The 57,671-nt window shown below is 61.3% G+C and carries 44 protein-coding genes and 2 pseudogenes (1 of these 46 running past the window's edge); 23 read left to right on the top strand and 23 right to left on the bottom strand.

Annotated elements, in window-relative coordinates:
- The 3 genes in view from NR164_RS24335 to NR164_RS24325 are tightly spaced (each overlapping or abutting the next) and all read left to right on the top strand, a layout consistent with a single transcriptional unit that may run on beyond the window.
- A protein-coding gene (locus tag NR164_RS24335) for a GtrA family protein (RefSeq protein WP_046384565.1) crosses the window boundary here: on the top strand, positions 1 to 320 show its 3' portion. It extends 55 nt beyond the left edge of the window; 320 of the gene's 375 nt are visible here — the last part of the coding sequence; the start codon falls outside the window, past its left edge; the stop codon is at positions 318 to 320.
- The gene (locus tag NR164_RS24330; RefSeq protein ID WP_079442934.1) at positions 317 to 1,279 is read left to right on the top strand and encodes a glycosyltransferase family 2 protein; all 963 of its coding nucleotides are present in this window, start codon (positions 317 to 319) and stop codon (positions 1,277 to 1,279) included. The genes NR164_RS24335 and NR164_RS24330 overlap by 4 nt, the downstream gene beginning before the upstream one ends.
- Positions 1,279 to 2,772: a glucosyltransferase domain-containing protein gene (locus NR164_RS24325; RefSeq protein ID WP_177031890.1), complete on the top strand. Its 1,494-nt coding sequence runs from the start codon at positions 1,279 to 1,281 to the stop codon at positions 2,770 to 2,772. The genes NR164_RS24330 and NR164_RS24325 overlap by 1 nt, the downstream gene beginning before the upstream one ends.
- Before the next feature lie 28 nt (positions 2,773 to 2,800).
- Here the strand turns inward: NR164_RS24325 and NR164_RS24320 are convergent, their stop codons facing one another.
- Positions 2,801 to 4,420, bottom strand: a complete 1,620-nt coding sequence (locus tag NR164_RS24320) for an FMN-binding glutamate synthase family protein (protein WP_177031891.1) — start codon at positions 4,418 to 4,420, stop codon at positions 2,801 to 2,803.
- 303 nt (positions 4,421 to 4,723) lie between these two features.
- Here NR164_RS24320 and NR164_RS24315 point away from each other — a divergent pair.
- Together NR164_RS24315 and NR164_RS24310 are read left to right on the top strand one after the other, a co-directional pair.
- Positions 4,724 to 4,891, top strand: a pseudogene (locus tag NR164_RS24315) (type II toxin-antitoxin system RelE/ParE family toxin); the annotation flags it as partial.
- A pseudogene (locus NR164_RS24310) lies at positions 4,880 to 4,963 on the top strand (addiction module antidote protein, HigA family); the annotation flags it as partial. The pseudogenes NR164_RS24315 and NR164_RS24310, both read left to right, overlap by 12 nt.
- A 36-nt stretch (positions 4,964 to 4,999) precedes the next feature.
- Here NR164_RS24310 and NR164_RS24305 read toward each other — a convergent pair.
- From NR164_RS24305 to NR164_RS24290, 4 genes are read right to left on the bottom strand one after another with little or no spacing between them, the layout of a single operon-like run.
- The gene (locus NR164_RS24305; protein ID WP_079442937.1) at positions 5,000 to 6,391 is read right to left on the bottom strand and encodes an ATP-binding protein; all 1,392 of its coding nucleotides are present in this window, start codon (positions 6,389 to 6,391) and stop codon (positions 5,000 to 5,002) included.
- Positions 6,388 to 8,202 carry a DAHL domain-containing protein gene (locus tag NR164_RS24300; protein ID WP_256823354.1) on the bottom strand — a complete coding sequence of 605 codons (1,815 nt, stop codon included), beginning with the start codon at positions 8,200 to 8,202 and terminating at the stop codon, positions 6,388 to 6,390. Before NR164_RS24300 ends, NR164_RS24305 begins: the two co-directional genes overlap by 4 nt.
- A 10-nt stretch (positions 8,203 to 8,212) precedes the next feature.
- Positions 8,213 to 9,199, bottom strand: coding sequence for a cytochrome-c peroxidase (locus NR164_RS24295; protein ID WP_079442939.1), 987 nt, complete (start codon positions 9,197 to 9,199; stop codon positions 8,213 to 8,215).
- Between the two features lie 23 nt (positions 9,200 to 9,222).
- A complete protein-coding gene (locus NR164_RS24290) occupies positions 9,223 to 11,097 on the bottom strand; it encodes a bifunctional diguanylate cyclase/phosphodiesterase (RefSeq protein ID WP_256823353.1) in 1,875 nt (624 codons plus the stop codon).
- Positions 11,098 to 11,354: 257 nt separating this feature from the next.
- Between NR164_RS24290 and NR164_RS24285 the strand changes: the two genes are divergently transcribed.
- Positions 11,355 to 12,701, top strand: a complete 1,347-nt coding sequence (locus NR164_RS24285; protein WP_046384557.1) for an HD domain-containing phosphohydrolase — start codon at positions 11,355 to 11,357, stop codon at positions 12,699 to 12,701.
- A 48-nt stretch (positions 12,702 to 12,749) separates the two neighbouring features.
- Complete coding sequence (locus NR164_RS24280) at positions 12,750 to 13,163, top strand: NUDIX domain-containing protein (protein WP_017844589.1); 414 nt, start codon at positions 12,750 to 12,752, stop codon at positions 13,161 to 13,163.
- A gap of 31 nt (positions 13,164 to 13,194) precedes the next feature.
- Here NR164_RS24280 and metR read toward each other — a convergent pair whose 3' ends face one another.
- On the bottom strand, positions 13,195 to 14,112 hold the full coding sequence (gene metR / locus NR164_RS24275) for a transcriptional regulator MetR (protein WP_017844590.1): 918 nt from the start codon (positions 14,110 to 14,112) through the stop codon (positions 13,195 to 13,197).
- Between the two features lie 289 nt (positions 14,113 to 14,401).
- Between metR and NR164_RS24270 the strand changes: the two genes are divergently transcribed.
- Positions 14,402 to 19,336: a dermonecrotic toxin domain-containing protein gene (locus NR164_RS24270; RefSeq protein WP_256823352.1), complete on the top strand. Its 4,935-nt coding sequence runs from the start codon at positions 14,402 to 14,404 to the stop codon at positions 19,334 to 19,336.
- Positions 19,337 to 19,372: 36 nt separating this feature from the next.
- Here the strand turns inward: NR164_RS24270 and NR164_RS24265 are convergent, their stop codons facing one another.
- Positions 19,373 to 25,024, bottom strand: coding sequence for a dermonecrotic toxin domain-containing protein (locus tag NR164_RS24265; protein ID WP_256823351.1), 5,652 nt, complete (start codon positions 25,022 to 25,024; stop codon positions 19,373 to 19,375).
- Between the two features lie 207 nt (positions 25,025 to 25,231).
- Here NR164_RS24265 and NR164_RS24260 point away from each other — a divergent pair, with 207 nt between their 5' ends.
- The 5 genes from NR164_RS24260 to NR164_RS24240 all read left to right on the top strand — a co-directional run bounded on the left by NR164_RS24260 (position 25,232) and on the right by NR164_RS24240 (position 28,782).
- Positions 25,232 to 26,251: an alpha/beta fold hydrolase gene (locus tag NR164_RS24260; RefSeq protein WP_046384554.1), complete on the top strand. Its 1,020-nt coding sequence runs from the start codon at positions 25,232 to 25,234 to the stop codon at positions 26,249 to 26,251.
- 55 nt (positions 26,252 to 26,306) lie between these two features.
- The gene (locus NR164_RS24255; RefSeq protein ID WP_046384553.1) at positions 26,307 to 26,960 is read left to right on the top strand and encodes a DsbA family oxidoreductase; all 654 of its coding nucleotides are present in this window, start codon (positions 26,307 to 26,309) and stop codon (positions 26,958 to 26,960) included.
- 123 nt (positions 26,961 to 27,083) lie between these two features.
- A complete protein-coding gene (locus NR164_RS24250; RefSeq protein ID WP_256823350.1) occupies positions 27,084 to 28,004 on the top strand; it encodes an arginase in 921 nt (306 codons plus the stop codon).
- Complete coding sequence (locus NR164_RS24245; protein ID WP_017844596.1) at positions 28,001 to 28,381, top strand: transporter; 381 nt, start codon at positions 28,001 to 28,003, stop codon at positions 28,379 to 28,381. Before NR164_RS24250 ends, NR164_RS24245 begins: the two co-directional genes overlap by 4 nt.
- Entirely contained in the window at positions 28,378 to 28,782 is a 405-nt protein-coding gene (locus NR164_RS24240) for an EamA family transporter (RefSeq protein ID WP_017844597.1), read from the top strand. The genes NR164_RS24245 and NR164_RS24240 overlap by 4 nt, the downstream gene beginning before the upstream one ends.
- Positions 28,783 to 28,914: 132 nt before the next feature.
- Here NR164_RS24240 and NR164_RS24235 read toward each other — a convergent pair whose 3' ends face one another.
- Complete coding sequence (locus NR164_RS24235; protein ID WP_046384552.1) at positions 28,915 to 29,685, bottom strand: MipA/OmpV family protein; 771 nt, start codon at positions 29,683 to 29,685, stop codon at positions 28,915 to 28,917.
- Positions 29,686 to 29,914: 229 nt separating this feature from the next.
- Here NR164_RS24235 and NR164_RS24230 point away from each other — a divergent pair, with 229 nt between their 5' ends.
- From NR164_RS24230 to NR164_RS24205, 6 genes are all read left to right on the top strand, one after another.
- Positions 29,915 to 30,628 carry an MtnX-like HAD-IB family phosphatase gene (locus NR164_RS24230; RefSeq protein WP_017844599.1) on the top strand — a complete coding sequence of 238 codons (714 nt, stop codon included), beginning with the start codon at positions 29,915 to 29,917 and terminating at the stop codon, positions 30,626 to 30,628.
- Complete coding sequence (locus NR164_RS24225; protein ID WP_017844600.1) at positions 30,621 to 32,015, top strand: aspartate aminotransferase family protein; 1,395 nt, start codon at positions 30,621 to 30,623, stop codon at positions 32,013 to 32,015. The genes NR164_RS24230 and NR164_RS24225 overlap by 8 nt, the downstream gene beginning before the upstream one ends.
- Positions 32,012 to 32,923: a carboxylesterase gene (locus tag NR164_RS24220; RefSeq protein ID WP_046485794.1), complete on the top strand. Its 912-nt coding sequence runs from the start codon at positions 32,012 to 32,014 to the stop codon at positions 32,921 to 32,923. The genes NR164_RS24225 and NR164_RS24220 overlap by 4 nt, the downstream gene beginning before the upstream one ends.
- 78 nt (positions 32,924 to 33,001) lie before the next feature.
- The gene (locus NR164_RS24215; RefSeq protein WP_017844602.1) at positions 33,002 to 34,126 is read left to right on the top strand and encodes a GNAT family N-acetyltransferase; all 1,125 of its coding nucleotides are present in this window, start codon (positions 33,002 to 33,004) and stop codon (positions 34,124 to 34,126) included.
- Positions 34,126 to 35,895, top strand: a complete 1,770-nt coding sequence (locus NR164_RS24210) for a HAMP domain-containing sensor histidine kinase (protein ID WP_046384549.1) — start codon at positions 34,126 to 34,128, stop codon at positions 35,893 to 35,895. The genes NR164_RS24215 and NR164_RS24210 overlap by 1 nt, the downstream gene beginning before the upstream one ends.
- Positions 35,885 to 37,282 (top strand): sigma-54 dependent transcriptional regulator, encoded by a 1,398-nt coding sequence (locus NR164_RS24205; protein WP_256823349.1) that lies wholly within the window; start codon positions 35,885 to 35,887, stop codon positions 37,280 to 37,282. Before NR164_RS24210 ends, NR164_RS24205 begins: the two co-directional genes overlap by 11 nt.
- Positions 37,283 to 37,413: 131 nt before the next feature.
- Here the strand turns inward: NR164_RS24205 and NR164_RS24200 are convergent, their stop codons facing one another.
- The 11 genes from NR164_RS24200 to NR164_RS24150 all read right to left on the bottom strand — a co-directional run bounded on the left by NR164_RS24200 (position 37,414) and on the right by NR164_RS24150 (position 49,850).
- On the bottom strand, positions 37,414 to 37,743 hold the full coding sequence (locus NR164_RS24200) for a GlpM family protein (protein WP_162231505.1): 330 nt from the start codon (positions 37,741 to 37,743) through the stop codon (positions 37,414 to 37,416).
- 19 nt (positions 37,744 to 37,762) lie between these two features.
- Complete coding sequence (locus NR164_RS24195) at positions 37,763 to 39,103, bottom strand: sigma-54 dependent transcriptional regulator (protein ID WP_017844606.1); 1,341 nt, start codon at positions 39,101 to 39,103, stop codon at positions 37,763 to 37,765.
- A complete protein-coding gene (locus NR164_RS24190) occupies positions 39,100 to 41,001 on the bottom strand; it encodes an ATP-binding protein (protein WP_256823348.1) in 1,902 nt (633 codons plus the stop codon). The genes NR164_RS24195 and NR164_RS24190 overlap by 4 nt, the downstream gene beginning before the upstream one ends.
- A gap of 159 nt (positions 41,002 to 41,160) precedes the next feature.
- The gene (locus NR164_RS24185; protein WP_017844608.1) at positions 41,161 to 41,895 is read right to left on the bottom strand and encodes an amino acid ABC transporter ATP-binding protein; all 735 of its coding nucleotides are present in this window, start codon (positions 41,893 to 41,895) and stop codon (positions 41,161 to 41,163) included.
- Positions 41,892 to 42,563, bottom strand: a complete 672-nt coding sequence (locus NR164_RS24180; RefSeq protein WP_046384547.1) for an amino acid ABC transporter permease — start codon at positions 42,561 to 42,563, stop codon at positions 41,892 to 41,894. Before NR164_RS24180 ends, NR164_RS24185 begins: the two co-directional genes overlap by 4 nt.
- On the bottom strand, positions 42,563 to 43,309 hold the full coding sequence (locus NR164_RS24175; RefSeq protein ID WP_017844610.1) for an amino acid ABC transporter permease: 747 nt from the start codon (positions 43,307 to 43,309) through the stop codon (positions 42,563 to 42,565). The genes NR164_RS24180 and NR164_RS24175 overlap by 1 nt, the downstream gene beginning before the upstream one ends.
- A 194-nt stretch (positions 43,310 to 43,503) precedes the next feature.
- Positions 43,504 to 44,430, bottom strand: a complete 927-nt coding sequence (locus tag NR164_RS24170) for a glutamate/aspartate ABC transporter substrate-binding protein (protein WP_017844611.1) — start codon at positions 44,428 to 44,430, stop codon at positions 43,504 to 43,506.
- Positions 44,431 to 44,745: 315 nt separating this feature from the next.
- The gene (gene glpD, locus NR164_RS24165) at positions 44,746 to 46,284 is read right to left on the bottom strand and encodes a glycerol-3-phosphate dehydrogenase (protein ID WP_256823347.1); all 1,539 of its coding nucleotides are present in this window, start codon (positions 46,282 to 46,284) and stop codon (positions 44,746 to 44,748) included.
- A gap of 275 nt (positions 46,285 to 46,559) precedes the next feature.
- Positions 46,560 to 47,315, bottom strand: a complete 756-nt coding sequence (locus tag NR164_RS24160) for a DeoR/GlpR family transcriptional regulator (RefSeq protein ID WP_017844613.1) — start codon at positions 47,313 to 47,315, stop codon at positions 46,560 to 46,562.
- A gap of 95 nt (positions 47,316 to 47,410) precedes the next feature.
- The gene (gene glpK, locus NR164_RS24155; RefSeq protein ID WP_017844614.1) at positions 47,411 to 48,916 is read right to left on the bottom strand and encodes a glycerol kinase GlpK; all 1,506 of its coding nucleotides are present in this window, start codon (positions 48,914 to 48,916) and stop codon (positions 47,411 to 47,413) included.
- 79 nt (positions 48,917 to 48,995) lie between these two features.
- Positions 48,996 to 49,850: an MIP/aquaporin family protein gene (locus NR164_RS24150; protein WP_026139753.1), complete on the bottom strand. Its 855-nt coding sequence runs from the start codon at positions 49,848 to 49,850 to the stop codon at positions 48,996 to 48,998.
- A 327-nt stretch (positions 49,851 to 50,177) separates the two neighbouring features.
- On the opposite strand from NR164_RS24150, the gene ybaK reads away from it, so the two are divergent.
- Positions 50,178 to 50,648 (top strand): Cys-tRNA(Pro) deacylase, encoded by a 471-nt coding sequence (gene ybaK / locus NR164_RS24145; RefSeq protein WP_017844616.1) that lies wholly within the window; start codon positions 50,178 to 50,180, stop codon positions 50,646 to 50,648.
- Positions 50,649 to 50,672: 24 nt separating this feature from the next.
- On the opposite strand, the gene NR164_RS24140 is transcribed toward ybaK, so the two are convergent.
- Both NR164_RS24140 and argF read right to left on the bottom strand, forming a co-directional pair.
- A complete protein-coding gene (locus tag NR164_RS24140) occupies positions 50,673 to 51,782 on the bottom strand; it encodes an ABC transporter ATP-binding protein (RefSeq protein WP_079442950.1) in 1,110 nt (369 codons plus the stop codon).
- Entirely contained in the window at positions 51,779 to 52,699 is a 921-nt protein-coding gene (gene argF, locus NR164_RS24135; RefSeq protein WP_026139754.1) for an ornithine carbamoyltransferase, read from the bottom strand. Before argF ends, NR164_RS24140 begins: the two co-directional genes overlap by 4 nt.
- 433 nt (positions 52,700 to 53,132) lie before the next feature.
- Between argF and NR164_RS24130 the strand changes: the two genes are divergently transcribed.
- Together NR164_RS24130 and grxD are read left to right on the top strand one after the other, a co-directional pair.
- Entirely contained in the window at positions 53,133 to 55,241 is a 2,109-nt protein-coding gene (locus NR164_RS24130; RefSeq protein WP_256823346.1) for a molybdopterin oxidoreductase family protein, read from the top strand.
- A gap of 86 nt (positions 55,242 to 55,327) precedes the next feature.
- A complete protein-coding gene (gene grxD, locus NR164_RS24125) occupies positions 55,328 to 55,666 on the top strand; it encodes a Grx4 family monothiol glutaredoxin (protein WP_046384543.1) in 339 nt (112 codons plus the stop codon).
- A 171-nt stretch (positions 55,667 to 55,837) separates the two neighbouring features.
- Here the strand turns inward: grxD and bfr are convergent, their stop codons facing one another.
- Both bfr and NR164_RS24115 read right to left on the bottom strand, forming a co-directional pair.
- Entirely contained in the window at positions 55,838 to 56,308 is a 471-nt protein-coding gene (gene bfr / locus NR164_RS24120) for a bacterioferritin (RefSeq protein ID WP_017844621.1), read from the bottom strand.
- 201 nt (positions 56,309 to 56,509) lie between these two features.
- On the bottom strand, positions 56,510 to 56,728 hold the full coding sequence (locus NR164_RS24115; RefSeq protein WP_026139755.1) for a bacterioferritin-associated ferredoxin: 219 nt from the start codon (positions 56,726 to 56,728) through the stop codon (positions 56,510 to 56,512).
- A 245-nt stretch (positions 56,729 to 56,973) separates the two neighbouring features.
- On the opposite strand from NR164_RS24115, the gene NR164_RS24110 reads away from it, so the two are divergent.
- Positions 56,974 to 57,576 carry a peroxiredoxin gene (locus NR164_RS24110; protein WP_017844622.1) on the top strand — a complete coding sequence of 201 codons (603 nt, stop codon included), beginning with the start codon at positions 56,974 to 56,976 and terminating at the stop codon, positions 57,574 to 57,576.
- The last annotated feature ends 95 nt before the right edge of the window (positions 57,577 to 57,671 follow it).

Below are 57,671 nucleotides of genomic sequence, written 5' to 3'. Positions count from 1 at the left end.
CGCTGATCCATTGGCAGCTGTTTTTCGTGTTCCGGGCCGCATTGGAGCTCAGCCAGGCGGTGAGTAATGTCCTCGCGTTTTGCGTGGCAGCGTCCTTTTCGTTTTATGTCAACGCGATCTACACCTTTGCCATGCCCCCTTCGCTGCCGCGTTACGCGCTGTTCATGGCCTGCATGGGCGGTGTGAGCCTGGGCGTGGGGTGGCTGGCGGATCGTTGGCAGGTGCCGGGGATTCTCACCGTGGCGGTGTTTTCGCTGATCAGCCTGGTGTGCGGGTTTTTGCTGTCCCGGTGGGTGGTGTTTCGCGAGCGTGGGCAATGAGGGTCTCGCTGGTGGTGCCTGTGTATAACGAGGAGCAGGCGCTGGGCGTGTTTTACCGCAGCGTGCGGCAAGAGGCCTCGTTGCACGAGCAGACGCTTGAGATCGTGTTTATCAACGACGGCAGTTCCGACCGCACCGCCGAGCATGCCCGGGCTATCGCCTTGGCCGATAGCGGCGTGGTGCTGATCAACTTCTCGCGTAACTTCGGCAAAGAAGCCGCGCTGTTCGCTGGGCTCGAATATGCCACCGGAGATGCGGTAATTCCGATGGACGTGGACCTGCAAGACCCGGTCGAGGTCATCCCGCACCTGTTGGCCGAATGGCAAAAAGGCGCCGACGTGGTATTGGCCAAACGCAGGGATCGCTCCAGCGACGGCTACCTCAAACGCCGCAGTGCGTCGCTGTTCTATCACCTGCTCAATCGTATTTCCTACACACACATTGAAGAAAACGTCGGCGACTTCCGGTTGATGGACCGCAAGGTGGTGGACGTGATCAAGGCCTTGCCCGAGCAGCAACTGTTCATGAAAGGCGTGTTGTCCTGGGCCGGCTTCAACGTCGCGATTGTCGAGTACGACCGCGCGCCCCGTGCTGTCGGCCAGAGCAAGTTCAACGCCTGGAAACTGTGGAACCTGGCACTGGATGGAGTCACCTCGTTCAGCACCTTGCCGCTGCGGTTGTGGAGCTATATCGGCGGCGGTATTTCGCTGCTGGCGCTGGTGTACGCCGGGTATCTGGTGGTGGACAAAGTGTTGTTTGGCAATGCGGTGCCGGGGTATCCGTCGTTGATGACGGCGATCTTGTTTTTGGGTGGGGTGCAACTGATCGGGATCGGGATATTGGGCGAGTATGTGGGGCGGATTTATATGGAGGCCAAGCATCGGCCGAGGTATGTGATCAAAGAGATTGTCGCGTCAAACCCACCAGGTGGGGCATCGAATGAAAAGGAGCACATGTGATGGAGTATCTGGTCCAACCCCTGTCACCCCGCAAAATATGGGTATTCTTTTTTACGACGACTTTGCTTTTTGCCTTACCGCTGATACTGGCGGACTACTTTTACATTGATGACAACTGGCGTGCGCAACTCGCCGGTACGGGATGGAAGAAAGACGGCCGCATCTTGGTGGATTGGTTTTACCAGGGGTTGTCGTTTACCCATGGCGCGCCGAACATGTTCCCCTTGCCACTGCTGATTGCTATCACGGCCATGGCGTTTGCATTGCGGTCGCTGGCGATTCACTACTTTTCAAGGCCGAGCGTGGTGTCTTGTCTGGTCGTGTTACCGCTGTGGTACAGCCCTTTCTTCTTGCAAAACCTTTCCTACCAATACGACGGTCCGGCCATGAGCCTGGGGGTTGTGGCAATCATCTATGCGATCTGCTTCACCCATCCGTCGTGGTGGGGCCGCACGCTGTCATGCGCGGCTTTCATTGCGGTGGGGCTGAACCTGTATCAAATGGTGATCAATGTTTACATAGGGCTGTGTTGCGTTGAACTCATACGAGCCGCCAGCGAGAAACAGTCGCCTCTTCAGGTTGCAAGACTGGTTCGAGATAAGGGGCTGCATGTGCTGCTGGGGGTGGCGATGTATTTGGCGACCGCGCCACAACTTATGAATAACAACCGCAACAGCTTGCGCGATTTCAGTGCAGGATGGGCCCAGCGGTTATTGTCAGATCTGCACCTTGCGGCGCAGCGTGTGTCACTGCTGTACAACGAGGGGAATGCTTGGCTGTGCGTGGCGCTGTTAGTCACTGCCGGAGCCGGCCTTGTGCTAGTCATTTGCAGGGTTATGCGTGTACCGGCGGGCATGCGTTCGCGGGGGCTGGTGGCGGTCGGCTGTCTGGCTACTGTTCCCGTCATGCTGATATCGATTCCTGGCCTGGCGCTGTTGTTCAATTACTATAACGATGGCGCAAGGCTAATGATGGGAACCGCGCCGGCGTTAGTCATGCTGTTGTATTTGGCTTATCAAGCATTGGGCGCTATTCATCACCGGCTGGGCTGTCTGTTATTCCTACCGGTGATTGCCATGTTGTCGTTCTCATATATGCATGGGCGAGTACTGAGCCTGCAGAGAGACTTGTCAGTCAGCGTCGGGCAAAGTCTGAGTTATGACGTTTTGTCGAATCGAACATTAAAAGACATCCAGCAATTTTACCTGATCAATCGCAAGACTAATGGGTGGTTAGTGGGCAGCGATGGCGTCAACGCGTTGGTGCCCGCATTGCGGTACGTGGTGAATGTGGATTTTTTCCTGTTGTCGGAAATGCTCCCGCGTATCGGCGGAGTGACCCATATCGCCTCAATGGATGGGGCCACCTTCGACTTGATGGGGATAGAAAAGACCGCGCCAATGCTGGCGGATAACAAGTTCTACAGTCTGTATGTCCAGGGGCATTACGCATACATCGTGATGAAAATCGTCCCGGCCGAGGACACGTATTAACGGCCGGGAGCATGGCGATCAATCAGCGCTACGCAGCCACCACTTCCTGCGGCTCAAAACTATCCGCCCGCGCCATCTGCCACATGCGCGAATAAAACTCGCCGTTCACTTCCCCGGTCAGCAATTCTCCAGGTTTGAGGAACACATGCAGCTGTGAGAACAGCTTGATCTCGGTCGCCGACATGCGTCGCACCAAATGCTTGGCCGACAATTGCGACGGGTGTTCCAGGCCCGCTGCCGCGAGCATTTCGGCCAGGGCCTTGAGGGTGTTGCGGTGGAAGTTGAACACGCGCTGGGCCTTGTCCGGCACGACCAGGGCGCGTTGGCGCAGTGGGTCCTGGGTGGCGACACCGGTCGGGCATTTGTTGGTGTGACAGCTTTGCGACTGGATGCAGCCGATGGCGAACATGAAGCCGCGCGCCGAGTTGGCCCAGTCGGCGCCGATGGCCAGGACGCTGGCGATGTCGAAGGCGCTGACGATCTTGCCGCTGGCGCCGAGTTTGATCTTGTCGCGCAGGTTCAAGCCCACCAGGGTGTTGTGGACGAACAGCAGGCCGTCGCGCAGCGGCACGCCGATGTGGTCGGTGAACTCCACGGGCGCGGCGCCAGTGCCGCCCTCCTTGCCGTCGACCACGATAAAGTCGGGGAGGATGCCGGTTTCGAGCATGGCCTTGGCGATGCCCATGAATTCCCACGGATGACCGAGGCAGAACTTGAAGCCCACCGGCTTGCCGCCCGACAACTCACGCAATTGGGCGATGAAGTGCATCAACTCGATAGGCGTGGAAAACGCGCTGTGGCGCGACGGCGAGACGCAATCTTCGCCCATCAGGATGCCGCGTGTCTCGGCGATTTCCTGGGTGACTTTGTGCTTGGGCAGAATCCCGCCATGGCCAGGCTTGGCGCCCTGGCTCATCTTGATTTCAATCATGCGTACTTGCGGGTTCTGGGCCTGCACCGCGAAGCGTTCCGGGTCGAAATGGCCGTCGCGGGTACGGCAGCCGAAGTAGCCGCTGCCCAGTTCCCAGGTCAGGTCGCCGCCGTTTTCGCGGTGGTAGGGGCTGATGCTGCCTTCGCCGGTGTCGTGGGCGAAGTTACCCAGCTTGGCGCCCTGGTTGAGCGCGCGGATCGCGTTGGCGCTCAGAGAGCCGAAGCTCATGGCCGAGATATTGAATACCGAGGCCGAGTACGGCCGCTTGCATTGCGGGCCGCCGACCATCACGCGAAACGAGCTCGGGTCAGTCAACGGCGCGGGGCGCATGGAGTGGCTGATGAACTCGAAGCCCGACTGGTACACGTCGATCAAGGTACCGAAGGGTTTGTCGGCGGTTTCGTTCTTGGCGCGCGAGTAGACCAATGAGCGTTGCGCCCGGGAAAAGGGCAGGGCGTCGCTGTCGGACTCCAGCAGGTACTGGCGGATCTCCGGGCGAATGCCCTCGACCAGGTAACGGATATTGCCCAGGATCGGGTAGTTGCGGCGTATCGCGTGGCGGCTTTGCAGCAGGTCGAAGAGGCCGAGCAGGCTGAGGGCGCCGGTGACCAGGGTAATGGGCCATAACCATTCATGTTCGACAAAGGGCAGGCTGGCGAGGGTGAACATCACGCATACGGCAAACACCGCGTAGCGGCTTAGCAAGGACAGGCTCATACGGTTACCTTGGGATCGGACTCTTCTGGTCGGTGCGGCATTCTGCGCCAGTAAGGAAACCCTGAACAACCTGTAGGTGCATTCGCTTGGGTCGCATAGACACGGCGGACTGGCCCGATATAGACAGTTGGCGTGACGCGTTCCGGCCTTACCTCTAAGGCCGTTCCAGTGTCTGGATCGGCTTTTTTTGACGGCGGCACTGACCGCTCGTCGCCCTCCCTCAGCGCCTATTCAACTGTCGGTTGAATATATCGACAACCCATGTAGAACTGGTCATTAACGAATAACGTTAAGCATTAAGCGATGATCAGAAGCTTTAAATGCGCCGAAACCCCAAAACTGTTTGAAACCGGTCGAACCCGACGTTGGTCCGCTGTCGTTTCCGTGGTGGAACGACAGCTGAGCATGCTGGATGCGGCGGTTGAACTCGCTGATTTGCGCTCACCGCCCGGGAATAGGCTGGAACCGCTGGGCCTGACCGCAGCCGCTCTCGCAAGGGTGCTGCATGTTTCCGCCCCTACGGTGAATGACATTGTATTGCGTTGATCCAACCGTTGCGTGATGCTTTTTCGAACGGGCCTACACCGCTGTTTGGCGAATGGGCAGCACTACCCGGAACGTGGTGCCTTTGCCCAGTTCGCTGCTGACGGAGATTTCGCCATGGTGTTTCTTGACGATGCCGTAGGAGAGTGACAGCCCCAACCCCGTGCCTTCGCCCACCGGCTTGGTGGTGAAGAACGGATCGAAGATTTTCAGCTGGGCGTCCGGGGCAATCCCGCAGCCGTTGTCCGCGATTTCCAGCCAGATGTTCTCGCCGTCCACGCCGTCGCTGATGGTTATGGTGCCGCGCTCCGGCCCGATGGCTTGCGCTGCGTTGATCACCAGGTTCATCACCACTTGGTTGAGCTGCGAGGCCAGGCATTCGATTTCCGGCAAGGGCGCATAGTGCTTGATGACGTCGGCTTTGTACTTGAGCTCGCTGGCGACGATGTTCAGGGTCGAATCGATGCCTTGTTGCAGGTTGGCCCACTGCCAGGTCTGGTCGGTGTCCACTCGGGAAAAGTCTTTCAAGTCCTTGACGATCTGCGCCACACGGCCGATGCCTTCCTTGGATTCGTGAATCAGTGTCGGAATATCTTCCCTGAGAAAGTCCAGGTCCAGGCGTTGGCGCAGGGCTTGGAGCTGATCATCGCCGATCGCGGCTTCGGCCTGGCGGTAGGCATCGAGCATCTGCTGCAGCTGTTTGAAATAGCCTTCGAGGGTGCCGAGGTTGGAGGAAATGAACCCTACCGGGTTGTTGATCTCGTGCGCCACGCCCGCGGCCAGTTGCCCCAGGGACGCCAGTTTTTCCGATTGCACCAACTGGCTTTCGAGCTGTTTGCGTTCGTCGATCTCCTGTTGCAGGGCCTGGCTGGCCTGGGTCAGCGCTTGGGTACGCTGTTCCACCAACAGCTCCAGGTGGCTGGTTTGCAAGGATGCGCGGCGGGCCATGTCCCATTTGGCGGTCAGGGTGTTGGCCATTTGCTGGACTTCGATATTGTCGAACGGTTTTTTCAGGATCAGCAGCCGGTCATGGGCACGCAGGCGAAACAGCAGCTCTTCCCAGGAATAATCCGAGTACGCCGTACACACCACCACCTGCAGGTTCGGGTCGACCTTCCACAGTTCTTCGATGGTTTGCGCGCCGTCCCAGCCCTGGGGCATACGCATGTCGACGAAGGCGAGGGCGTAGGGCAGTTGCGCCGCCATGGCCGCCTCGAGCAGTTGTAAACCTTCCTGCCCACCGTAGGCGGAGTCCAGCTCGAACAGCGGGCTTTGCGGCTGTTTGTCGCTGGTGCCGAACAGCGCGGCTTCCATCGCGTCCAGGGCCTGGTTCTGTTCCAGGGGCGGCTTGAGGATCTTGCGAAAATCTTCGTGAATCGAGGGCGTGTCGTCGATCAGCAGAATGCGCCGGTTCGGTGGTTGGTTCATGCGGGGCCTGCAGCATCGTTGAGGGGGATTTGCAAGGTGAACAGCGCGCCTTTGCCCGGACCATCGCTATAGGCGGTAAGCCGGCCATTCATTTCAATCGCCGCCAGGGCGCAGCTGTGCAGACCGAAGCCATGACCTTCCTTGCGAGTGGTGAAGCCGTGGGTGAAGATCCGCGTCATGTTTTCGGCGGGGATGCCTTCACCTTCGTCTTTGACGCTGATTTGCAGGATGTTGTCCTCTATCGTCTGGATCGACAACGTAATCTGCCGAGGCCGGTCGGTCAGGTTGGACATGGCGTACTTGGCGTTGCTGATCAGGTTGACCATGATCAGCAGCAGCCGGTGTTTGTCGGCCATGATCTGCGGTACGTCGGCGTATTCCTTGACCACTGTCACATGATGGCGATTCAGCGCGCCGGAATTCATGCGCAGCGCGTCGTCCATCAGGGCGCTGACCTGCAAGGGCTCCAGCACGCTGGAAACGCCGGCGTAGGATTGCTGGGTGGAGACGATGTCCTTGATGTGGTCGACGCTTTTGCTCAATTGCGCCAGCTCGTCGGTCAGGCCCTGTTGCTCGACGGCAATGGCTTCCACCAATTGGTTGAGGTAGCCCGGCAGCAGTTTGCCTTTTTCGTCTTCGCGCAGGTAAGTGCCCAGGTCATCGGGGTGTTCGTTGATCAACTGCATGGCCTTGCCCAACCCCAGTGCTTTGCTGGTGCGCAGCTTACGGGCGACCAGGTCGGCGGAGATGTTCACGCTGTTGAGTACGTTGCCCACGTTGTGCAGCACATTGGTTGCGATTTCCGCCATGCCGGCCTGGCGGGCGCTGTCGAGCAGTTCGCTTTGCGCATCCCTGAGCTGGCGCGTGCGTTTTTCCACGCGCTGTTCCAGGCTGGCATTGGCGGTGTGCAGGGCGCGGTTGACGCGGTTGATCACGGTGAAACTGCGCAACAGCCTGATGGCCAGGTACAGCAGCAATGCCACCAGCAGGGTGGAGAACACCAGCAAGTAGTTGTGATACTTCTGGTCGATCAGGTCGGCGGCCTGCTGATCCTGGTTGAGGTGGGTGGTCAGTTCGTCCAGGCGTTCGGCCACGGGAACCGCGGCGATGCGTTCCAACAAGGTGTTGACCAGCGGCTGTTCGCGCAGGATCAGCGCGACGTGGTTGCTGAGAATCTCCACCGGCAGGTGGAAGTCGGCCGGCAAGCGTTCTTTGTTCACCGCCAGCAGGTTCAGGCCCAACAGAATCTCGGCCGCGCGGTCGGCACTGGCGACCTGGGCGAACTCCATGCTGCTGAGCAACAGGTCATAGGTGTCGGTGGCCACGCTTTGCAGTGGCAGCCGCTGTTCGTCGTCGAGCCGTGTGAACGCGGCCTGGATATCGTTTTCAGCGGTCGGCAGGAACGCCAGGGAGTTGCGCAGCACGGCGTTATGGGACTTGAACTGGTCGACCAGCCGCGCTTTGTCCTGGATCGCCGCCTGACCGGCATCCAGGCTGGCTTGCCAGCCGGGCAGGTCGTTGGGCGCGTGATACGACTCGTGCTGGCGCAGTTCCTCCCAGATTCTTGTGATCTGCGTCAGCGGCGTCACCAGGGGGTCGTAGTTGTGGGTCAGGGCGATTCTGGCCTTGAGCACCTCACTGTCCCACTGCGCGTTGAGCTGCTGCATCTGGCGGATCAGGTCGCGGGATTCGGTGTAACGGCTGGTCTGGTCAGTACTTGATTTGATGTACAGGAACACCAGTATCGATGCCAGCAGCAGGGTCGCGGTGCCCAGTAGTAGTTGGATGCCGTAGTGGCGGGAGAGTCTCATGACCGTCTGCTCATAAAGGTTTGCCCGCCCATTGGCCGGTCAGGGTCTTGAGAAACTTGATGATCTGGTCCTTGTCTTCCGCCGAGGGCACGCGCCCCAGCTGGAATCTGAACATCACATCCACGGCTTCTTCGAGGGTCTTGGCCGAGGCGTTGTGAAAATACGGCGCGGTGACGGCGACATTGCGCAGGCTGGGCACCTTGAACACGTGACGGTCTTCGTCGTCGTGGGTCACCAGGTAGCGGCCCAGGTCGCTGTCGGCGGGGGGGCGGTCCTTGAAGTAATCCCCCATCACGCCTAGTTTCTGGAACATGTTGCCGCCGATATTCATGCCTTGATGGCAGGCGATGCAGCCATATTCCTTGAAGCGTTGGTAGCCGTATTTTTCTTCGATCGTGAGGATCTCGGTATTGCCCAGCAAGTACTGGTCGAAGCGGGAGTTGGGCGTGAGCAGTGTGCGTTCATACGTCGCCAGGGCATTTTGCACGTTGGCCGCCGTCACGCCGTCGGGGTACACCTGACTGAAGGCGGCCTGGTACTGCGGCATGGCGGTGAGGTTGTCGACCACGGTTTTCCAGTCGCTGCCCATTTCCACCGGGCTGATGACCACTTGTTCGATCTGGGCCTCGAGGGTATCCACCCGACCGTCCCAGAACTGCTTGAAATTCAGGCTGGCGTTGAACACTGTGGGTGTGTTGAGTTTGACCGGCTTGCCATCAAAGCCCAAGGAAAACGGCTTATCGTCGCCCCCGCCCGTTGCCAGTTGGTGGCAACTGGCACAGGACAGGCTGTCATTGACTGACAGGCGTTTCTCGTTGAACAACTGGCGACCCAGCTCAACTGTTGCCACATCCAGCAGCGGCACCGGCGGCAGTGGTTTGAGCGGCTCATCCAGTGGCGCGGCCGCCGCGGGCAGGGCGGCGCCGACCCCGAGGGCGACGGCAAGGCCGAGTGCCCAGGGTGACGGGCGAGGAGAGCGGGTGAGGGGACGGATCAAGCGTTCGTTCCTTGAATAGACAGTCACTGGGGGGGCATCAGGCTGCGTTGCCCGGCTTGCATCAATTGGGCGAATTCAGCGGCCGCCACGGCTTTGCTGAACAGGAAACCCTGGCCCTCCTCACAACGATGGGCTCTGAGGAACGCCAATTGCTCAAACGTTTCGACGCCTTCGGCAATGATGTTCAAGTCCAGACTCTTGCCCAGGCTGATGATGGCACTGATCAGTTGTGCATCCTGGCTGTTTTCGCCCAGGCCGCGCACGAAGGATTGATCGATCTTCAACACATCGATGGGAAACCGGCGCAAGTAACTGAGGCTGGAATAGCCGGTGCCGAAATCGTCGATCGACAGCCGCACGCCCAAGGCCTTGATGTCTTGCAGGGTGACGAGCGTGTCCTCGACGTTTTGCATCAGTACGCTCTCGGTGATCTCCAGTTCAAGCAAACTGGGCGTCAGGCCGGTGCGTTGCAGAATGGCCGCCAGGTTGGCGACAAAATTGCGCTGGCGAAAATCAATCGCCGAAATATTCACCGAGATACACAGTGCAGGCAGGCCGGCGGCGCGCCAGGCTTGTGCTTGCTCGCAGGCTTGGCGCAACACCCATTGGCTCAAGGGCACGATCAGGCCGCTGTCTTCGGCCACCGGAATGAAGGCTGACGGGTAGATCCAGCCGTGATCGGGCTGGTGCCAGCGAATCAGGGCTTCGGCGCCGACGATCCGCCCGCTGCTCAAATCCAGTTTCGGTTGGTAGTGCAAAATGAACTCATCGCGCTGCAAGCCCTGCCGGATCGCGCTTTCCAGGCTCTGCTGAGCCTGGGCGCGCAGGTTCATCTCGTTGACGAAGAAACTGAAGTCGTTGGGGCCATGGGCTTTGCTGGTGTGCATGGCGGTTTCGGCGTTCTTGATCAGCTCCACCGCGCTGAAACTGTCGTTGGGGTAGATGCTGATGCCCAGGCTTGCGGTGACACTCAAGTCATGCCCGGCCACATAGTGTGTCGTGCTGATGGCACCGAGCAGTTTTTCGGCAATGTACTGGGTTTGCTGGGGATGCTTGATGTCGTTGAGGATCAGCACAAACTGGTCGGAGCCGTAGCGAAACACCGAATCCGACGCGCGCACCGTGGCCACCAGGCTTTGGCTGACCTGCTTGAGCATTTCATCGCCGACCGGATAGCCCAGGGCATTGTTGATGCGCTTGAAGCGGTCCAGGCCGATAAACATCACGGCCAACTGGGTGTCATGGCGCCTGCAGACGGCAATGGCCTGCGTCAGCCGGTCGCCCAGCAGGGTGCTGTTGGGCAGTTCGGTCAGGGCGTCGTATTGCAGCAGATGTGAGACCTTCAGCAGTTCCTGCACGCGTTCTTCGACCGTGCGCTCCAACCCCATCAGTTTGAGCGCGGCATCCTGGGCCAGCTGCCATTTCCAGGTCAGCGCGCTGGCCATCTGGCGGATTTCCAGGTTGTCGAACGGCTTTTTCAGGATCAGCAACTGGTCGCTGTATTGGATGCGCGCTTCGATGGCTTCGAAGGAATAGTCCGAGTAGGCCGTACACAGGGCGATCTGCAGGTTCGGGTCGACGTTCCACAGTTGTTCGATGGTTTCCAGGCCGTCCCAGCCCGGCGGCATACGCATATCGATGAACACCAGGGCGTAGGGCGCGTTGTCAGCCAGGGCCTGGTTGACCAGGGCGAGGGCTTCCTGGCCCTGATAGGCAGAGTCCAGCACGAAAGTCTGGCGCACGGTGGGGGCGGTGCCGAACAGGGTTTCTTCGATGCTGTCCAGGGACTGGCCGCCTGTGGTATCGGCGCACAGGATCTTGCGGAAATCCTCGTGGATGGAGGCCGCGTCATCGACGATCAGCACCCGTCGATTGGCCCTTCCTGAGCACGGATTCATGGCTGACACCGGGACGCAGGCAACTGAAGATTCTTACGCATCGGGCTTCCTTACCTTGAATGCTTCAATAAACAGGGAACAGTCATGGCTTCATGCTACTAGCATAGCCGGGTCCCTTGAATAAGTACGCCAGTTGGCGTCAAATCACCCTCAGTTACCCCAGCGTGCATCTAGCGCTCATTGCTTATGCAAGTACAGCGATCGATCACGCCAGGGCGCAATGAAGCAACCGAGTACCATCGCCAGGAGGTGTCGCCATGGATGAACAAACTGCTACGACGTCCCCTTACCGACCTACTATTTTGCTGGTCGACGATGAAGAATCGATCCTCAACAGCCTGCGCCGCCTGCTGCGGGGCCAGCCTTATGATGTGCTGCTGGCCAGCAGTGGTGCCCAGGCCCTGGAAATCATGGCCGCCGAGCCCGTCGACCTGCTCATGACCGACGCGCGCATGCCCGCGATGGACGGGGCGATGCTGCTGGCCGAGACCCACCGCCTGTACCCGGCCACCACGCGCATCCTGCTGACCGGCTATGCCGACATGACCATGATGATCAAGGCGATCAACGAAGGTCAGATCCACCGCTATATCAGCAAGCCCTGGAACGACGAGGAAATGCTCCTGACGTTGCGCCAGTCCCTGGAACACCAGCATTCCGAACGCGAGCGCGTGCGTCTTGAGCAGTTGACCCGCGATCAGAACGAGCAGTTGAAGGCCCTCAACGCCACCCTGGAAAAGCGCGTCGAAGCGCGCACCAGCGAGCTGCAGCAAACCGCCGACATGCTCGACCTGGCCTACGACGAGCTCAAGCGCAGCTATGTGACCGGCACCGAAGTGTTTTCGCTGCTGGCCAACCTGCGCCTGCCCAAGCAGAAGCAGACCAACCGCCAGTTGATCGAGCTGATCCGCGTGTACTGCAAAGCCCAGGCGCTGGACGAAGCCAGCGCCCGTGACCTGACCATGGCCGCCGCGCTCTACAACATCGGCAAATTGAGCTGGAGCGACGGCATGATGGCCGTCCCGTCGGAACTGCTGCACAGCAACGACCGCGAACGCTATCGCGCATACCCGGCGCAGAGCGAGTCGTTGCTGATGACGCTCGAGCCGATGAAGGACGCCGCACGGCTGATCCGCCATCACCAGGAGCGGTGGGACGGCACCGGGTTTCCCGATCACCTCAAGGGTGAAACGATTCCCGTAGGCGCGCGCTTGCTCAAACTGGCGGTGGACTTCATCGAACTGCAGAAGGGCCTGATCCTGGAACGGCAGATGAACAGCGATGAAGCACTGCTGTACATCCGCAAGTACGCGGGGCGGCTCTATGATCCGGACATGGTCGAAGACTTCGTCCTGGCCTGCGCCGCGTTCCTCAACGACGTGACCCTGGGCGACCCGAGTGTCAAAGTGCTGAGCACCCGCGAACTGGCCGACGGCATGATCCTGGCGCGCAACCTCAACGCCGATAACGGCATGTTGCTGCTCAATGCCGGCAAAGTGCTCAACTTGCCGCTGGTGGACAAGCTGATCGCGTTTGAAGCCATGGAGGGCGCCAAGTACAGCGTATTTATCCGCGAACCGGAAGAGCCCCATCTTTTGAGCTGAGGCGCTTCATGGGATCATTGTGTCTTTGCATTCAAGGTGATTTTCTCCATGCCAACCACTATCCGTATCGCCGCCGCGCTCCTGATCGGCGGCGACGGCCAGACGTTGCTGGTGCGCAAGCGCGGCACTCAGGCATTCATGCAACCGGGCGGCAAGATCGATGCCGGCGAACAACCGGTCGAAGCGCTGGCCCGTGAGCTGCACGAAGAGCTGAACTTGCGCATCGAGCCGAGCCAGGCGGTCTACCTCGGCCGTTTCTCGGCCCCGGCCGCCAACGAGCCAGGTTTTACGGTGCAAGCCGAACTGTTCCAGGTACGGATCGACGTGCCGGTGACCCCGGCCGCCGAGATCGAAGAAGTGCGCTGGATCGACCCGGCCGGAGACGGCGGCCTGCACCTGGCGCCCTTGACGCGTGAGCTGATCCTGCCGTTTTATCGCAAATCGCTGACCACCACCGCCTGATTGGCGGGTTCCAAGGACTGAGCCGTGCCCCTCAACGCACGGCGCTGACCCCATCCAGTGTGGAAAACGACGTGTCCTTGGCCGTCAGCAGGAAGTCGCGCATGTACGGCGCGTCCAGCATGTCTGCACGAATCCCCGCATACAGCGTCGCAAACAGGCCTTTCTCACCCAGGCGCTTGGCCTTGACGTAACCGCGCGAGCTGTATTCATGCAGCGCCCAATGCGGCATGCCGCAAACACCACGACCGCTGGCGACCAGTTGCATCATCATCACCGTCAGCTCCGAGGTGCGTACCTGGGCCGGTTCGACATCGGCGGGTTCGAGGAAGCGGGTGAAAATATCCAGGCGGTCGCGTTCCACCGGGTAGGTGATCAGGGTTTCGCTGAGCAGGTCTTGCGGCACGATGTACGACTTGTTCGCCAGGGGGTGCTGGTTGGCCACGGCCAGCATGGCTTCGTAGGTGAACAGCGGCACATACGTGATGCCCGGCAGCTCCAGAGGGTCGGAAGTGACCACCAGGTCCAGGTCGCCACGGGCCAGGGCCGGCAGCGGGGCGAAGGCGAAACCGGACGCCAGGTCCAGCTCGACCTCGGGCCAGGCATCGCGGAACTGGTCGATGGTCGGCATCAGCCACTGGAAGCAGCTGTGGCATTCGATAGCCATGTGCAGGCGCCCGGCGGTGCCACCGGCCAGGCGCGCAATGTCGCGCTCGGCGCCGCGCAGCAGGGGCAGGGTGGCGTCCGCCAGTTGCAGCAGGCGCAGGCCGGCGCTGGTGAAACGCACCGGTTTGGTCTTGCGCACGAACAACGGCATGCCCAACCGCTCCTCCAGTTCTTTGAACTGGTGGGACAGGGCGGATTGGGTCAAGTGCAGGCGTTCGGCGGCTTCGACCAGGCTGTCGGCCTCGCGCAAGGCGTGCAGGGTTTTCAGGTGGCGGATTTCCAGCACCGTGGTCTCCATGAACAATATTGATGAGCAATTCGAATAGGGTGAGTTTGTCTCATGTTGCGCGAGCTGTCGACCTGCCGGCCGGCGCATGAGGTTCATATCCCGCCATACATTGCGAAACGGCGCTGGCCCGGAGCCCCGGCGGGCCCCGCGTGTGTCGACATAGTCAATTACGCATTTCTTGTTTCACCGTAGGGATGAGTGGGTATTTTTGCCGCGACATTCGTCCCGAAGAGCGCTCCATGCGTCGTTGGGACGACACCGTATTGCCCCGCCAAGGATGTGCCCCATGACCGCTAGCGCCGCTGCAATGCCCTTCATCCCTCGTCTGTACCCCGCTGTACCACCGGCCAATCCAACCCCTTCGCCCCCTGCACCCGCGTCCACCTCCCTGAGCCGTGCCGGCGCCATCGCCGAGGTGCAACCCCGGCCCCGCGCCAGCCACCTCGCCGCCCACGCCGTCAGCAGCCAGTTCGCGACGCGGCCCGACGTGCGCTCGGTTGTCAGGGACATGCTCGGCGAGGCGATCAACAGCCTGTATCCAGCGCTGGAATTCGACGTGGCGCGGACCTCGGTGGCAGAACCGATCGCGGAAAACCCGGTTCAATACCGCTTGACCCCGCTGCTGGATGTCGCACTCAACCACCTGGCCAGCGGGGCCGATATCGATTTCACCGACAAGTATTCATGGCCGCAGAAACTGGTCAAACAAGGAACCGGCACCACCCTCAGAGTCCCCGACGCTTCAGGCAACCGGCGCGAAGACATCGACATGTCGGCCATCGAACTGGCGATCCGCAGCCTTCGGCCCAGCCTCAAAGACGCGTTTGCGCGAGCCTTGACCCGTTACTGGGGACAAAATGCTGGCGGGGCGGACAACCGCTGGTTGTGGCTCAGCGGCATGCTCAGCGACAACCTGCGCAGTGCGGCGCTGAAACAGCCCGGCCTTACCGATGCGCAACGCGCCACCCTTGACCAGGTGGTCACCTGGCCCGAGCGTGCGCAACGCGTGAGTGCCAACGGCGACGACGCCGCCCGGGTCTTCGTGCTCGACACCAGCGTCCGCTACGGTGGCGGTGCCTCCACCCAGCTCAGCCCGGATCTTTTGCTCACCCGTCAGATCGGCGCCAGCACCCAGGTTCTGCATGCCGCGGCCAACGGCCAGATCACCCCTTACGACTCGCTGGAAGCCTTCGGCAAGGCCTGGGGCGAGACGCTGGAAAACGACTTCGTCTTCGACCACTTGACCTGGAAACGCCAGGAGCCGGACGCGAATATCTTCGATGCGCAAGCGGGCATCATTCTGAATAACCAGTTGCAGGCGATAGACAGCATCGAACTCCCGCCAGCCGGCAGCCTCCAGGTTCTGGAGCAGCGCTTCAGCGTGCTCAGTGATCCGAGCCCGTGGTTTGTCGGCGCCTATGCCGCAGATTCCGCGGAACTGTCACGGCTGCAGGAAAAACTGCCGCAGTGGATGCGCAACGCCGACCCGGCCGACCGCCTTGCCTACCATCGCCACGCCCTCGAACTGGCCAGCGATGTCCAACGCAACCAGGGGCGTAACTTTTTTTCGGACATCCCCGATATTCGCACCTATACCCAGCAACAGCTGCAAGCGCAGTTGCAGAACACCGGGCTGCTCGCGGACCACCTCGACGTCACCTTCAAAGTACCGGTCGGCACGTTGGGCAGCGGCTACATCGAGCGCGTCACGATGAGCCTGACCGACATGGCCTTGCGCAATCTGGCCGGGCTGCCCAAGGGCGAAATCGAAGTGCGCCACTTCGGTCAACCGATCAGCGACCCAGCAATGCCGCAGCGCTTGAAAGACATCGTCAGTCAGGTGGACATCGGCAAACACTATCCTGCGTTGCTGCAAACCCACCTGCTGGGTGACAGCGATGAGTCACGTCGGCGCAGCGCCTTGTTCGCCCAACAAGTCCCGCGCCAACTGGCGATGCAGGCGCTGGAGCTCAAGCTCAAGGGCGAAGCGGGCATCACCGCGCACGGTTACCGGTATGTGGAGGCGCTGCTGACGCCCGGCGCTGGAGCGAAACAGGTCGACGGGCAAGACATCGTCATGCGGCCCCTGGCGTTTATCCGCAAGTCCGGCGCGACACCCGATGTAGTCCAGAACATGTTCGTCATCGAGCCAGCGAATGCGGCTGTCGGCCCGCACCTTCTCTACCGGCCGATGTTGTCCCCGGTATTGCAGGAATTTGCCACGCGCCAAGCGCTGCTGGAGGCGGTGCAACAGCCCGGCCCCTTGCAGCAAAGCGTGCTGGCCTGGTTGCCCGACGACAGGACGCGCGCGGTGTACGGCAACGGCGGCTTCAAGATTCCCAACATTGCCCGCTACAGCGTCTTCAACGAGTTCGACGCGCCCGCCCAACCGGCACCGACGACACTCGCCGTGGACGGCTATGACGCCGCCAGCACATTACGCCAGGACCTGGAGCAAGGGCGTCTGATGCAGCACCTGTACCAGAGCAACACCCACAGCCTGGTGAACCTGGCCCAGGGGCAATCGGTATCGGACGCGCAGAGCCGCTGGGCTTCCTTCAAGGAACTGGGCGGGTTGTTGTTCAACACCCTGTTACCCGTGTTGCGTGGGCCTGGGGCGATGGCGGGGTGGTTGTTGCAGTTGGCCGGTAGCGAGGACGATATCCGCACACTGTCCAACCCCGCCGCCCAGGGCGACAGCACGGCCAGCTTGGTGGACCTGTTGCTCAATATGGGCATGGTCTTGACCCATTCCGCGCCCGCCGACGCCGCGCAGCCGCCGCTGACGCTTGACGCTCTCAAAGCCATCGCGCCCAACGATGGCCCGCTGCGCCGCGCCCCGGGCCAGACGCCGGGCGTCCATCGCGCGAGCATCCGCCAAGGCAGTGTGGAGCCTTCTGCCGGCGCCATCGGCGGTCATGCGAGCATGCTGGATTTTGCGTTCTCCAGCCCGCGCCGCCTGAGCCCCGGCCAGCTCGCGCAGATCGAGTCATTCCGGGTAGCCGCGCCGGGCGATGTCGGTGCGGCGATTGCCGAGGGGCCAAAACAGGGCTTGTACCTGAGCCAGGGCAGGCTGTACGCCAACATCGACAAGCAGTGGTTCCGGGTGGCCAACGACCTCGACGGGGTGTTCATCATCGACGCGAACAACCGCGCGCGTACCGGCCCGCCGATCAGGCGTGACGCACAGGGGCGCTGGAGTTTCGACAGTCGCCCCCGGCTGCGCGGTGGCATGCCGCGCAAGAGCGGCGTCGCCGAGCGGGTCAAACAAAACAGGCAGGCACAACAGGCGCGAGGGGAAGCGTTCAGTCAGGCCGTCGAGGCCGCACTTGTATTGGATGGACCGAGGGCAGACTCGCGTAATCAAGTGATTGCGAGCATTACCGACTACTACAACGGCCGTAAAAAACTGCGCACGCTGTGGGGGCTGTCCACCACCGGGGAGCATCAACAGCGCTTTATCGCACCTTACCTGGCGCAGTTGGAACTCACGAAGAACCTCAGGCAGACCATCGACCAGCAACTCGTGCAACTCAAGCAACGCACTGAGGTACACAGTGCGGCGGCTCAGACCGCCATTGACCATCTGGTGCCGAAAAAACTCGGCGCAGTGGATGATCTTTCCGAAGAAAAACAGGCGCGCTCCAATCTCTATGAGACGGTGCTCGACAACTACCGTGAAATCGAACAGTTCTACACCACGCTGGCCGAAGACAGCAATCAACACGTCCCCAGTGGACGCTCGATGGCGGAGGTGGTGAGCGAGGCAAGGACCGGCTCCAAAAGCACGTATATCGAGCTGATGGACAACTTCGCCAGGGTTTACCGCGACTTGGAAAGCGTGCGGGAAGCCGCCCTGGCCTCCGCCGCCGTGCTGGAGAAATGGACGGACGATTCGTCGTTCGGCAAAACCAAGGCCGCGCACTTCCTCAAGCAGCAAGAGCGACAGCCACCTGCGATTACGGCCCTGCGCATGAAGCTGACCAGCCTGACCAACCTCAAAGAACTGAGCCTCGATCGCTATGCGCGAACGAGCGACCCAGTGGAGTCGTTTTACCTGCAGCGCTTGAGTTCAACCAACCTGATCCCCGTCTACAACGCTCACCTGGACCTGCGGCAGTACACCGGTTACAGCTTGAGCGAACGCAAGGCGACGCTGGAAACCGTCGTCGGCACCTACCAGCGCGTGCTCAGCGACAGCCTGGCGATACAGGACACGAATCCCGGCCTTCAGCGAACCGAGTATCAGCAGCTGTTTGCCGAACGCCTGCGCGATGTGATCAACGATGCCCAAACCGACCTGGCCGAAGTGATGCGCGAGGAACAAGCGCTGGTGCCTGCCGCCGTCGTGCGTATCGATCAACGGCAAAAACCGGCGGGCCAGCGCACGTTCAAGACCCGCGACAAGGAAACCCTGATCGGCACCGCGCGCCCCCAGGCGGCAGGCTCCGGCGCGATCATCGATGTGCTGGACCCGCAATCCGGTCGGTCGGTCGCCAGTTACAGCGAACACGCGAGCGAGGGCGAGTGGGTGAAGATCGTTCCCGCGCAACCCGCACGGCCCGCGTCATCGCCCAAGTCGCTGTCAACGCTCAAGTCCGACGCCAGGAAACTGCTCGAAGAAAACGCCGGCATTGAACGCACGATCGCGTTCCAGAAACGCAAACTCAACGACCCGCAACGCCGGGAGGGCATCAACCCGCTGGACTGGAACGACATGCTGCAAGCCCAGGCCGAGCGGCTTCAGGCGACCGCCTTGCAGGCCGAAACCCGTCACGGCAGCAATCCCGAAACCGAACAATGGGTCAAACAGTGGCGCACGGCGGCGGACGAACTGCTTGCCAAGGCCCGCCAACATTGCGCCGATGGCTACAAGCTCCTACCCCCCAAACCGGAAAACATCGACTACCTGTGGAAGCACGGGTTCGTCGACATCAACCTGGTCCAGCGAGACATCGCGACCAAAAGCGGCGATGTCTTCACCGAGTACGCCGTGCGTGAAAAAGGCAAGGTCGACGTCTTGTGGTATGCCCATTTCCACTACCCGGCCAAAGGTTCGCCGCGCAATCTCTACACGGCGGCGCACCTGAAGATCCCGTCGCAGCGCACCAAGACCCAGAAAGACCTGGTGGCCGAGGCGGGCAATAACCGCGTGGTGGAACAGATCGTCAGGGCGCGGATCGGCCCGCCGCTGGATGAAAAACTGTTTTTGACGCTGTGACCGAAGCGCTCCGCTGACAGCCGCAGGCCGGCGCGGTTATTGGGCAACCCACAGCGGCCGGATATGCGGCAATGCAGCGGACTGCCTGCCGATGTCCGAAAACGGCAGCGACGGGTCGTCGGCATGGGTCAAGTAACGATGCTCCGGCAGTTTCAGGTGGGCCTTTTCGAATTCCTCGAAGATCGCCGTGCGGCGGTTGTAATGAAAGTGCGCGTACCACAACGGGCGCGGCGGGGTGGCGGTCAGGTCCCAGACTTCATATTCCTGCATGAAGTCGCGATGCCCGTTGGCACGCCTCGCCAGTTCGCTCATCGACGCGGTTCGACGCACCTCGACCACGTGATGCCTGACCAGGTCATCGAGCATGCCGTCGGTGGGTTTGCGGCTGGCCAACGATTGTCGGGTGCGCAAGGCGCGGCCGGCGGCGGTCAGTTCGCTGGCGGTCGTGCGCAATGGCTGGAGGCTCGGCTCCTCGGGGTCAAGGCGCGCGATGCGGTTTGCGCGCAAGGTGAGTTCGGCGGCTTCGCTGACCAGCATGTGTTCAAGGTCCACCGGCAACATGCCCTGGCGGGCATAGGCGTCGACTTTGGCCTGGTACGCCGGCACGGCGCGCAGGCGGTTCTGGGCTTCGCTCACCATCACCGACTTCACGTTCGCCTCCGCCGGGAACTCCACGGGCGGCGCCGGTTGGCGCTGGGCCCGACCGTCCGGGCGTTGCTCCCAGGTCTCGGTGTGGCCGCTGAGGTTGTCGATGGTGTAGCGCGTGGTGTTGGTGCGAGGGTCGGTGTTTTTTATGCCGATCAGCAGCCGGTTGTCTTCGCTTTCAAACACCGTCCCTTGGGGTTCATCGAGCTGCGGGCGCCGCAGGCGAGGTGTTGTGCCGATACGGTGGCGGGCCAGTTGAATCATGCGCTCGAGGTTGTTCAGCAAGGCGTCCAGGTTATCCAGGTCAAAATGTTGCGGGTAGCCTGCGCTCAAGGTTTTAACGCTGAGGCTGAACCGCGCGTAGGCATCGATACATTCATTGAGGATCCGCGTGCGCTGGCTGACGGTGGTGGGCGTTTTTGTCAGTGCGAAATGCGTGTTCAGGGCCAGGTGAGCGTCGAGATAGACGCGATTGACCTCACTTTGCAAATACAACCAGGAAGGATCGCTGACGTGATCGTAGCGGTTGAACGTATCGATGCTGTGGACGGTGCGCAGGTGCGTGCGAAACCCTTCATCGTAGAGCTCGTTCCAGCGCGCCGCGTCATCGCGAGCCTCGCCCACCAGCGTGCGCGTATTTTGCAGGTCCGCGTCGATCTGTTGCGCGGTCCTGCGCGTGCTTCTGCCTTGGAGGCGCAGATCGGCCTCCAGCGCTGCCAGGTTGATCTGGCTGCTCCATTCGTTCATGACCAGGAAGATGCGGTCGATCCGGTCGAGTTCCTGCACGATTTTCTGGCTGAGACCTTTGCGGGTTTGCAGAAACTGCAGAATGGCGGCGGGGCGTGCTGGCGGCACCTGGATATCAGCGAATTGCCCGGTCAATTCCTGCAGCGCGGCCGCGGCGACTTTCAGGCGCTCCACGGCTCTGCTGGTGACAATCAAGGCAGCGCGGCTTTGCAAGCCTTGGAGGGCCAGGTGCTCTCTGTTGGGGGTGGAGGCGATCACGTCCTGAATGGCGTTGGTCTGCTGAATCGCCAGCTCGATGTCCTGGGTGTAGGCCTGATCAAGGGTTGGCTGCAATGTCTTGCGGGTGGCGAAGTCGCTTTGGTTGGACAGGTGTTGCAGGTTGCTGGTCGCGGCCAGTTGAGCGTCGAGCCGACTGCTCAGCGTATTGAGCGCATTGCTGAGCGCCAGTTGGCGGCGCAGGACATGATCGGTCCACCAGATCGGCAGTCGTTGTCGAATCGCCATCGGCCAGAGCGGCTCGAGGGTGTCCGCCAGGTGCCCGAGCACGCCGCCGCCGCCCGCCAGGCCCGCCGGTTGCGCGGTGCCGTAGACGCCGAAGTGGGTGTCCCATTGGCCGGCGTCATCCAGGGCAATCGGTTGTTTGTAGGTTTTCAGCGCGTTGCCGCTCAAGCGCCAATGGCCGTTCTGCAGTTCGACCTGATAGACGTTGCCCTGCCGCACGATGAAGTGGCCGTCGGCATGGCGGTAGATGTTGCGATAAATACCGTGGCTCGCCGGGGTCAGATGGGCCAGGGCGATCTCCTTGTCGTACTCATACCCGCTGAAGCGCTCGGCGATGCGGCGCGCCTTGCGGCTCATGGGCGGTTGCAGGTAGCGGCCGCCCTTGAAGGCATTGCGCAACTGGCGCCCAAGCGTGCGCGTGCGCGCTGCGTTGGGCGTGATCAGCACCCCGCCGGCCACATCCACGCCGGCGTCGATCATTGATTGCAGGACCTGGGTGATGTCGTGCATGCCTTGGGCATGATCGCCGCGTCGAAATGCATCTACCGCGTCATTGGCGCTGACCCAGCCGTCGTAAAGGCCGATCACCGTACCCACCACGGGGACCACGCCGAGCGCCATCTTGATATAGCTGAAGGCCTGCACGCCTTTGATGGCATAGCGTTCCAGGTACAGGTCGCTGTTGGAACGGGAACTGGCGCGGTGGGCCTCCTTGACGCGGCCCATTTGCGCGTTGAGCAAATGGCCGGCCAGCGACGTGGTGACGGGCCAGGGGCGGCCGACGCCGATCAGCGCGTCGAAATGCCGGAGCACCGCTTGATTGATCCGGCTGACGTGGTTGGCCACGTTGCCCAGCAAGGCGCGGCCGGCCAGGTAATTGACCATTGTGCTGCTCAGGCACAGGCGGTACAGCGCCAGCCGCGCGGCTTCAAGGTTGGCGTAGCTGCGCAGGTAGTGGCCGTCCGGGCTCTCGGGCAGATAGAGCAGGGTGAGCCCGGAGTTTTTCTGACGGATGAAGGTGACGCCGGACAACGTGCTTGAACCGTCCTGGGTGTCTGGCCCGCCGACACTGAGGTGGGCGGGGAGCAACTCAATGTCATTGCCATCGGCGCGCCAGGCTTCGGCCGTGCTGGCATTCACGGCGATGTTGAAGGTGTTCAGTTCGGTGGCCGTGATGTGCTTTTGCAGGAACGCCAGGCGCCCCTGGAGCGTAAGCATCAGGCGCTGAGGTTCGAGCAGGCATTCGAGGCGATAGTCACGGCTGAAGTCCGTTTCGCGATCCGAGCCTTGGTAAGCCTCGACGATCAGGTCTTCATACGCTTGGGCCAGGTCCAGTTCCGGCACCAGCTTGCGCAGGTAGTTGGCGCTGAGCCCGGCGGTGAGTGCCTGGCCTTCCGTGGCGTCCTGGCTGCTGACCTCGACCTTCATGAACGTCAAGCGCTCGGCGATCGGCGTATCGATGTTGCTCAGCGCCAGCTCATCCAGGCTCATTTTGACCCGGGTGGCGCTGGGGACCTGCACCGTCTTGGTCGGAGTGCCCGGCGCGCCAGGGGCTCCGACGAAATGCTGTTGATGCGTGACCGATTCGGGAACGTCGAGCTGAACGCTGAACGGTTGTTTGAGCGAGAAGTCCCGGGACAGCCTTGCGTGCAGGCGTTTTGTGCAAAAACTGCTGATCAGCGGCAGCTTCAGGTTCAATACTTCATCGGCGCGTTGCAACGCCACGATGTAGCGCTCCAGCAGGGCCTTGAGTTCGGCCCTGTCGGCCGCTGAAACCTGGCCGAGCCAGACCGGCAGTTGCGCCGCCAGTGCGCCGCTCTGCTGCTGCTCCAGAAGCTGCGCATAGGCCAGTTCGCGCGCGGTGTTGGTCGATACGCCCAGTTCCTGGATCGCTTGCACGCGCATGGGTTGCAGCTCCCGGGCTTGGCGCTCGGTGTCGTCCGGGGCGCGGCGAAGCATCGCTTCGATCTGGGCGACCCAGTCGTCGAGTTGCACGGTGAGGCTGTACTCGAACGGGGTCTGATTGAGCAGGGCCAGTTCCAGCGACGACGCGTCCGAGGGCGTTACGCCGAGCCACTGTTCAAGCGCCTGGCGCGAAGCGAAGTGCTGCAGCCCGCCCTGGCTGCCCGGCCAGTACAACAACAGGTCCTGAGGCGTTGACGCATCGAGCAGCGCCGCTTCCAGGGTGATCAGCAGCACGCCGTCCAGTTCTTTGCGCTGGGTGTTGATTGCGTCGTTGCTGCGCTCGCGGATCGACAGCGTCAAGGTCGCCACCGACACTTTGAGTTCGGGGTCTGGCGCGTTGAGCGGGTCAAGCGCGGCCAGGAGCATGGCGTACCCGGCCGGGCTGATCTGGTTGAGTTGGCGCTGCAGGCTGGCTTCGGCAAGCAGCCCGTTCAGCCGTGCCTGGAGCAAGCGGTGATAGTCGGGGTTGGCCTGTTGGGACAGCTCCAATAGCTGGTTCTGGGGTTGATTCCACAGCGCGCTGGCCGCTTCGTGGGCTTGCTGTTGCGCCTCGTGCAAGCGGTTGAGTTGGCTGCGCAACGTGGCCTGTTGCTCATCGCTCGGCGGCGGCAATATGGCAGGCGCTTGCACCGTACCGAAGAGCGGCTGTTGTTGCCGCGACAGCGCGTGGCGGCGCTGGGTCAGGGGCAGGTCGGCGGTCAGTCCGGCGAAGACTATGGGCGCGCTGTCGAGGGGCGCGTCGTCCTCGGCGGGAGCGAGCGCGGATGCCGGCGGCAAGGCGAAAACCCCCTGGCTGCGCTGTTGCCGGTCAACCTTATCGGCTGCTTCCAGCGCTCTGTGTCCATGTTCGGCGAGGTCCCGGCCGTGGGGGTATTTCAAGCTGGCCTGCTTTTCTTTGAGGCGATGTTCCAACAGGTGCGTCACGCCGGCTTGCAAGGGCTCGTCGACCTCGCGGTAGTCGATCAGGTTGTCTCGCGTGATGGCCGTCACGCCGGGGAACAGCGTGGGGTGATCGAGCAACCACTGCTCCATGCCGACGCGGCTGTTGAACAGGTTCAGCGCCGGTTCTTCAGAGGGCAGGTACAACAGCTGGAGGACGACCTCGGCATCCAGGGTAATGACCAGCGCACCGGGTATCTCGGCATCGGCCAACCCGGTGCGTTTGAGCAGCAGTTGCTCGGCGTAGATCTTCTGACCGTCGAGCTGCAACGCGCCGCTTGGCGGGTCGAGGACGGTGAGCAACGGTTTCAATTGATCGGCCGTGATCGCCCCCGAGGCGCAGGCCAACTGCGCGGCGGCTTGGAGATGGCTGCTGTACTGCGCAACCGCGTGATCGCGACGCGAGACCGCAGTGCCAGGCGCGCGCGTGAACCACCAGTAGCGGACCCACGCGGTTCGCAGGGCCTGTTCCACGTTGAGCTGGGTAAAGGGTTTAACCAGCTCGAACGGTTGCGCTGCGTACTGGGTTTTGCTTTCCGGCAGGCCGATCACCCGGCAATGTTGGTAAAGCGCGGCGTAGGCGGGAAATTGATGAACGAAGGCACTGGCCTGGGTCAGTGTGATGGAGCGCGCCGGTCTTTCATCGGAGGCGGCAAAGTGCAACTGCACGCTGTCGCCGTCCAGGTCCAGTTGCTCGTTGATGAACGCGTTGAGCGAGGCGTGGACACTGGGCGCATCGATGCTGAGCCGGAGCATCTGTTCGCGGCTGGCGTGCCAGCGGGCCGTGGCTTCCAGCAGCAGGCTTTCGTCCACGGGGCGAACCTGCGCGTGGGAAAACGGCGGGAAATCGCGCACGGCAAGGGGGGAGAGCGGGTTGGATGTATCGGTCATGTGACGGCACTCGAAAAATAGGGGCAGAACGGTGCTTTACCGGTCGGAGCCCTATTTAAAGGTGGAGAACGAGGCGCGCAGGGATAGATAGTTAGTGAGCCGACCGTTGAGCGACATTCATTAAACTGTCACGCAACTGTGGCAGCGCGCTTGAACAAACTTCATCAGACTCGCGCTCTACTGGGGTTCTGTGTTTCGGTGTTTTTCATGCGCGTGTTGCTGTTACTGGCCGCTCTACTGTTCGGCCTGCCGTCTTTTGCGGCGTCTCGATGTGATGTCAATGTCCCGACCCAAACGGTCGATCTGGCTCAGGTGAGCATCGCCTACCAGAGCATCGGCCGTGCGTCCGATCCGGCCTTGTTGCTGGTGATGGGCCTGGGCGGGCAACTGATCCACTGGCCTGACGAGGTTGTCGTCGCCTTGTGCCAGCAAGGTTTCCGGGTGATCCGCTACGACAATCGCGATGTCGGCCTGTCCACCTGGCGCCAGGCTCCGGCCAGCGCCAACCTGACATTTGAAGTGTTGCGCTACAAACTCGGCCTGCCCGTGGCGGCGCCGTACACGCTGACCGATATGGCCGATGACGCCCTGGGTTTGATGGATGCGTTGCAGGTCCGGCAATTCCATGTCCTTGGGGCGAGCATGGGCGGCATGATTGCCCAGCACCTGGCCGCGATGGCGCCGCAGCGGGTGGAAAGCCTGACGCTGATCATGACCAGCTCCGGCGCCGAAGGCCTGCCGGCGCCGAATGCGGCGCTGGTGCAATTGTTGTCGCGGCGCAGCGCACCCAATCGCGCAGTGGCCCTGGAGCAACAGGCCGATTTGCTGGCCGCGCTGGGCAGCCCGTATGTCAAGGATGACCGCCAGGTGTTGCTGCATCAGGCGGCGTTGTCCTACGACCGTGCGTTCAACCCCGAGGGCGTGAAACGCCAGATCATGGCGATCCTCGCCGAACCGAGCCGCGTGCCGTTGCTCAACCAATTGCGCGTGCCGACCCTGGTGGTGCATGGCACCGCCGACCCGTTGTTGCCGGTGATGCACGGCGTACACCTGGCCGCGCATATCCAGGGGAGCCAGTTGAAGCTGATTCCGGGCCTGGCCCATCGTTTCCAGGAAGCGTTCAAGGCGCCGTTGCTGGCGGCGGTGCTGCCGTACCTGCAAGCCCATCGCGAAGACGCCGTCCATTGGGCGCAGATCGAGCCGCCGGTCTCGGCGAAGGTGTTGTGACATTGGTGTATCGTGCAGCTTTTGCGGCGCATTAATGCCAGCGAGGTTGCCTACCATGAGTACTGCCCTGAAAATCGATTTCGTCAGCGATGTGTCCTGCCCCTGGTGCGTCATCGGCCTGCGCGGCCTGACCGAAGCCCTCGACCAGCTCGGCAGCGAGGTGCAGGCCGAGATCCACTTCCAGCCGTTCGAACTGAACCCTGGCATGCCCGCCGAGGGCCAGAACATCGTCGAGCACATCACCGAGAAATACGGCTCCAGCGCCGAAGAGTCCCAGGCCACTCGTGCGCGCATCCGCGACATGGGCGCCGAGTTGGGCTTTGCGTTCCGCACCGACGGCCAGAGCCGCATCTACAACACCTTCGATGCTCATCGCCTGCTGCATTGGGCCGGGTTGGAAGGCTTGCAGTACAACCTCAAGGAAGCGCTGTTCAAAGCCTATTTCAGCGATGGCCAGGACCCGTCCGATCACGCGACGCTGGTGCGTATCGCCGAGAGCGTCGGCCTGGACCCGCAACGCGCCGCGGCGATTCTCGCCAGCGATGAATACGTCGCCGAGGTGCGCGAGCAGGAACAACTGTGGGTGTCCCGTGGCGTGACGTCGGTGCCGACCATCGTGTTCAACGGGCAGTACGCGGTCAGCGGTGGCCAGCCGGTCGAAACGTTTGTCGGGGCGATTCGCCAGATCATCCGCGAATCCCGATCCTGACGCTGGTCCCATGTGGGAGGGGCTCATTGTCCTCAAGAGAGTCCCTGGCCCGTCCCTTGCATTGACCCCCTAAAGCCCATCCGCAATCCGGTTGGGCGCTGCCATTGGGGGTGAAACATTACCTTGAATATTCTTGACCTCGACCACAGCCTTACGGGCCAGGCGCCGATTGCCCGGCGTTTGGCCAGTGGTCATGCCACCCGTCTCGACTTGCTGGACCTGGGCCCGAAACTGCGCCTGTGGTCCACCGAAAAAACCTGGAAGCGCTTCACCGAACGCCTGGCGGCACGGCCCCGGCCCACGGACGCGCGGCCGGAAATCCTGTTTGTCGGCTCCGGCGATTATCACCACCTGACGCCGGCATTTCTGGCCGACCTGAAAGAACCGATCAGCCTGATCCACTTCGACAACCACCCCGACTGGGTCCGCTTTGCGCCCAAGCGCCACTGCGGGTCGTGGGTCAACCGCGCGCTGAAGATGCCGGCGATCAAGCGCATCGTCACCCTCGGCCCGTGCAGCGATGACCTGCATAACCCGCAGCTGCGCGGCGGCAACCTCGGCGCCCTCACGCGCGGGCAATTGCAGCTGTTTCCATGGCAGCACCCGCCGTCGAAAGTCTGGGGGCGGGTCGGCGATGGCGCCGGCCACCAGCAGCAGGAAAACTACCTGTACTGGCGCAACCTGGCGGAGCTGGACTGGGCCGCATTCCTTGAGCAAATGATCAGCAGCCTGCCCACCGAAGCCATCTGGATCACCATCGACAAAGACGTACTGGCCAGCGAAGACGCGGCCACCAACTGGGACCAGGGCGGCATGCGCCTGAGCCATCTGCTCCAGGCCCTGCGGGCCCTGGCGGCGCGCAAACGGATCATCGGCATCGACGTGTGCGGCGAGTTCGCCAAGCCCGTGTTCAGTAACGCCTTCAAGCGTTGGGAGGCCAAGTCCGACCAGCCACCGGCCGAGCGCTGGAGCGTCGAGGACCTGCAGCGCAATGCCGCGACCAATGAAGCCCTGATCAACCTGTTTGAGGAGCTGTTTCCGTGACTTTGACCGTGGTGTTGCTGGTGGCCTTTTCCATCGTGCTCGATGTGGTCGGCCAGTTGTTTTTCAAGATGGGCCTGGACCGTTTGCCGGAGTTGGAGGGCGGCTTTCGCCTGAACGCGTTCTGGGGCCAGGTGTTCAATGCGCCGTTGTTGTGGGCGGGGCTCGGGGCCTACGCCATCGAGTTTTTCGTCTGGCTTGAAGCCTTGTCCCGCGCGCCGTTGAGCCTGTTGTTTCCGGCGGCGGCGCTGGCTTATTGCGGGGTGGTGCTGGCGGGCAAGCTGGTGCTGGGGGAAACCGTCAGCCGCCGGCGCTGGATGGGCACGCTGGTGATTACTTTCGGCGTGATGTTAGTCGCGATTGCAGGGGGTCAGGCATGAGTACGCAAAATATCGATCAGGGCTGGTTGCACGAACGCCTTGGCACCGTGGTGCTGTGGGCGTTGCTGATTTGCACCGAGAGCGCCGGGCAGCTGTTTACCAAGGTCGCCGGGGACCAACTGGGGCAGATGGATTTCAACTGGCAGTGGTTGTCCGAAGTGGCGCGCAACCCGGGGATTCTGGCGGCGATCGCCAGTTACATCGGCGCGTTTTTCGTGTGGATGCTGATCCTGCGGCGCAGCAGCCTGTCGCTGGCGTTTCCGCTGAGTTCGCTGGTGTTTGTGGTGGTGTTGCTCGGTTCGTGGCTGGGGCTGGGGGAACATATCAGCCTGCTGCACTGGGTGGGCGTTGGGGTGATTATCGTCGGGATCGGGTTGTTGGCCGAAGGCGAGGAAAACTGAAAGTATCGCGATGAAATACTGGCTCCATGTGGGAGGGGGCTTGCCCCCGATAGCGGTAGATCAGTCCCGTATGTATTGGCTGGCCCTGCGCTATCGGGGGCAAGCCCCCTCCCACATTTTTATCGATGTGCATCAGTTGAACTTGTAGCTGATCGCCGTCTGCACCTGGCTCTGGTTCACTTCGCCGGCCTGCTTGACGATGCTGCTGTTCGCCGCCGAACCCACCAGGCGGACCCAGCTGGCACTGGTCAACAGCGACCATTTCGTCGCCAGGGGAAACTCGAAGCTCTGGGTGAACGTCACGTTCTGGAAGCCGCCGCTGGCGTTGTAGGGGCGGAAACCCGAGGCGGCGGCTTCGCTATCGCTCACGCCGAAAAACGTGTTGGTCTGGCGTCGGTCGGCAAAATGCGCCATCAGGTCGCTGCTGCCGATGATCCCACCGGCCAGCGGATAGCCCAGCTCGCCGCCGACCTTGCCGAGCACGCCGCCCTGACCCTGGGCGCCGCCCACGGCGCGACCCAGTTGGGCGTAGACGCGCCAGAAGTCGGCCGGCGCGTATTCCACGAACCCACCGACTTCGGCCATGCTCGACACTTCGCGCAGCCCCGACAAGGCGCCGTTGGACGTGCGGCGCGACAGGTAGTTGATGTACGGGCCGGCGCTGAAACCGTTGGTTTTCAAGGCGCTCCAGGACAGGCCGTCATCGGTGCTCAGGCTCACGTCGCCCCAGTCCAGGTCGAGGTATGGAACGGCCGCGGTTTCATAGCGGGTGCCGGTGGGTTCCTTGGGCTGGTAGCTGATACCCGCGCCTGCTTCACCGGTGATGCCGTCGGCCTGCGCGGCTTGTGAAACGCTCCACAGCCCCAGTAACCCGGCGAATACAGCGGAGGTGATCCTGAACATGGTCACTGTTCCTTGATTGAATATGCGCGCATGAACGCGCAAAGCGCAGCCTTGGCGCAAGCACTCATCTTGTTTGTAGCAAGCTACAAAAATTGTAGCTCCTTCGACACAAAACCGTCTGATATCCGCGCAAACCCCCAGCGCCATTGGGTGCTGGCCAGTTGGCACAGTCCCTGCTCTACACCTTCTGCAAGCGCACAGAGCGCGCTCCTCCTCAAGGTAAACGCAGATGATCCACTGGCATATCGTGTGTGACTTCGACGGGACCATTACCCCCACCGATGTCATCGACAACGTCCTCCAACGCTTCGCCGGCCCCGAGTGGGAAACCATCGAGCAGGAATGGTTGGATGGGCATATCGGTTCCCGCGAATGCCTGAGCCGCCAACTCGCGCTGATCAAGGCCACCCCAAGTGAGCTGCTGGCGTATTTCGACAGCGTCGAGATCGACCCGGACTTCCCCGATTTCGTCGATCACGTCATCGGCCTGGGGGCCTCCATCGAAGTGGTCAGCGACGGCATCGAGCAAGGCATCGCGCGGATTCTGTCGCGCAACTACGTGAGCTTGCTGCCGATCCTCGCCAACCGCCTGCGCCAGGTCGACCAGAACAGCTGGCGCATCGACTTCCCGTATGCCAGCGATGCCTGCCGTGCCGCTTCCGGCAACTGCAAGTGCAAATCCACCCCGCGCAACAAGCGCGTGCTGGTGATCGGTGACGGCAAGTCCGACATGTGCGTGGCCTCGACTGCCGACTTCGTTTTCGCCAAGGGCAGCCTTGCCCGGTACTGCGAGGCCAACAACATTCCCCATGCGCGCTTCGACACCTTCGCCGAAGTGAGCGCATTGCTGGCCAAGCTGCCACAGGGCATCGCCGCCAACGCCACGACCTTTGCCCCTACTGACCTCTCTATTGAAAATCAGGAACTCTTCCACCATGTCTGATATCCGCATCGCGAGCGCCGAAGACCAGATTCTTCTGGATAAAGAAGCCAAATACTGCTCTTACGGCGACACCGTTCACTACATCGAGCCACCGCGCATTTTCAGCCGTTGCGAAGGCTCCTACGTGTGGGACACCGAAGATCAGGCCTACCTCGACCTGCAAATGTGGTACTCGGCGGTCAACTTCGGCTATGCCAACCCGCGCTTGAACAATGCGCTGAAACAGCAGATCGACACCCTGCCGCAAATCGCCAGCCAGTACCTGCACAAAGGCAAGATCGAGCTGTCGGAAATGATCGCGGTCGACGCCAAGAAGAAGTTCGGCCTCGACGGTCGCGTCCACTTCAACGTCGGCGGTTCGCAGTCCATCGAAGACTCCCTGAAAGTGGTGCGTAACGCTACCAACGGCAAGAGCCTGATGTTCGCCTTCGAAGGCGGCTACCACGGCCGCACCCTCGGCGCGTCGTCGATCACCTCCAGCTACCGCTACCGTCGTCGCTACGGCCACTTCGGCGAGCGTGCGCAGTTCATCCCGTTCCCGTACCACTTCCGCGGCCCTAAAGGCATGACCAAGGAAGAATACGGCAGCCACTGCGTGCAGCAATTCGCCCGCCTGTTCGAGACCGAATACAACGGCGTGTGGGACCCGAAAGTCGGCCAGAGTGAATACGCCGCGTTCTACGTCGAGCCGATCCAGGGCACCGGCGGCTACGTGATCCCGCCGATGAACTTCTACCGCGAGCTCAAGCAGGTGCTGGACCAGCACGGCATCCTGATGGTGTCCGACGAAATCCAGATGGGCTTCTACCGCACCGGCAAGTTGTGGTCGATCGAACACTTCGACGTACAACCGGACGTGATCGTGTTCGGCAAGGCGCTGACCAACGGCCTCAACCCGCTGGGCGGCATCTGGGCCCGTGAAGAGCTGATCAACCCGAAGATCTTCCCGCCAGGTTCGACCCACTCCACCTTCGCCTCCAACCCGTTGGGCACGGCGGTAGGCCTGGAAATGTTCAAGATGACCAACGAAGTCGACTACGGCGCGATGGTCATGGCCAAGGGCAAGTTCTTCCTGGAAGGCTTGCAGGACTTGCAGAAACGCTTCCCGATCATCGGCGACGTCGACGGCCTGGGCCTGGCCCTGCGCTGCGAAATCTGCGGCCCGGATGGTTTCACGCCGGACAAGGCGACCCTGGACTACATGGTCGAAGAAGGCATGAAAGGCGACATGGTGGTGGACGGACGCAAACTCGGCCTGATCCTCGACGTGGGCGGCTACTACAAGAACGTGATCACCCTGGCACCGTCCCTGGAAATCAGCTACCCGGAAATCGAACTGGGCCTGAAGCTGCTCGAGCAACTGCTGGTGCGAGCGACTAAACGGTGAGCAACGTCGGGATCGACCTCGGTGAGGGTGATGCCGGCTTCGTTCTCGGTGAAGGGCCGGTCGGCATCCTGTTGATCCACGGCCTGACAGGCACGCCGACGGAACTGCGCCAGGTCGCCAAGGGCCTGGCCAAGGTGGGTAATTGCACGGTGTACGTGCCCACCCTGGCCGGGCACTGCGGCGACAACAGCGACCTGCAGGCCACCGGCTGGTTGGACTGGTACGAAGGGTTGCGCCGAACCTTCGCCCAGGTCCGCCAGCGCCATGAACAGGTGTTTGTCGGCGGTCTGTCGATGGGCGCGGTGATGTCGATGTACCTGGCCTCGGAGCATCCGGGCCAGGTCGCCGGGCTGCTGATGTATTCGACCACCTTGAAGTACGACGGCTGGAGCATCAACAAGCTGGCGTTCCTTACGCCGTTGCTGATGAAAATTCCGTTCGGTGTGCATATCTGTCGCTTCGAAGAGAAGCCGCCCTACGGCATCAAGAACGAACGCCTGCGGGCGATCGTCGAGCGGCAGATGAAGGAAGGGGAGAGCAGCGAGGCTGGCCTGCTGACCATGGAGGGCATCACGGTGCGCGAGTTGCACCGGATGAACGCCGTGGTCAAGAAGCGCATGCCTCAGGTCAAGGTGCCGGCCCTGGTGCTGCATTCGATCGAGGATGACATCACCAGCCGCTGGAACGCCGATTACGTGGAACGTCACCTCGGCGGGCCGGTGACCAAGATCCTGCTGGACAACTGCTACCACATGATCACCGTCGACCTGCAATACCGCCGGGTGATCGAGTTGAGTGCGGAGTTTGTCGAGCTGCACACCGCTTCCGTGGACGCCGGTGCGTTGTGGCGAGGGCGCTTGCCCGCGTCAGGCAGCGAAGCGAGCCTGGAACCTGCCACCTCGTTCTAGTTGTAAGGAGCGCGTGTCATTGAGGGGGCTGCTACGCAGTCCAGCGGGAGTACGCTCCCTCGCTACAAAGGATTCGATGTGATAACCACCCAAGCCTTCCCGACCATCCGGGCCATCCGGCGCAGTGCCTGGAACGACTGTTTTCCCGGTGCGCTGGAGGACTGGGACTACTACGTTGCCGTGGAAAACGCCGCGATCGACGATTTTCAATGGCGCTACCTGGCGGTATTTGAAGACGGCGCGCTGGTGGCCGTGGCGGCCGCGTTCATCACCCATTACCGCCTCGATACCACGGTGTCGGGCGTCGGCAAGCGCTTGACCTCGCGGCTGGAGCGGCTGTGGCCGGGTGTTTTGCAAGTGGGGCTGTACGCCATCGGTTCGCCGGTGGCCGAGCGTTGTGACGCTGGGTTTGCCAGTGGCGTGCCTGAGGTTCGGCGCGCGCTGTTACTCAAGCACCTGCTGCTGGCGGCGCGCCAGGACGCCGATGAGTTCGGCATCGGCCTGGTGGCGGTCAAGGATGCCCCGACGCAGGACCCGCACTGGGCCGACAGTTGCCGCGCGGCTGGCTTTCAAAGCATGCCGAGCTTGCCCACGGGATTATTGCCGCTGCCTTACGGCTCGGTGGACGCTTACCTGGGTTCGCTGGGCAAATCCACGCGCAAGGACTTGCGGCGTAAACTGCGCGCGCCAGGCCCAAGGGTGGAGTGGCGGCGCAACATCGACGATGTGCTGCCCGAGGTCATGCGCCTGTACGAAGCCACGCTGACCCGTGCCGAGCTGCAGTTCGAACGCTTGCCCGCGAGTTATTTCACCGGCGTGCTCGAACGCCTTGAACAACGCGCGGTCTGTGTTCTTTACTGGGTCGACGAGCACTTGGTGGCGTTCAACCTGATGCTGGTGGACGAGCATCGGCTGGTCGACAAGTTCTTCGGGCACGACGTGGAGTTTACCCGTGACTACAACCTCTACTTCCGTAGTTGGTTGACCAATGTCGACTACTGTATCCAACACAATATTGCGTTGTATGAGTGTGGCCAGGCCGGATATGCCAGTAAGCTGCGGCTGGGGTGCGAGTTCCAGGGCAACAGCCTGTTCTTCCGCCACCGTAACCGGCTGGTCAACGGCCTGCTCAGACTCGTGAAAATGTTTCTTCGACCGGATCGTTCCGACCCTGCCATGGCTGCTGCGATAAGCGAAACCTGATGATCACCAAGACCCGCCAGAAAGCCCGCCCCTTTGCCATTTCGCGCTGGAGCGTCCAGCGCAAGTTGGTGCTGGCGTTCTGGCTGGTCAGTGTGATTCCGACCATGATTGCGGCCGAGCTGGCCGCCACCACGCTGTCGCAGATTTTCGACAGCAACGTGCGGATCTGGCTGCAGGAATCGACCAAGATCGTCAAGGACGAGATCGGCGACATCCTGCATGACAACGCGCGCATGGCGAAATTGTTCCTGCGCTACGCCAGCCCGCCCTCCAGCCGGGAGGCGGCCAAGCACGACAGGCTCGCCGCCGATATCGCCGAAGCCACGGACATCGACGTGGTGGCCCTGATTCGCAGCAGTGACCACCGGGTGGTGTTCAGCACCGCGCCCAATGACATCGTCAAGCAGATCAACCTGACCAGCAACGCCGCATTGCAGACCGTGCAAGTGGCGGGGGTGAATACCGGCATCGTGGTCTCGACGTTCGAGACCAGCCAGGACGGCGTTGACTACGTGCTGCTGGTGGCCACCTACCTGGACAGCAGTTTCCTCACCAGCGTAGCCGACGTACATTCCCTCGACCTGCGCCTGTACCTGGCCAACCCCGGCGGTTTCTCGGAAATTTTCTCGACCCAGCGCTTCATGGATCACCCCTCGCACATCCCGAAAGGCGTCGAAGCCGAGATGCGCAGCAGCAAGCAACCCAGCGAACAGTTCACCAACAAATACAGCGGTTTGTACTGGCCGATCTTCAACGATGCCGGCGAGCTGCAAGGCGTGATCTTCAGCGGCCTGCTGCGCCATACCAGCCTGGTCGGGCTGGTGAACCAGAGCAACCTGTTCGTGCTGATTTTCCTGCTCAGCTCGGCACTGTCCCTGGCGGCGGGGCTGCTGGTGTCGCGGCGCTTGACCCAACCGTTGCGCGATCTGTCCCAGGGCGTGAGCGCCGTGATCTCGGGCAATTATGCCCACCGTGTGGTGGTCAGCGGCGGCGATGAGCTGGCGCAATTGAGCAGCACCTTCAACCATATGACCGAACGGCTGGGGGAGTTGCATCACCTCGAAGCCCAACTGCGCCGGCGCGACCGCCTGCATGCCCTGGGTGAAGTCGCCATGGGCCTGGCCCACGAAATCCGTAACCCGCTGGGGATCATCAAGACTGCCACCCAACTGCTGCACCGTCGCGCCGACTTGCCGGAAGCCGACAAGCGCCACCTGGAATATGTGATCAGCGAAGTCAGCCGGATCAACGACCTGATCACCGAGTTTCTCGATTTCGCCAAACCCAACGCGCCGCTGCGCGTATTGCAACCGGCGCGCGCGCTGGTGGAGGAGATCCTCGGCTTCTGCAGCCCGGAACTGGCCAGCCACAAAATCGACGCCCACATCGACGACCAGGCGCCTGGCGCGACCATCTATGCCGACGCCAAGCAGCTCAAACAGGCCTGCCTCAACCTGATTCTCAACGCTATCGATGCAATGCCCGAAGGTGGCCGCCTGACCCTGGGCATTCGTTCGATGGGCGACAACACAGTCATCAGCGTCGCCGACACCGGCCAGGGTATCCCGGCGGATATGATCGAGCGCATCTTCACCCCGTTCGTCACCACCAAGGCCTCCGGCACCGGCCTGGGCCTGGCCAAAGTCTATTCGATCATGGAAAGTCACGACGGTAGCATCGAATGCATCAGCGAGAATGATGCCGGCGCTACGTTCAGCCTGTACATTCCGGCAATCGGCGAAGACGACGAGGACACTCATGACGCATAACATATTGGTGGTCGACGACGAGCCCAAGCTCTGTGACCTGTTGTCGTCGGCCCTCAGCCAGAATGGCGTACAGGTGTTCACGGCGGGTAACGGCCTGCACGCGCTCAAAGTGCTGGAGCAGGAAGACATCGACCTGGTGATCAGCGACTGGCGCATGCCGGGCATGGACGGTCCGGCGCTGCTGGCCGAGATCAAGGCGCGCTATTCCCAGGTGCCGGTGATCGTGATGACCGCCTACAGCACGGTGAAAAACGCCGTACAGTCGATGCGCAACGGTGCGTATGACTACATTGCCAAGCCGTTCGATATCGACGAGCTGGACATCACCGTGGCCAAGGCCCTGCAGTTTCGCGACATCATGCGCGACAACGCCCGCATGCGCGCCGAGCTGGACGAGCAGGCGCAGTTCGACAGCCTGGTGGGCGACAGCCCGGCGTTTCGCAAGGTGTTGCAGGCAGTGGATTCGGTGCGCGACAGCAGCGCAACGATCCTGCTGACCGGCGAAAGCGGCACCGGCAAGGAAATGGTCGCCCGCGCCATCCACAAGCACGGCAGCCGGGCCGACAAACCGTTCGTCGCGGTCAATTGCGCGGCGATTCCCGAAGGGCTGCTGGAAAGCGAAATGTTCGGCCATCGCAAGGGCGCCTTCACCGGTGCCGTGGCCGACCGGGTCGGGCGTTTTATGCAGGCCGACAAGGGCACGCTGTTTCTCGACGAAGTGGGCGACATGCCGCTGGCGCTGCAGGCCAAGATTCTGCGCGCCTTGCAGGAGCGGGTGATCGAGCCGGTGGGCGACCCCCGCGAGCGCAAGGTGGACGTGCGCGTGATCGCCGCCACCAACAAGAACCTGTTGGAGGCGGTGGCCAACAAGGAGTTTCGCGAGGACTTGTATTACCGCCTCAACGTGTTCCCGATCCCGCTGCCGCCCTTGCGCGAGCGCGTGGAAGACATCGCGCCCCTGGCCCGGCACTTCGCCCAGACCTTGAGCGTCACCGCGGGTAAACGCATCACCGGTTTCAGCCCCGAGGCCTTGCAGGCCATGACGGCGTATCACTGGCCGGGCAATATCCGCGAGCTGCAGAACTGTGTGGAACGCGCGACGATCGTGGCGTCATCGCCGGTGATTGAAGATATCGACTTGCCGGGTTATCTGTTCGCGTCCAAGCCCCGCGAGGGCGGCGTGACGGCGATCCTCAGCGACGGACCGGGCATTCCCCAGGACCTGGATGCGGCGCTGGCGGAGGTGGAGAAAGCCTACATCCAGGCGGCATTGCACGAGAGCAATGGCGTACAGGCGGCCGCGGCGGCGAAGATCGGGATTTCCGAGCGCAGCTTCTGGTATCGCCTGAAGAAGCTGGGGATTCAGGTCGACAAAATAGTCCGCTGAGTTGCCTGGCACAGCACTGTTCTAAATGTGGGAGGGGGCTTGCTCCCGATAGCAGTGGGTCAGACAGCCTATGTGTATCTGATCCACCGCCATCGGGGGCAAGCCCCCTCCCACATTTGGATTGTGGTGTGTCAGGTCTGCAGGCGTACCCAGACGCTGACCAGAACAGTCGCTGCCATCAACCACGCTAGCGCTGCTACGGCTAAAGAGGCTTCCAGGCGCAGGCGATCGACCAGCACGTAGAGCGTCGCCAGGTACACAAAGTACGGAATGATCGACCACATCCCGAACAGGATGGTGGTCTTCAAATCGTCCACCGAACGGCCTTTGCCGACGATGTAATGGGCGATCAGCGCAAAGGTCGGGAACAGCGGCACCAACCCGGCGATGTAGTAATTCCGGGTCTTGGCCAACGCGGCCAGTATCAGCACCACCGCCGCGCCCAGGGCGGCCTTCAATATCAGATCCACGCGCGGTTCCTCAGTGGCTCAAACCGTATTTCTTGACCTTGTCGAACAGGGTGGTCTTGGCCATTCCCAGTTCCTGGCTGGCCTGGGTCAGGTTGCCGCCGCTGCGTTGCAGGGCGTCGTTGAGCAGGTTGCGTTCGAAGGCTTCCACCGCTTCGGTGAAGGCCAGGCCCTGGCTGCCGCTGCTGGCGCCGCTTTTCTTGAAGGCGGGCAGGCCCAGGGCGAAGCGCTCGGCGACGTTGCGCAGTTCACGCACGTTGCCCGGCCAGTCGTGGCTCATCAGGTTGGATAGGGTCTGGTTGTCGAGGTCCGGCACGCTGCGGTCGAAGCGCAGGGATGATTGCTGCAGGAAGTGTTCGAACAGTTGCAGGATGTCTTCGCGGCGTTCGCGCAAAGGCGGCAGTTCCAGGGTCACGACGTTGAGGCGGTAGTACAGGTCGCTACGGAACTGGCTGGCGCGGCTCAATTCGTCGAGGTCGGATTTGGTGGCAGCGATCACCCGGCAATCCACCGCCACGCTCTGGTTCGAACCCAGGCGTTCGAGGGTGCGTTCCTGCAACACGCGCAGCAGCTTGATCTGCAGGTTGATCGGCATGCTTTCCACTTCATCGAGAAACAGCGTGCCTTCGTGGGCGTGCTCGATCTTGCCGATCCGACGTTTACCGGCGCCGGTAAAGGCGTTGGCTTCGTGGCCGAAAATCTCGCTTTCGAACAGGTTCTCCGGCAGGCCGCCGCAGTTCAGCGCGACGAACGGGTGAGCGTGGCGTCGGCTGAAATCATGCAGGCACCGCGCGACCAGTTCCTTGCCGGTGCCGGTCTCGCCTTCGATCAGCACGTTGGCCGACGTATCCGCGACGTTGGCGATCAATTCGCGCAGATTCTGCATTGCCGGCGAGCGGCCGATGATGCGTCCTTCCAGGGAGTCGCGCTCGGCCAACTGGCGGCGCAGCGCCCAGACTTCCCGCGCCAGCCCGCGCTGTTCCAGGGCGCGGCGCGCGACGTCGACCAGGCGTTCGGGAGAGAAGGGTTTTTCCATGAAGTCATAGGCGCCGTTGCGCATGGCGCCGACCGCCATGGAAATATCGCCGTGCCCGGTAATCAATACCACCGGCAGGCTTTTATCCAGGGCCTTGAGGCGGGTGAGCAGTTCCAGGCCGTCGATACCCGGCAGGCGGATATCGCTGATGACGATGCCAGCAAAGTTCTCGCCGATGCGCTTGAGCGCCTCTTCGGCACTGCCCACGCCGACGCTGGGGATGTCTTCCAGTGCCAGGGCTTGCTGGCAGCCGAGCAGCACGTGGGGGTCGTCTTCGACGATCAGGACGGTGAGGTCAGGGTTTTTTTCTACGTTCATGACGACTCGGCTGTTTGAGCGCCCGCCAGCGGCAGGCTCAGGACAAAGGCAGTACCACCACCGACGGGATGCTCCACGGCGAGGTTGCCGCCGGTGGCCGCGGCCAGGCTGGCGGACAACGTAAGGCCAAGGCCCAGGCCTTGCTCGCCGGGTTTGGTGGTGAAGAACGGTTCGAACAGATGCTTGCGCGCCTCGGGGTCGATGCCATGGCCGTTATCGCGCACCTGCAGGCGGTATTTGCCGTCGGCTTCGTGGCCTTCCAGCCACAGTTCCGGCGCCGGTTGTGCTTGCATGGCATCGAGGGCGTTGCCGATCAGGTTGACCAGGATCTGCTCCAGGCGCGTCTGGTCGATCTGCAATTGGGCCGGGGCAAAGTTGCGGTGCAGCGTCAGCGGCAGGCTGTCGAGGCGTGCGCCGAGCACTTGGAACGCGGCATCCACGGCCTTGCCCAGGTTGGCTTCGCCCTGGTCGTCGCCGCGCCGCGCGAAGGAGCGCAGGCTGGCGGTGATGCGGCCCATGCGGTCGATCAATTCGTTGATGGTCTTGAGGTTGGCGCTGGCGGTATCCAGCGCGCCGCGTTCGAGGAAGCGCACGGTATTGCCGGACAACGTGCGCAACGCGGCGAGGGGCTGGTTCAATTCGTGGGCGATGCTGGTGGACATCTGGCCGATGGCCGCCAGCTTGCCCGCCTGCACCAGCTCATCCTGGGCGCGGCGCAGGGTTTCCTCGGCCTGGCGGCGTTCGCGAATCTGCCCCTTGAGGCGCTCGTTGCTCGCGCGCAGGTCGGCGGTGCGTTCGGCAATCCGGCGTTCCAGCTGGCTGTTGGCTTCCTGCAAGGCTTCCCGGGCGGCGAGGCGGGTGGCGATGACTTTGCGTCGTTCGTTCCAGGCAATCAGCAGGAGCGCCACCAGGCCAAAGGCGACGGCCACCAGGATGCCCTGGTTGATCGCTGCACGGCGCAGGTCGTTGAGCGGGGTGAGCAGGGTGAAATTCCACGGCGTGTCGCTCAGCGGCCGGGTCTGGGCCAGGTAGCTGACTTCGTGTTCGTCGGCCACCACTTCGCTGTTGGCCGGAAAGGTCAGTTTTTCTGTGCCTTCGTTGAGGCGCTCGCGGGCCAGGGGCTCCAGCTCGTTCAGCGTCGCCCAGTAATATTGCAGGCTGTGCGCCAGGCGGTCCTTGGTCTCATCGCTCAGGGGGCGCACGGCCTTGAGGCGGCGGGCCGGGTCGCTGGAAAGGATGATGATACCGTTCTCGTCGCTGACAAACGCTTCGAGACGCGCGCGTTTCCAGCGTTCCTCCAGGGCTTCGAGGCGGACCTTGACCACAGCGACGCCGATGATCTTGCCGTGCTCTTCCAGGCCGTGGGCCAGGTAGTAGCCGGGTTCGCCATTGGTGCTGCCGATGCCATAGAAACGCCCGGGCTGGCCGCGCACGGCGTTCTGGAAATAGGCGCGGAAGGACAGGTCTTCACCCTGGTAGCTGTCGGCATCGCGCCAGTTGCTGGTGGCCAGTACGCGGCCGGTGGTGTCCATCACATAGATGGCCCGACTGCGGCTGCGCCGGTTCAGGCCTTCGAGGTAGTCGTTGACGGTCTTGCGGGTGTCCTGGTTCGGCTCGGCCAGCAGCGTGGACACGCTGGATTCGAGTTCCAGGAGGCTGGGCAGGTACGTGTATTTGCTCAGTTCGCTTTCGACGGTGCGGGCATGCAGCTCCAGCTGGCGTTCGCCGGTATCGCTGAGGGTGCGGATGCCATAGTACTCACTGATCCAGAAGCCGATATAACCCAGGCCGATCATCAGGGCGATGATCAACGGCGGCAGGAACAGTTGGCGGATCAGACGAGGCTTCACGGCAAGTGATGGCGGCGCGGCGCGATAGAGGTTGGGGTCGCATTTCATCACAGATGCCTTGGGTCAGCTACCGCTCACCCCTTCCTGTAGGAGCGAGCTTGATCGCGAAAAAACCAAGGGCACCGCGTTCATCCAGGATGTGCGCGTCATCGTTGCCGTTTTTTGCGAGCAAGCTCGCTCCTACAGGAGGAGCAAGCTGTGGCTTTTTTAGTGCTGCAGGATTTTCTCGAGGAAGTGCTGCGCGCGTTCGGAGCGGGCGCTGATGTCGCCGAAGAACTCTTCTTTCGGGCAGTCTTCGATGATCTTGCCGGCGTCCATGAAGATCACGCGGTCGGCCACTTTGCGGGCGAAGCCCATTTCGTGGGTCACGCACATCATGGTCATGCCTTCCTGGGCCAGTTGCACCATCACGTCCAGCACTTCGTTGACCATTTCCGGGTCGAGGGCCGAGGTCGGTTCGTCGAACAGCATGACGATCGGGTCCATGGCGAGGGCGCGGGCAATCGCCACACGTTGCTGCTGGCCACCGGAAAGCTGGCCAGGGTGCTTGTGGGCGTGCGCCGACAGGCCGACGCGATCAAGCAGTTGCAGGCCCTTCTTGGTGGCTTCTTCCTTGCTGCGGCCGAGCACCTTGATCTGCGCGATGGTCAGGTTTTCGGTGATGGTCAGGTGCGGGAACAGCTCGAAGTGCTGGAACACCATGCCGACGCGCGAGCGCAGTTTCGGCAGGTTGGTCTTCGGGTCGGCGATGGACGTGCCGTCGACGATCACGTCGCCTTTCTGGAACGGTTCCAGCGCGTTGACGCACTTGATCAGGGTGGATTTACCCGAGCCGGACGGCCCGCACACCACGATCACTTCGCCTTTTTTAACCTCGGTGCTGCAATCGGTCAGCACCTGGAAGTCGCCATACCACTTGTTGACGTTTTTGATAGAGATCATACGGCAAACCTTTTTTGCAGACGCTTGACCAGCAGCGAGGCGGAAAAGCTGATGATGAAGTAGACGACACCGGCGAAGATCAGGAACTCATTGGAGCGGCCGATGATGTCGCCGTTGGAACGGGCGGAGTTGAGGAAATCCACCAGGCCCACGGTGTAGACCAGCGAGGTGTCCTGGAACAGGATGATGCTCTGTTGCAGCAGCAACGGGGTCATCTTGCGGAACGCCTGGGGCAGGATGATCAGGCGCATGGTCTGACCGTAAGTCATGCCCATGGCCTGCGCGGCCGCCATCTGGCCCTTGGGGATCGACTGCACGCCGGCCCGCACGATTTCACAGAAGTACGCGGCCTCGAACATCATGAAGGCCACGACGCAGGAGGTGAACGCACCGATCGGCGTGTCTTCGCCGGTGATCCAGCGCAGCACGAAGGGCACCGCCAGGTAGAACCAGGTGATGACCAGCAGCAACGGGATCGAGCGGAAATAGTTCACGTAGGCGCCGGCCAGGCGTGACAGCAACTTGCTGGACGACAGGCGCATCAACGCCAGGATCGTGCCGAGGACAATACCGCCGACCACGCCCATGACCATCAACTGCAAGGTCATGACCATGCCGTTCCACAGGCCGGGGATCGCGGGGATGATGCCGCTGAAATCGAATTCCATTATTTACCCCCCACGGAGATCAGGCCGGGCACGGCGACTTTCTTCTCGACCAGGCGCATCAGCAACATCAGGCTCATGTTCAGGGTGAAGTAGATCAGCGTGGCCAGGGTGAAGGCTTCAAACAGGTTGGCCGAGAATTCGGCGGTCTGCTTGGTTTGTGCCAGCAATTCCATCAGGCCGATCAAGGACGCCACGGAGGAGTTCTTGAACACGTTGAGGAATTCCGAGGTGAGCGGCGGAATGATGATCCGGTAAGCCTGCGGCAGCAGCACGTTCCAGTAGATCTGCGGCAGCTTGAAACCCATGGCGCGGGCGGCGGCTTCCTGGCCACGCGGCAGCGCCTGGATGCCGGTGCGTACCTGCTCGCAGACACGGGCGGCGGTGAACAGGCCCAGGCACACCACAACGCTCAGGTAGGCCGAGGTGGTCGGGTTCAGGTCTTGCTTGTACCAGTCCTGCAGGTTTTGCGGCAGCAGGTCGGGTATCAGGAAGTACCAGATGAACAGCTGCACCAGCAGCGGCACGTTGCGGAACAGTTCCACGTAGCAGGTGGCGATGCCCGATACGATACGGTTTGGCACGGTACGCATGACCCCCAGCATGGAGCCCAGCAGCAAGGCGATGATCCATGCCACGACGGCGATGGCAATGGTCCAGCCCAGGCCGGCGATGTACCAGTCGAGATAAGTCTCGCTGCCAACGCCAGTGGACTTGAAGAACACGCCCCAGTCCCAGTTGTAATTCATTAGGGTCTCCCCTCGAGATCGATCGATGTACAAGCACCCGCTTGGGGAAAATCCGTTCCCGCCTGACGGTGAACGCCAGGCACACACGATCGGCTCGAAAACCGCCCGGTCGAGTGTTCCAAAATATAGCCAGCAGGTAGTAACAGACGCCTGAGGGAGGAGTGGCTCCCTCAGGAGATAAGGTTAGCCAGAAATCAGATTTTTACGTCAGGCGCAGGCTTATCGCTCGGATTGGCGATCAGTTCCTTGACCTTGTCGCTCATCGGGAAGTTCAGGTTCAGGCCTTTTGGTGGGATCGGGCTTTCGAACCACTTGCTATAAATCTTGTTGATTTCACCGGATTTGTAGAGCGCGACGATGGCGTCATCCACGGCTTTCTTGAACGCAGGATCTTCTTTGCGAACCATGCAGGCGTAGGCTTCGAAGGACTGCGGAGTACCAGTGATAACCCAGTCATTCGGCTTCTTGGCCTTGGCTTCTTCACCGGCCAGCAGGGCGTCGTCCATCATGAAGGCAACGGCGCGGCCGCTTTCCAGCATCTGGAAGGACTCGCCGTGGTCTTTGGCGGAGATGACGTTCATGCCCATCTGCTTGTCGGCGTTCATCGCCTTGATGATGCGCTCGGACGTGGTGCCGGCGGTGGTCACGACGTTTTTGCCTTTGAGGTCGGCGAAGTCGCTATAGGACGGCTTGCCATCCTTGTCTTTCTTGACCAGCAGGCGGGTGCCGATTTCGAAGATATTGGTGGTGAACGCCACTTGCTGGGCGCGCTCGGCGTTGTTGGTGGTGGAACCGCACTCGATGTCCACGGTGCCGTTCTGCACCAGCGGGATACGGGTCTGGGAAGTGACCAGGTTGTACTTGGCCTGCAGCTGGGGCTTGTTCAGGTCTTTTTTCAGGGCTTCGACGATAGCCAGCTGAATGTCGTGGGAGTAGCCCACCGGTTTACCCGAACCATCCGCGATGTAGGAAAACGGAATGGAGCTGTCGCGGTGCCCGAGGGTGATGGTGCCCGAGTCGTTGATTTTTTTCAGCGTGCCGGTGAGTTCGGCGGCGAAAACTGGAGTGCTGATCAGAGCGGCAGCGATAGCTGCGCCCAAAATATGGGGAACGATGCGCATCAATACTTCCTCGACATTTGTTTTTTTTATGAAGCCGGTTAAGCGGCTCTCTTATACAGCGAATGCCCGTGACGGCTCCTGAGGCATCTCAGGCAATCGTCCTGAAGTGTAGAGCATGAGTCGTGCCAGTCCACGACTAAAAGGTTAACAGTATGATTTATATAGGAATTAACTTTTTATGAGCGAGGATTTATAACGGCCAGATCCGGCAAACCGAATCGCGCAGGGGAATGCTGTTCGGAAAACCGAATGGCTGAACCGATATGAAAAAGCCCCTGGGCCTTGCGGCGCAGGGGCTTTTGTACGAGCAGTCTGTCAGGCCGCCTGGATCTTGCTGCGGTTATGCTCAACCTTGGACAGATAACGCCGCACATTGGCCTGTTCTTCCGGAGTGGTGAACAGGCCAAGCTTGGTGCGGCGCCACAGCACGTCCTCGGGTTGGGTCGCCCATTCTTCGGCGCACAGGTAGTCGACTTCGCGGGTGTACAGGCCGCCACCGAGGTGGTCGCCGAGGTCGGCCAGCGATTGCACGCCTTCGAGCAGGCGCCAGGTGCGGCTGCCGTAGGTGGTGGACCAGCGCCGCGCGATTTCGCTTGGCACCCAGTCGAACTGGGTACGGATGGCCGTAGCGAGGGCTTGCGGCGTGCTCATGTCTTCGCCGCCCGGCAGGCTGGCGGTGGCGGTCCAGCTTGGGCGCATCTGTGTGAAATAGGGCGCCAGGTGAGCCATCGCCGACTCGGCGAGTTTGCGGTAGGTGGTCAGTTTGCCGCCGAACACCGACAGGATCGGCGCCTCACCAGCGCCGCCGGAGAGCGACAGGGTGTAGTCGCGGGTGATGGCCGACGGGTTGTCCGACTCATCGTTGCACAGCGGGCGCACGCCGGAGTAGGTGTGGACGATGTCGTCGCGGCTCAGTTGTTTCTTGAAGTGAGCGTTGACCACCTTGAGCAAGTAGTCGGTTTCACCTTCGGTAATCGCCACTTTCGCCGGATCGCCGGTGTATTCGCGGTCGGTGGTGCCGATGATGGTCAGGTGGTCCAGGTATGGAATCGTGAACACAATGCGCTGGTCTTCGTTCTGCAGGATGTGCGCGTGGGCGCCTTCGTACAGTTTCGGCACGATCAGGTGGCTGCCCTGGATCAGACGGATGCCGTAGGGCGAATCCAGCTTCAAGTCTTCCTTGATGAATTTGGCGACCCACGGCCCGGCGGCGTTCACCAGCGCCTTGGCGCGGATCGAGAACAGGCTGCCGTCGGTGCGTTCCATGTTCATTTCCCACAGGCCCTTGCTGCGGTACGCGCTGACGCAGCGGGTTTGGGTGTGGATGTGTGCGCCTTTTTCACGCGCGGCCATGGCGTTGAGCACCACCAGGCGGGCGTCATCGACCCAGCAGTCGGAATATTCGAAGCCTTTGGTGATTTCGCTTTTCAGCGGGCTGTCGGGACCGAACTTGAGGCTTTTCGAACCGGCGAGCTTTTCGCGCTTGCCCAGGTGGTCATACAGGAACAGGCCGGCGCGGATCATCCACGCCGGACGCAGGTGCGGGCGGTGCGGCAACACAAAGCGCATCTGCTTGACGATGTGCGGGGCCTTGGCCAGCAGGACTTCGCGTTCGGCCAGGGCTTCGCGCACCAGGCGGAATTCGTAGTGTTCGAGGTAACGCAGGCCGCCGTGGATCAGCTTGCTGCTGGCGGAAGACGTGTGGCTGGCCAGGTCGTCCTTTTCGCAAAGGAATACCGACAACCCGCGCCCGGCTGCGTCTGCTGCAATGCCGACGCCATTGATCCCGCCACCGATTACGGCAACGTCATAGACTTCGGCAAGCGGTGGAGCAGGCAAGGTGGAAGGGTTCATCGGCTGGCCTCGCGATCTTTTCGTATTGGAAATCGAACATTAATGTTCATTTCCGAAAATGGTAGCTGATAAACGCGCCCACAGCCACCCGACTTCGATTGAAAAAACTCATCGAAGGGCGAGAAAAGGAAAATTTGTGAACATGTGCCTGGGGAAGGCTCAAGGAAATGGGGGCTGGATCAATCGCTATCGGGGGCAAGCCCCTCCCACATTTGAATGGGTTCACACATCAAAGTGTGGGAGGGGGCTTGCCCCCGATAGCATCAGTGCAGGCGCTAGACGACTTCCAGGCGAACCTTATGCTGGTTCAACAACTGCACCAGCGCCGGCACCGGCTGCTGGTCAGTCACCAGGCAGTCCACCAGGCTGATCGGGCCCAGGCGAATCATGGCATTGCGCCCGAATTTGCTCGAGTCAGCCGCCAGGATCACCTTGCGCGCATTGGCGATGATCGCCTGGGAAACCCGCACTTCCTGGTAGTCGAAGTCGAGCAGGCTGCCGTCTTCATCGATACCGCTGATGCCGACCAGGGCGAAATCGACCTTGAACTGGTTGATAAAGTCGACGCTGGCCTGGCCCACCACGCCGCCGTCACGTCGCACACTCCCGCCAGTCAGCAGCACGTCGAAGTCGTCCTTGGCGCTGAGCATGGTGGCGACGTTGAGGTTGTTGGTGATGATTTTCAGGTGATTGTGGTTGAGCAACGCACGGGCGATGGATTCGGTGGTGGTGCCGATGTTGATGAACAGCGAGGCATGGTCGGGGATTTGTGCGGCGATCGCTTCGCCGATGCGCTGTTTCTCGTCGCGCATCTGGTCGGCCCGCATGGCGTATGCGGTGTTTTCGACGCTGGAATCATAGGCTGCGCCGCCGTGGTAGCGGCGCAACAGGTTGGCGTCCGCCAGCTGGTTGATATCGCGGCGGATGGTTTGCGGGGTGACAACGAACAACTGCGCCATTTCCTCGATACTGACGTAGCCGCGTTCGCGGACCAGTTCGAGGATTTGTTGCTGGCGGGGAGGCAGATTCATTGGGCGTCCTTTGGGCTGCCATACAAAAGTGGCCCATGATGACGCAGGAATCTGCTCCCTGCCAGTTACAACCCTAAGTGGTTCCGGCGAAGGGCTTATTCAGCGCCTTCGTGCGGTTCCCAATCACGGGTGCGGCTCACCGCTTTTTGCCAGCCGGCGTAGAGTTTCTCCTTGGCCGCTTCTTCGAGCTGGGGTTCGAATTCGCGCTCGATCACCGCTTTGCCGCGCAATTCTTCCAGGCTGCCCCAGAAGCCGCAGGCCAGGCCCGCCAGGTAGGCGGCGCCGAGTGCTGTGGTTTCGCGCATTTGCGGGCGTTCGACCTGGGTGCCGAGGATATCGGCCTGGAACTGCATCAGGAAGTTGTTGGCCACCGCGCCGCCGTCCACGCGCAGGGATTTAAGGCGTTCGCCGGAGTCCTGCTGCATCGCGTCCAATACGTCGCGGGTCTGGTAGGCAATCGACTCCAGAGCTGCGCGAATAATGTGATCCACGCGCACGCCACGGGTCAGGCCGAACAACGCGCCACGGGCATACGGGTCCCAATACGGCGCGCCCAGGCCGGTGAACGCGGGCACCAGGTACACGCCGTTGCTGTCCTTGACCTTGCCGGCGAAGTATTCGGTGTCGTGGGCGTCGTTGATGATTTTCAGCTCGTCGCGCAGCCACTGTACGGTGGAACCACCGTTGAACACGGCGCCTTCCAGGGCGTAGGCCACTTCGCCACGCGGGCCGCAGGCGATGGTGGTGAGCATGCCGTGCTTGGATTTCACCGCTTTGTCGCCGGTGTTCATCAGCAGGAAGCAACCGGTGCCGTAGGTGTTCTTGGCCTGGCCCGGTTCCACGCACATCTGGCCGAACAACGCGGCCTGCTGGTCACCGGCGATGCCGCCGATGGCAATGCCACTCTTGGTGCGGCCGTAGATTTCCGACGAAGATTTCACTTCCGGCAGCATTTCCCGCGGCACATCGAGGATGTCCAGCATCTTCGCGTCCCACTCCAGGGTGTGGATGTTGAAGAGCATGGTGCGCGAGGCGTTGGTGTAGTCGGTGACGTGGGTCTTGCCGCCGGTGAATTTCCAGATCAGCCAGCTGTCGATGGTGCCGAACAGCAGCTCGCCGTTGCGCGCACGTTCGCGGCTGCCTTCGACGTTATCGAGAATCCACTTGAGCTTGGTGCCGGAGAAGTACGGGTCGGTGACCAGGCCGGTGGTGTCGCTGATGTATTGCTCGTGGCCATCACGCTTGAGCTGCTGGCAGATCTCGGTGCTGCGGCGGCACTGCCAAACGATGGCGTTGTAGATCGGGCGGCCGGTGACTTTGTCCCAGACCACGGTGGTTTCGCGCTGGTTGGTGATACCGATGGCGGCGACCTGGTCATGGTGCAGGCCGGCCTGGGCCAGGGCTTCGACCATCACCGCGCTCTGGGTCGCGAAGATTTCCATCGGGTCATGTTCGACCCAGCCCGCTTGCGGGTAATGCTGGGCGAACTCACGTTGGGCGGTGCAGACCACGTTGGCGTCACGATCGAAGATGATCGCCCGGGAACTGGTGGTGCCCTGATCGAGGGCAATGATGTAGTTCTTATTCTGAATGTCGGTCATGTCGATTGCCTTGGACGAGAAATAAGGAAGTGGGTAAACCGCCTGGGCCACGAAGGGGCAGGGTGGACCAGGCTGGCTATCAGGAAATGCGGGTGTTGCCGTTGACGGCGCTGTCTTCGGTTTCGGCGACAGCGGGTGCGGCGCTTGGCAGGTGACGGGCAATCAGCCCGCGATACGCTGCAGCCCCCAGGCATGCACCGACGATCGGTGCGAAAATCGGCACCAGGAAGTAGGGAATATCACGCCCGCCAGTAAAGGCCATTTCACCCCAACCGGCGAAAAAGGTCATCAGCTTGGGCCCGAAATCCCGTGCCGGGTTCATCGCAAAGCCGGTCAGCGGGCCCATCGCGCTGCCAATCACCGCGATCAGCAAGCCGATCAGCAGCGGTGCCAACGGGCCGCGTGGCAGGCCGTTGTTATCGTCGGTCAGGGCCATGATCACGCCCATCAGGATCGCGGTGATGACCATTTCCACCAGGAAGGCCTGGGCCGTGCTCAGCAGTGCATGGGGATAAGTCGAGAATACCGAGGCCAGTTCCAGGCTGGCCTGGGTGCCGCGCACCAGATGGTGGGTTTGTTCGTAATCGAAAAACAGGTTGCTGTAGAGCGTGTACACCAGGGCCGCGGAGCAGAAGGCGCCGGCGACTTGGGCGAGGATATAGAAGGGCAGTTTGCGCTTGTCGAAATCGGCAAAGAGACACAGGGCGATGCTGACCGCCGGGTTCAGATGTGCCCCGGAGATGCCCGCGCTCAGGTAGATCGCCATGCTCACGCCGATCCCCCAGATGATACTGATTTCCCATAAGCCAAAGCTGGCACCCGCGACCTTGAGCGCAGCGACACAACCGGTACCGAAGAAGATCAGAAGCGCAGTCCCCAGGAATTCGGCCATGCATTGGCTCGAAAGTGAAGGCTGTTGAAGTGCAGTTGTCATGGAAAACCTCAATTTGTTGTTCTTGTCTGGCGTCTGGCCTCAACGGGCCTTGCGCGATTTTCACCGTGTCGAGGATCCCCATCCCGGGCACGGCTTACTGCTGGAATGCTGCGGATGTATTCCTACAGTATTCGGAAACGAAAAAATATAGACAAGAATGACTGCTGTCAAAGGTCGAAAGTGAACTATCAGTCATTTTCGAACTATAGGTTTGATGAATGATCACGCTCGCCACAGTAAGTATTGCCATGAGTGAGGGGCGTACTAGAGCGTTTTGTGTGGGCTTGGCCTAGAATTGGCCATCCGTTTGCCACGCCTGGAGCGTCCATGACCCCTGCATTGGATTTGTTGAAAAAAGTTCGCGCCGAACATCGCATTCACAGTTATGAACACGATCCCAAAGCTGCCTCGTATGGCCTGGAGGCCGCGGAAAAGTTGGGTCTGGACCCGGCGCAGGTGTTCAAGACCTTGCTGGCGAGCAGCGAGAAGGGCGAATTATTGGTGGCGGTGGTGCCGGTCGTCGGAAGTCTGGACTTGAAAGCCCTGGCGCACGCCGCCGGGGTGAAAAAAGTCGAGATGGCCGACCCGGCGGCGGCGCAGCGTTCCACTGGCTATCTGCTGGGGGGGATCAGCCCGCTGGGACAGAAAAAGCGTTTGCGCACCTTTATTGATATTACCGCGCAGCCGTTCCCGACGATTTTTGTCAGCGCCGGGAGACGGGGGTTGGAAGTGGAGTTGTCCGCAGCGGTTCTGGCCGAGCATACCCAGGCCACGTTCGCGCCGATCGGCCGGGCCTGAGTTCGAAGGCTGGAGCGGGTTTCTTCAGTTGGCGGGGCTGTAGCGCCGCACACCCGAATCGGTGTGCGGAATCTGCGCCGCCGTGCTGCCGGAAGCCCGGAACAGCACCAGGTGTTCGACGGCGACGCGGATCCCCACGTCGGCACCGACCTGATGGTCGGCGTGGCTGGGGAAGATCGACTCCAACTGAGCGCCCGTCGGCAGTTGCAGGCGGTACAAGGTCGAGGCGCCGAGGAACGTCTTGCCGACGATCCGCGCTTTCAATGCGCTGTCCGGTGCGTAGACGATGTCGTCCGGGCGCAGCAATACATCCACGGCGCCACCTGGCGGCCAGCTATACGCGCGGTTGCCGCGCAGGTCGCCGAGCTCGGTGCTGACCGATTCCGGCGTACACAATTGGCCACGGATGAAATAGCCCTGGCCGACAAAGCTTGCGACGTAGGGTGTGAGCGGTTCGTGATAGAGGTTGTAGGGCGTATCCCACTGCTCCAGGCGACCTTCCTTGAACACGCCGACGTGGTCACTCACGGCAAATGCTTCTTCCTGGTCATGGGTCACCAGGATCGCACTGGTGCCACGTGCCTTGAGAATGTCGCGCACCTCATGGCTGAGCTTGCGTCGCAGCTCGCCATCGAGGTTGGAGAAGGGTTCGTCGAGCAGCAACAATTGCGGCTCCGGCGCCAAGGCGCGGGCGAGGGCCACGCGTTGTTGCTGACCACCGGACAGCTCGTGGGGAAAACGCTTGCCCAGGTTCTTCAGGTTGACCAGCTCCAGCAATTCGGCGACCACGCGGTCTTTCTGCGGGTGCTTGCGAATGCCAAAGGCGATGTTGTCGGCCACGCTCAGGTGGGGAAACAGCGCGTAGTCCTGGAACACCATGCCGATGCGACGTTTCTCCGGCGCCAGGGTGAACCCAGCACTGGAGATGACTTCGCCGGCCAGGCTGATTTCGCCTTCGTGTACCGGTTCGAACCCTGCGATCGCACGCAGGGTGGTGGTCTTGCCGCACCCCGAGGAGCCGAGCAGGCAACCGATGTCGCCGGCGTTGAGGTGCAGGTTGAGGTTCTGTACCACCCGCTGATCTTGATAGCCGCATGCCAGATTGCGCAGGTTCAGCAGTAATGGCTTGCTCATGCGTGGTGGTACGCCGGTTCGACCAGAAATTCGAGCAGGGCCTTTTGTGCATGCAGACGGTTTTCTGCCTGGTCCCAGGCGACCGAACGCGGGTCGTCGAGCAGATCGAGGCTGATTTCTTCGCCACGGTGGGCAGGCAGGCAGTGCATGAACAGCACGTCCGGCGCGGCCAGGTCGAGCAGGGCGCGGGTGACCTGGAACGGTGCAAACAGCTTCAGGCGCTTGGCGGTTTCGTCTTCCTGGCCCATGGAGGTCCAGACATCGGTGCTTACCAGGTGCGCGCCGACCACCGCGTCTTTTGGATCACGCAGGATCTGCACGCGACCATCGGCTTTGGCCAGGAATTCGGCGGACGGTTCGAAGCCTTCCGGGCAGGCGATGCGCAGGTGGAAGTCGAACTGGATCGCCGCTTCTATATAACTGTTGCACATGTTGTTGCCGTCGCCGATCCAGGCCACGGTCTTGCCCTGGATCGAGCCACGGTGCTCGAGGAAGGTTTGCATGTCGGCCAGCAACTGGCACGGGTGCAGGTCATCGGACAGGCCGTTGATCACCGGTACCCGGGAGTTCGCGGAAAATTCGGTCAGGGTGCTGTGGGCAAAGGTCCGGATCATCACCGCATCAAGCATGCGCGACATGACGATCGCGCAATCGCTGATTGGCTCGCCACGGCCCAGCTGGGTGTCACGCGGCGACAGGAAGATGGCCTGGCCACCCAACTGGATCATGCCGGCCTCGAAGGACAAGCGGGTGCGGGTCGACGATTTCTCGAAAATCATCCCGAGCACGCGGTTTTTCAAAGGCTCGAACAGTACGCCGCGGTTACGCAGGTCTTTAAGCTCAATGCCTCGACGGATCACGCTGACCAGCTCTTCGGGCGTGCAATCCATCAGGGAGAGAAAGTGCCTTGCGCTCATCATTAACTACCTTTTTGCAACAGACCGCAGATACTCAAAGCCTTGTTTATTGTGAAAACGGGCGAGACCTGCGGCGAAAGCCGCACGGGGCGACGAAATAGGGGAAGGCGCGATCTTATAATTAAATGTCGCGTCTTACCAATAGGGCTACGGTGTTTAGGGGTGTTCAGACAGGCGCGAGAGCGCTTTTGAAGACGATTTCCTGACAGCAGCGGGTCATTTGTACACTGGCCCTGCGACCTTTTGCAATCCGCGAGGGCGGGGCCAGGCCAGGCTGCGTCGGTTTCAGGGGCACTTCCGCAGGTTTTGAAACATTTTCTCACGCTTGCCCATGGCCTGGCCTGATGCCCTTCGATTCACGCGACGAACGTTGCTGGTGCCCGCCGCAGTCGCGGCCCATAGTCAGGCCAAAGCCCTAATAAAGAGACTGGCCATGACCAAGACTCTCCACCACCGTGCCTGCCATCTGTGCGAAGCCATCTGTGGCCTGACCCTGGAAACCACCCAAGCCGAAGACGGCAGCCTGGCGATCACGTCGATCAAGGGCGACCCACTGGACACCTTCAGTCGCGGGCATATCTGCCCCAAGGCTGTGGCGTTGCAGGATATCCAGAATGACCCGGACCGCCTGCACCAACCCATGTTGCGGGTGGGTAGCGAATGGCAACCGATTGCGTGGGAAGACGCCTTCGCGCTGGTGGCCGAAAAACTGGCGGGCATCCAGGCTCGCTACGGACAGAATTCAGTGGCGGTGTACCAGGGCAATCCCAGCGTGCATAACTACGGGCTGATGACCCACAGCAATTACTTCCTTGGCCTGCTCAAGACACGCAACCGGTTTTCCGCGACGTCGGTCGACCAGTTGCCTCATCACCTCAGCAGCCACCTGATGTACGGCCATGGCCTGTTGTTGCCGATTCCGGATATTGACCACACCGACTTCATGCTGATCCTCGGCGGCAACCCGCTGGCGTCCAACGGCAGCATCATGACCGTGCCCGACGTGGAGAAGCGCCTCAAGGCCATCCAGGCCCGGGGCGGCAAAGTGGTGGTGGTCGACCCGCGGCGCAGCGAGACGGCGGCGATTGCCGATCAGCACCTGTTTGTACGGCCCGGTGGCGACGCCGCGTTGCTGTTCGGACTGCTCAACACGTTGTTTGCCGAAAACCTGACCCGTGCCAGTCACTTGCCAGTCGACGGCCTGGACGACGTGCGCCGCGCAATCGCCGGGTTTACCGCTGAGGCCATGAGCCGCCAGTGCGCGCTGCCTGCCGAGCAGATCCGCCAGCTGGCGCGGGATTTTGCCGCGGCGGACAGGGCCGTGTGTTACGGGCGCATGGGCGTTTCGACCCAGGCATTCGGCACGCTGTGCCATTGGCTGGTGCAATTGATCAATCTGGTCACCGGTAACCTGGATCGTCCAGGCGGCGCCTTGTGTACCACGCCAGCGGTGGACCTGGTGGCCTCCACCTCCGGCGGGCATTTCAATCGTTGGCAGAGCCGTGTGTCGGGGCGTCCGGAGTACGGTGGCGAGTTGCCGGTGTCGGCGTTGGCGGAAGAAATGCTCACCGAAGGTGAAGGACAGATCCGCGCCCTGGTCACCGTGGCCGGTAATCCGGTGCTATCGACGCCGAATGGTCGCCAGTTGGAGCAGGCCCTGGATGGGCTGGAATTCATGGTCAGCGTCGATCTCTACATCAACGAGACGACGCGTTATGCCGACCTGATCCTGCCGTCCACCTCGGCGCTGGAAAACGATCACTACGACACCACCTTCAATATGTTCGCGGTGCGCAATGTCAGCCGTTTCAATCGTGCGATCCTGCCCAAGCCTGACGGCGCGCTGCACGACTGGGAGATCTTCGTCGGCCTGGCCAAGGCGTTTGCCGCGCACACCGGGGTTGTGCTCAAGCCGACCCTGCCACCGGCGCAGATGATCGACTTCGGCCTGCGCGCCGGCGTGTATGGCGATGCTTCCAGCCACCAATTGTCGGTGGCAATGCTCGCCGAACACCCCCACGGCGTGGACCTGGGGCCCCTGACGCCCAATCTCGCCGCGCGCCTGAAAACCGCGAATGGCCGGGTACAGGCCGCGCCGGCCGTGATTCTGGCGGACCTCGCGCGCTTCGCGGCGCAACCGCTGCCACCGGCCGACGAATTGCTGTTGATCGGCCGCCGCCATGTGCGCAGCAACAATTCCTGGATGCATAACTATCACCGCCTGGTGAAGGGCAAGCCCCGGCACCAACTGCTCATGCATCCGGAGGATCTGGCCCGCCGCCAATTGAGCGACGGGCAGCGGGTGAAGGTCAGTTCGCGCATCGGCATGATCGAGGTCGAGGTCGCGGCCAGCCTGGACATGATGCCTGGCGTGGTCAGCCTGCCGCATGGTTGGGGCCACGGGCGTCCGGGCGTGCAGATGACGATCGCCAGCCGTCAACCGGGTGCCAGCGCGAACGACCTGACCGACGAGCGGCAGTTGGATGAATTATCGGGCAATGCCGCGCTGAACGGCGTGCCGGTCCACGTAGCTGCGGCATAAGGTCTCCGAGCACCACGCTGGGATTTTGCGTTACAATGCGCCACCGTGCCGACCTGTGAGTCGCAAAGTTCCAGCCGAGGTGTTCCATGGATATCATCGAAACGATCAAAGAGCAGATTGCCAACAACACCATTCTGCTTTACATGAAGGGCTCTCCCAATGCCCCGCAGTGCGGCTTCTCCGCGAAAGCGTCCCAAGCCATCATGAAATGTGGCGAGAAATTCGCTTATGTGGATATCCTGCAAAACCCGGAAATTCGCGCGAACCTGCCGAAGTACGCTAACTGGCCGACTTTCCCGCAACTGTGGGTAGCCGGTGAGCTGGTCGGCGGCAGCGACATCATCAGTGAAATGTTCGAGAACGGTGAGTTGCAGACGTTGGTCAAAGACGCAGCGGCAAAAGCGGCAGCCCAGACTGAAGCTTGATTGGCCTGCAACAAAAAGCCCCGCTTCTCATACGAGAGCGGGGCTTTTTTGTGCTTCATCTGTAGGAGCGAGCTTGCTCGCGAAGAACGTCAACGATAACGCGGGCCCCCTGATGGAATGCGGGGCCCTTGAGTTTTTCGCGAGCAAACTCGCGCCTACCGTGAATAAGGGTTATTCACCCATCTGCGATTGCAGGTAGTTCTCCAGGCTGACCTTGTCGATCAGGCCCAGTTGGGTTTCCAGCCAGTCGATATGTTCTTCCTGGTCTTCCAGGATATCTTCCAGCAGTTCGCGGCTGCCGAAGTCCTTGGTCACTTCGCAGTGAGCGATGGCGGCCTTGAGCTCGCTGTGGCTCTTGCGTTCGAAGCCCAGGTCGCTGCTGATCATTTCGTGGGTGTGCTCGCCGATGTTCAGCTTGCCCAGGTCCTGTACGTTCGGCAGGCCTTCCAGGAACAGGATGCGCTTGATCAGGGCATCGGCGTCCTTCATGGCTTTGATCGATTCCTTGTACTCACGCTTGCCCAGCTTTTCCAGGCCCCAATCGTCATACATGCGCGCATGCAGAAAGTACTGATTGATCGCGACCAGTTCATTGCCAAGGATTTTGTTGAGTTGCTGGATGACTGAGATGTCGCCTTTCATGATTGGGGTCCTGCCCTTTATTCGCGGTATATAAGCAGGAGTCTGCGTGGCGAACCCCTGAGTGTCAAACCTAAGTTATTGAATAATAAATGAAAATTAATCTGAATAAGAATGTTTATGTTCCGCGTCTTGGCCCTAACTAATTGAATTGCGGGCATAAAAAAGCCGGACACTAAGTCCGGCTCTTTAAAATACGTTGATTCAGGCGTGTGTAAATTCTGCTGAATAGGGCAGCGCGACCTGAGCTGTTTGCAGCTGCGTCAGGGTTTCCCGTACCACTTGCTTGGCGAGGCAAGCACATTTGCCACATTGGCTGGCAACGCCGGTCGTTTCACGCACTTCCTTGTAGCTGCAGCAACCTTCGTAGATTGCTTCGCGGATTTGTCCGTCGGTGACGCCAGTGCAGAGGCAGACATACATAAGGGAGAACCATCGCGGGTTTAAGGCTTAAGTGCGATGGATCTTAATGTTAACGAGAATGATTGTCAAAGTAGTTTTGCCGTGCTGGGCCGCGACTTTGCCTGTGCGCTGACGAACGGTTTTTTCAGTGTATGATGGTCGGTCTTCACGAAGCGTGACTGCGTCACAGGCTTGTCGCTTATGCGCGGCAGACTCGAGGCCGGTCCTTTTACTTCAATCGTCACCCCTGCATCAGGAGATATCCAATGAGCGTACTCGTCGGCAAACAAGCCCCGGATTTCGACGTACCTGCCGTTCTCGGCACTGGCGAAATCGTTGACAGCTTCAAGCTGTCTGAAGCCATCAAAGGCAAATACGGCCTGGTGTTCTTCTACCCGCTGGACTTCACTTTCGTCTGCCCTTCGGAGCTGATCGCTCTGGACCACCGCATGGACGATTTCAAGGCGCGTAACGTTGAAGTGGTCGCGGTTTCCATCGACTCCCATTTCACCCACAACGCCTGGCGCAACACTGCCATCAACGATGGCGGCATCGGCAAAGTCAAATACACCATGGCTGCCGACATGAAGCACGACATCGCCAAGGCCTACGACGTTGAGTCCGAAGGCGGCGTGGCGTTCCGTGGCGCGTTCCTGATCGATGACAAGGGCGTTGTGCGCTCGCAGATCATCAACGACCTGCCGCTGGGCCGTAACATGGAAGAGCTGATCCGTCTGGTCGACGCGCTGCAATTCCACGAAGAGCACGGCGAAGTCTGCCCTGCCAACTGGAAAAAAGGCGACAAAGGCATGAACGCTTCGCCAGAAGGCGTTGCAGCCTACCTGACCGAGAACGCCGGCAAGCTGTAAGCCACGTTTGCGGTAAAAAAAACCGGCCTGAGAAGGCCGGTTAATGAGATGGTCACCCCCAACACCCTGTGAGGGCTACGCTTTCACGGGGTGTT

Origin of the sequence: Pseudomonas sp. Pse79 (genome assembly GCF_024519615.1) — a bacterium.
In the GTDB taxonomy this organism is placed as follows: Bacteria; Pseudomonadota; Gammaproteobacteria; order Pseudomonadales; family Pseudomonadaceae; genus Aquipseudomonas; species Aquipseudomonas veronii.
The sequence above is the reverse complement of the archived record's forward strand: the minus strand, read 5'-3'. Positions and strand labels throughout refer to the sequence as shown.

What these genes read in the sequence shown, in the direction of transcription:
- NR164_RS24185 (WP_017844608.1), bottom strand. Translation starts at nt 41,895, where the DNA reads ATGATCTCTATCAAAAACGTCAACAAGTGGTATGGCGACTTCCAGGTG.
- NR164_RS24260 (WP_046384554.1), top strand. Translation starts at nt 25,232, where the DNA reads ATGCGCGTGTTGCTGTTACTGGCCGCTCTACTGTTCGGCCTGCCGTCT.
- NR164_RS24285 (WP_046384557.1), top strand. Translation starts at nt 11,355, where the DNA reads ATGGATGAACAAACTGCTACGACGTCCCCTTACCGACCTACTATTTTG.
- NR164_RS24170 (WP_017844611.1), bottom strand. Translation starts at nt 44,430, where the DNA reads ATGCGCATCGTTCCCCATATTTTGGGCGCAGCTATCGCTGCCGCTCTG.
- glpK (WP_017844614.1), bottom strand. Translation starts at nt 48,916, where the DNA reads ATGACCGACATTCAGAATAAGAACTACATCATTGCCCTCGATCAGGGC.
- ybaK (WP_017844616.1), top strand. Translation starts at nt 50,178, where the DNA reads ATGACCCCTGCATTGGATTTGTTGAAAAAAGTTCGCGCCGAACATCGC.
- argF (WP_026139754.1), bottom strand. Translation starts at nt 52,699, where the DNA reads ATGAGCGCAAGGCACTTTCTCTCCCTGATGGATTGCACGCCCGAAGAG.
- NR164_RS24205 (WP_256823349.1), top strand. Translation starts at nt 35,885, where the DNA reads ATGACGCATAACATATTGGTGGTCGACGACGAGCCCAAGCTCTGTGAC.
- NR164_RS24235 (WP_046384552.1), bottom strand. Translation starts at nt 29,685, where the DNA reads ATGTTCAGGATCACCTCCGCTGTATTCGCCGGGTTACTGGGGCTGTGG.
- NR164_RS24190 (WP_256823348.1), bottom strand. Translation starts at nt 41,001, where the DNA reads ATGAAATGCGACCCCAACCTCTATCGCGCCGCGCCGCCATCACTTGCC.
- NR164_RS24110 (WP_017844622.1), top strand. Translation starts at nt 56,974, where the DNA reads ATGAGCGTACTCGTCGGCAAACAAGCCCCGGATTTCGACGTACCTGCC.
- NR164_RS24175 (WP_017844610.1), bottom strand. Translation starts at nt 43,309, where the DNA reads ATGAATTACAACTGGGACTGGGGCGTGTTCTTCAAGTCCACTGGCGTT.
- glpD (WP_256823347.1), bottom strand. Translation starts at nt 46,284, where the DNA reads ATGAACCCTTCCACCTTGCCTGCTCCACCGCTTGCCGAAGTCTATGAC.
- bfr (WP_017844621.1), bottom strand. Translation starts at nt 56,308, where the DNA reads ATGAAAGGCGACATCTCAGTCATCCAGCAACTCAACAAAATCCTTGGC.
- NR164_RS24305 (WP_079442937.1), bottom strand. Translation starts at nt 6,391, where the DNA reads ATGAACCAACCACCGAACCGGCGCATTCTGCTGATCGACGACACGCCC.
- NR164_RS24130 (WP_256823346.1), top strand. Translation starts at nt 53,133, where the DNA reads ATGACCAAGACTCTCCACCACCGTGCCTGCCATCTGTGCGAAGCCATC.
- NR164_RS24270 (WP_256823352.1), top strand. Translation starts at nt 14,402, where the DNA reads ATGACCGCTAGCGCCGCTGCAATGCCCTTCATCCCTCGTCTGTACCCC.
- NR164_RS24320 (WP_177031891.1), bottom strand. Translation starts at nt 4,420, where the DNA reads ATGAGCCTGTCCTTGCTAAGCCGCTACGCGGTGTTTGCCGTATGCGTG.
- NR164_RS24210 (WP_046384549.1), top strand. Translation starts at nt 34,126, where the DNA reads ATGATCACCAAGACCCGCCAGAAAGCCCGCCCCTTTGCCATTTCGCGC.
- NR164_RS24150 (WP_026139753.1), bottom strand. Translation starts at nt 49,850, where the DNA reads ATGACAACTGCACTTCAACAGCCTTCACTTTCGAGCCAATGCATGGCC.
- NR164_RS24290 (WP_256823353.1), bottom strand. Translation starts at nt 11,097, where the DNA reads ATGAATCCGTGCTCAGGAAGGGCCAATCGACGGGTGCTGATCGTCGAT.
- NR164_RS24240 (WP_017844597.1), top strand. Translation starts at nt 28,378, where the DNA reads ATGAGTACGCAAAATATCGATCAGGGCTGGTTGCACGAACGCCTTGGC.
- NR164_RS24115 (WP_026139755.1), bottom strand. Translation starts at nt 56,728, where the DNA reads ATGTATGTCTGCCTCTGCACTGGCGTCACCGACGGACAAATCCGCGAA.
- NR164_RS24225 (WP_017844600.1), top strand. Translation starts at nt 30,621, where the DNA reads ATGTCTGATATCCGCATCGCGAGCGCCGAAGACCAGATTCTTCTGGAT.
- NR164_RS24140 (WP_079442950.1), bottom strand. Translation starts at nt 51,782, where the DNA reads ATGAGCAAGCCATTACTGCTGAACCTGCGCAATCTGGCATGCGGCTAT.
- NR164_RS24330 (WP_079442934.1), top strand. Translation starts at nt 317, where the DNA reads ATGAGGGTCTCGCTGGTGGTGCCTGTGTATAACGAGGAGCAGGCGCTG.
- grxD (WP_046384543.1), top strand. Translation starts at nt 55,328, where the DNA reads ATGGATATCATCGAAACGATCAAAGAGCAGATTGCCAACAACACCATT.
- NR164_RS24230 (WP_017844599.1), top strand. Translation starts at nt 29,915, where the DNA reads ATGATCCACTGGCATATCGTGTGTGACTTCGACGGGACCATTACCCCC.
- NR164_RS24265 (WP_256823351.1), bottom strand. Translation starts at nt 25,024, where the DNA reads ATGACCGATACATCCAACCCGCTCTCCCCCCTTGCCGTGCGCGATTTC.
- NR164_RS24195 (WP_017844606.1), bottom strand. Translation starts at nt 39,103, where the DNA reads ATGAACGTAGAAAAAAACCCTGACCTCACCGTCCTGATCGTCGAAGAC.
- NR164_RS24180 (WP_046384547.1), bottom strand. Translation starts at nt 42,563, where the DNA reads ATGGAATTCGATTTCAGCGGCATCATCCCCGCGATCCCCGGCCTGTGG.
- NR164_RS24300 (WP_256823354.1), bottom strand. Translation starts at nt 8,202, where the DNA reads ATGAGACTCTCCCGCCACTACGGCATCCAACTACTACTGGGCACCGCG.
- NR164_RS24160 (WP_017844613.1), bottom strand. Translation starts at nt 47,315, where the DNA reads ATGAATCTGCCTCCCCGCCAGCAACAAATCCTCGAACTGGTCCGCGAA.
- NR164_RS24255 (WP_046384553.1), top strand. Translation starts at nt 26,307, where the DNA reads ATGAGTACTGCCCTGAAAATCGATTTCGTCAGCGATGTGTCCTGCCCC.
- NR164_RS24325 (WP_177031890.1), top strand. Translation starts at nt 1,279, where the DNA reads ATGGAGTATCTGGTCCAACCCCTGTCACCCCGCAAAATATGGGTATTC.
- NR164_RS24280 (WP_017844589.1), top strand. Translation starts at nt 12,750, where the DNA reads ATGCCAACCACTATCCGTATCGCCGCCGCGCTCCTGATCGGCGGCGAC.